This window comes from Streptomyces sp. NBC_00620, assembly GCF_026341825.1.
GTDB lineage: Bacteria > Actinomycetota > Actinomycetes > Streptomycetales > Streptomycetaceae > Streptomyces.
The window spans coordinates 342,762-400,432 of the sequence record NZ_JAPENY010000003.1; the positions used below are offsets into that span (position 1 = coordinate 342,762).

The 57,671-nt window shown below is 70.8% G+C and carries 45 protein-coding genes (2 of these 45 cut by a window edge); 30 read left to right on the forward strand and 15 right to left on the reverse strand.

Annotated elements, in window-relative coordinates:
* Positions 1 to 862: the 3' portion of a YncE family protein gene (locus tag OG246_RS32865; protein ID WP_266471744.1), read on the forward strand. 392 nt of this gene lie to the left of the window's left edge; only the last 862 of its 1,254 coding nucleotides appear in the window; its start codon lies beyond the left edge, outside the window; its stop codon occupies positions 860 to 862.
* On the opposite strand, the gene OG246_RS32870 is transcribed toward OG246_RS32865, so the two are convergent.
* Positions 855 to 2,723 carry a cellulase family glycosylhydrolase gene (locus OG246_RS32870; protein WP_266471746.1) on the reverse strand — a complete coding sequence of 623 codons (1,869 nt, stop codon included), beginning with the start codon at positions 2,721 to 2,723 and terminating at the stop codon, positions 855 to 857. The two genes, OG246_RS32865 and OG246_RS32870, sit on opposite strands and share 8 nt — an antisense overlap.
* Before the next feature lie 136 nt (positions 2,724 to 2,859).
* Complete coding sequence (locus OG246_RS32875; RefSeq protein WP_266471749.1) at positions 2,860 to 4,839, reverse strand: translation factor GTPase family protein; 1,980 nt, start codon at positions 4,837 to 4,839, stop codon at positions 2,860 to 2,862.
* A 255-nt stretch (positions 4,840 to 5,094) separates the two neighbouring features.
* Between OG246_RS32875 and OG246_RS32880 the strand changes: the two genes are divergently transcribed.
* The 6 genes from OG246_RS32880 to OG246_RS32905 all read left to right on the forward strand — a co-directional run bounded on the left by OG246_RS32880 (position 5,095) and on the right by OG246_RS32905 (position 11,975).
* Complete coding sequence (locus OG246_RS32880) at positions 5,095 to 5,565, forward strand: (2Fe-2S)-binding protein (RefSeq protein ID WP_266471752.1); 471 nt, start codon at positions 5,095 to 5,097, stop codon at positions 5,563 to 5,565.
* The gene (locus tag OG246_RS32885; RefSeq protein WP_266471754.1) at positions 5,562 to 7,922 is read left to right on the forward strand and encodes a xanthine dehydrogenase family protein molybdopterin-binding subunit; all 2,361 of its coding nucleotides are present in this window, start codon (positions 5,562 to 5,564) and stop codon (positions 7,920 to 7,922) included. The genes OG246_RS32880 and OG246_RS32885 overlap by 4 nt, the downstream gene beginning before the upstream one ends.
* Positions 7,919 to 8,767, forward strand: coding sequence for a xanthine dehydrogenase family protein subunit M (locus OG246_RS32890; RefSeq protein ID WP_266471756.1), 849 nt, complete (start codon positions 7,919 to 7,921; stop codon positions 8,765 to 8,767). The genes OG246_RS32885 and OG246_RS32890 overlap by 4 nt, the downstream gene beginning before the upstream one ends.
* Positions 8,768 to 8,772: 5 nt before the next feature.
* Positions 8,773 to 9,657, forward strand: coding sequence for a MoxR family ATPase (locus tag OG246_RS32895; RefSeq protein ID WP_266471758.1), 885 nt, complete (start codon positions 8,773 to 8,775; stop codon positions 9,655 to 9,657).
* A 14-nt stretch (positions 9,658 to 9,671) separates the two neighbouring features.
* A complete protein-coding gene (locus tag OG246_RS32900; protein ID WP_266471760.1) occupies positions 9,672 to 10,793 on the forward strand; it encodes a VWA domain-containing protein in 1,122 nt (373 codons plus the stop codon).
* Between the two features lie 69 nt (positions 10,794 to 10,862).
* A complete protein-coding gene (locus OG246_RS32905; protein ID WP_266471762.1) occupies positions 10,863 to 11,975 on the forward strand; it encodes an XdhC/CoxI family protein in 1,113 nt (370 codons plus the stop codon).
* Position 11,976: 1 nt separating this feature from the next.
* On the opposite strand, the gene OG246_RS32910 is transcribed toward OG246_RS32905, so the two are convergent.
* Both OG246_RS32910 and OG246_RS32915 read right to left on the reverse strand, forming a co-directional pair.
* Positions 11,977 to 12,480, reverse strand: coding sequence for a metallophosphoesterase (locus tag OG246_RS32910; RefSeq protein ID WP_266471765.1), 504 nt, complete (start codon positions 12,478 to 12,480; stop codon positions 11,977 to 11,979).
* Positions 12,481 to 12,543: 63 nt separating this feature from the next.
* Complete coding sequence (locus tag OG246_RS32915; protein WP_266471767.1) at positions 12,544 to 14,985, reverse strand: SpoIIE family protein phosphatase; 2,442 nt, start codon at positions 14,983 to 14,985, stop codon at positions 12,544 to 12,546.
* A 271-nt stretch (positions 14,986 to 15,256) separates the two neighbouring features.
* Between OG246_RS32915 and OG246_RS32920 the strand changes: the two genes are divergently transcribed.
* Positions 15,257 to 17,314 carry a SpoIIE family protein phosphatase gene (locus OG246_RS32920; protein ID WP_266474911.1) on the forward strand — a complete coding sequence of 686 codons (2,058 nt, stop codon included), beginning with the start codon at positions 15,257 to 15,259 and terminating at the stop codon, positions 17,312 to 17,314.
* Positions 17,315 to 17,425: 111 nt separating this feature from the next.
* Here OG246_RS32920 and OG246_RS32925 read toward each other — a convergent pair whose 3' ends face one another.
* Positions 17,426 to 18,742: a S1 family peptidase gene (locus OG246_RS32925; RefSeq protein ID WP_266471769.1), complete on the reverse strand. Its 1,317-nt coding sequence runs from the start codon at positions 18,740 to 18,742 to the stop codon at positions 17,426 to 17,428.
* Positions 18,743 to 19,419: 677 nt separating this feature from the next.
* Here OG246_RS32925 and OG246_RS32930 point away from each other — a divergent pair.
* From OG246_RS32930 to OG246_RS32945, 4 genes are all read left to right on the forward strand, one after another.
* A complete protein-coding gene (locus OG246_RS32930) occupies positions 19,420 to 19,635 on the forward strand; it encodes a type A2 lantipeptide (protein ID WP_266471771.1) in 216 nt (71 codons plus the stop codon).
* A 90-nt stretch (positions 19,636 to 19,725) separates the two neighbouring features.
* A complete protein-coding gene (locus OG246_RS32935) occupies positions 19,726 to 20,535 on the forward strand; it encodes an HlyD family efflux transporter periplasmic adaptor subunit (protein ID WP_266471773.1) in 810 nt (269 codons plus the stop codon).
* Positions 20,532 to 22,754 carry an NHLP family bacteriocin export ABC transporter peptidase/permease/ATPase subunit gene (locus OG246_RS32940; protein ID WP_266471774.1) on the forward strand — a complete coding sequence of 741 codons (2,223 nt, stop codon included), beginning with the start codon at positions 20,532 to 20,534 and terminating at the stop codon, positions 22,752 to 22,754. The genes OG246_RS32935 and OG246_RS32940 overlap by 4 nt, the downstream gene beginning before the upstream one ends.
* 1 nt (position 22,755) lies before the next feature.
* Positions 22,756 to 25,572 carry an NHLP bacteriocin export ABC transporter permease/ATPase subunit gene (locus OG246_RS32945; protein ID WP_266471776.1) on the forward strand — a complete coding sequence of 939 codons (2,817 nt, stop codon included), beginning with the start codon at positions 22,756 to 22,758 and terminating at the stop codon, positions 25,570 to 25,572.
* A gap of 4 nt (positions 25,573 to 25,576) precedes the next feature.
* Here OG246_RS32945 and OG246_RS32950 read toward each other — a convergent pair whose 3' ends face one another.
* On the reverse strand, positions 25,577 to 26,113 hold the full coding sequence (locus OG246_RS32950) for an SRPBCC family protein (RefSeq protein WP_266471779.1): 537 nt from the start codon (positions 26,111 to 26,113) through the stop codon (positions 25,577 to 25,579).
* A 6-nt stretch (positions 26,114 to 26,119) separates the two neighbouring features.
* On the reverse strand, positions 26,120 to 26,473 hold the full coding sequence (locus tag OG246_RS32955; RefSeq protein WP_266471781.1) for a helix-turn-helix transcriptional regulator: 354 nt from the start codon (positions 26,471 to 26,473) through the stop codon (positions 26,120 to 26,122).
* Between the two features lie 180 nt (positions 26,474 to 26,653).
* Here OG246_RS32955 and OG246_RS32960 point away from each other — a divergent pair, with 180 nt between their 5' ends.
* A complete protein-coding gene (locus OG246_RS32960; RefSeq protein ID WP_266471783.1) occupies positions 26,654 to 28,156 on the forward strand; it encodes an MFS transporter in 1,503 nt (500 codons plus the stop codon).
* Positions 28,157 to 28,212: 56 nt separating this feature from the next.
* Here OG246_RS32960 and OG246_RS32965 read toward each other — a convergent pair whose 3' ends face one another.
* Positions 28,213 to 29,784, reverse strand: coding sequence for a bifunctional phosphatase PAP2/diacylglycerol kinase family protein (locus OG246_RS32965; protein ID WP_266471785.1), 1,572 nt, complete (start codon positions 29,782 to 29,784; stop codon positions 28,213 to 28,215).
* Between the two features lie 107 nt (positions 29,785 to 29,891).
* Here OG246_RS32965 and OG246_RS32970 point away from each other — a divergent pair, with 107 nt between their 5' ends.
* The gene (locus tag OG246_RS32970; protein ID WP_266471788.1) at positions 29,892 to 30,389 is read left to right on the forward strand and encodes an isoprenylcysteine carboxylmethyltransferase family protein; all 498 of its coding nucleotides are present in this window, start codon (positions 29,892 to 29,894) and stop codon (positions 30,387 to 30,389) included.
* Here OG246_RS32970 and OG246_RS32975 read toward each other — a convergent pair.
* Both OG246_RS32975 and OG246_RS32980 read right to left on the reverse strand, forming a co-directional pair.
* Positions 30,329 to 31,558, reverse strand: a complete 1,230-nt coding sequence (locus tag OG246_RS32975) for an MFS transporter (RefSeq protein ID WP_266474912.1) — start codon at positions 31,556 to 31,558, stop codon at positions 30,329 to 30,331. The genes OG246_RS32970 and OG246_RS32975 overlap by 61 nt on opposite strands.
* A 232-nt stretch (positions 31,559 to 31,790) precedes the next feature.
* A complete protein-coding gene (locus OG246_RS32980; protein WP_266471791.1) occupies positions 31,791 to 32,225 on the reverse strand; it encodes a protease inhibitor in 435 nt (144 codons plus the stop codon).
* A gap of 309 nt (positions 32,226 to 32,534) precedes the next feature.
* Between OG246_RS32980 and OG246_RS32985 the strand changes: the two genes are divergently transcribed.
* The 5 genes from OG246_RS32985 to OG246_RS33005 all read left to right on the forward strand — a co-directional run bounded on the left by OG246_RS32985 (position 32,535) and on the right by OG246_RS33005 (position 37,882).
* The gene (locus OG246_RS32985) at positions 32,535 to 33,092 is read left to right on the forward strand and encodes a hypothetical protein (RefSeq protein WP_266471795.1); all 558 of its coding nucleotides are present in this window, start codon (positions 32,535 to 32,537) and stop codon (positions 33,090 to 33,092) included.
* Positions 33,093 to 33,319: 227 nt separating this feature from the next.
* Entirely contained in the window at positions 33,320 to 34,903 is a 1,584-nt protein-coding gene (locus tag OG246_RS32990; protein WP_266471807.1) for a cytosine permease, read from the forward strand.
* Between the two features lie 21 nt (positions 34,904 to 34,924).
* Positions 34,925 to 35,593 carry a cyclase family protein gene (locus tag OG246_RS32995; protein WP_266471809.1) on the forward strand — a complete coding sequence of 223 codons (669 nt, stop codon included), beginning with the start codon at positions 34,925 to 34,927 and terminating at the stop codon, positions 35,591 to 35,593.
* Positions 35,594 to 35,738: 145 nt separating this feature from the next.
* Positions 35,739 to 36,908 (forward strand): lactate 2-monooxygenase, encoded by a 1,170-nt coding sequence (locus tag OG246_RS33000; protein WP_266471811.1) that lies wholly within the window; start codon positions 35,739 to 35,741, stop codon positions 36,906 to 36,908.
* Complete coding sequence (locus OG246_RS33005) at positions 36,905 to 37,882, forward strand: 2-hydroxyacid dehydrogenase (RefSeq protein ID WP_266471813.1); 978 nt, start codon at positions 36,905 to 36,907, stop codon at positions 37,880 to 37,882. Before OG246_RS33000 ends, OG246_RS33005 begins: the two co-directional genes overlap by 4 nt.
* Before the next feature lie 33 nt (positions 37,883 to 37,915).
* On the opposite strand, the gene OG246_RS33010 is transcribed toward OG246_RS33005, so the two are convergent.
* From OG246_RS33010 to OG246_RS33025, 4 genes are all read right to left on the reverse strand, one after another.
* Positions 37,916 to 39,799, reverse strand: coding sequence for an RICIN domain-containing protein (locus tag OG246_RS33010; RefSeq protein ID WP_266471815.1), 1,884 nt, complete (start codon positions 39,797 to 39,799; stop codon positions 37,916 to 37,918).
* A 531-nt stretch (positions 39,800 to 40,330) separates the two neighbouring features.
* Complete coding sequence (locus OG246_RS33015) at positions 40,331 to 41,353, reverse strand: pyridoxal-phosphate dependent enzyme (RefSeq protein ID WP_266471817.1); 1,023 nt, start codon at positions 41,351 to 41,353, stop codon at positions 40,331 to 40,333.
* Between the two features lie 63 nt (positions 41,354 to 41,416).
* Positions 41,417 to 41,794: a toxin Doc gene (locus OG246_RS33020; protein ID WP_266471819.1), complete on the reverse strand. Its 378-nt coding sequence runs from the start codon at positions 41,792 to 41,794 to the stop codon at positions 41,417 to 41,419.
* A gap of 3 nt (positions 41,795 to 41,797) precedes the next feature.
* Positions 41,798 to 42,043, reverse strand: coding sequence for a hypothetical protein (locus tag OG246_RS33025; protein WP_266471821.1), 246 nt, complete (start codon positions 42,041 to 42,043; stop codon positions 41,798 to 41,800).
* Positions 42,044 to 42,280: 237 nt separating this feature from the next.
* On the opposite strand from OG246_RS33025, the gene OG246_RS33030 reads away from it, so the two are divergent.
* The 10 genes from OG246_RS33030 (at position 42,281) to OG246_RS33075 (ending at position 52,155) form a co-directional block, all read left to right on the forward strand.
* A complete protein-coding gene (locus OG246_RS33030; RefSeq protein ID WP_266471823.1) occupies positions 42,281 to 43,546 on the forward strand; it encodes a CdaR family transcriptional regulator in 1,266 nt (421 codons plus the stop codon).
* Between the two features lie 69 nt (positions 43,547 to 43,615).
* Positions 43,616 to 44,824 carry an N-methyl-L-tryptophan oxidase gene (gene solA, locus OG246_RS33035; protein WP_266471825.1) on the forward strand — a complete coding sequence of 403 codons (1,209 nt, stop codon included), beginning with the start codon at positions 43,616 to 43,618 and terminating at the stop codon, positions 44,822 to 44,824.
* Entirely contained in the window at positions 44,821 to 45,468 is a 648-nt protein-coding gene (locus OG246_RS33040) for an ABC transporter permease (protein WP_266471829.1), read from the forward strand. Before solA ends, OG246_RS33040 begins: the two co-directional genes overlap by 4 nt.
* Positions 45,461 to 46,465, forward strand: coding sequence for an ABC transporter ATP-binding protein (locus OG246_RS33045; RefSeq protein WP_323178355.1), 1,005 nt, complete (start codon positions 45,461 to 45,463; stop codon positions 46,463 to 46,465). Before OG246_RS33040 ends, OG246_RS33045 begins: the two co-directional genes overlap by 8 nt.
* Positions 46,455 to 47,222 carry an ABC transporter permease gene (locus tag OG246_RS33050; RefSeq protein ID WP_266471830.1) on the forward strand — a complete coding sequence of 256 codons (768 nt, stop codon included), beginning with the start codon at positions 46,455 to 46,457 and terminating at the stop codon, positions 47,220 to 47,222. The genes OG246_RS33045 and OG246_RS33050 overlap by 11 nt, the downstream gene beginning before the upstream one ends.
* Positions 47,223 to 47,272: 50 nt before the next feature.
* Complete coding sequence (locus OG246_RS33055) at positions 47,273 to 48,241, forward strand: glycine betaine ABC transporter substrate-binding protein (RefSeq protein WP_266471834.1); 969 nt, start codon at positions 47,273 to 47,275, stop codon at positions 48,239 to 48,241.
* A gap of 43 nt (positions 48,242 to 48,284) precedes the next feature.
* Entirely contained in the window at positions 48,285 to 49,451 is a 1,167-nt protein-coding gene (locus OG246_RS33060) for an aromatic ring-hydroxylating dioxygenase subunit alpha (protein WP_266471835.1), read from the forward strand.
* Positions 49,448 to 49,774, forward strand: a complete 327-nt coding sequence (locus OG246_RS33065; protein WP_266471837.1) for a bifunctional 3-phenylpropionate/cinnamic acid dioxygenase ferredoxin subunit — start codon at positions 49,448 to 49,450, stop codon at positions 49,772 to 49,774. The genes OG246_RS33060 and OG246_RS33065 overlap by 4 nt, the downstream gene beginning before the upstream one ends.
* On the forward strand, positions 49,771 to 50,985 hold the full coding sequence (locus tag OG246_RS33070; RefSeq protein WP_266471838.1) for an NAD(P)/FAD-dependent oxidoreductase: 1,215 nt from the start codon (positions 49,771 to 49,773) through the stop codon (positions 50,983 to 50,985). The genes OG246_RS33065 and OG246_RS33070 overlap by 4 nt, the downstream gene beginning before the upstream one ends.
* 15 nt (positions 50,986 to 51,000) lie before the next feature.
* Positions 51,001 to 52,155, forward strand: a complete 1,155-nt coding sequence (locus OG246_RS33075; RefSeq protein WP_266471840.1) for a cystathionine gamma-synthase — start codon at positions 51,001 to 51,003, stop codon at positions 52,153 to 52,155.
* A 347-nt stretch (positions 52,156 to 52,502) separates the two neighbouring features.
* Here the strand turns inward: OG246_RS33075 and OG246_RS33080 are convergent, their stop codons facing one another.
* The gene (locus tag OG246_RS33080) at positions 52,503 to 55,601 is read right to left on the reverse strand and encodes a glycoside hydrolase family 2 TIM barrel-domain containing protein (RefSeq protein ID WP_266471842.1); all 3,099 of its coding nucleotides are present in this window, start codon (positions 55,599 to 55,601) and stop codon (positions 52,503 to 52,505) included.
* A 281-nt stretch (positions 55,602 to 55,882) separates the two neighbouring features.
* Here OG246_RS33080 and OG246_RS33085 point away from each other — a divergent pair, with 281 nt between their 5' ends.
* On the forward strand, positions 55,883 to 57,671 hold the 5' portion of the coding sequence (locus OG246_RS33085) for a SpoIIE family protein phosphatase (RefSeq protein ID WP_266471845.1). It continues 602 nt past the right edge of the window; the window shows 1,789 of its 2,391 coding nt (coding positions 1-1,789); the start codon lies at positions 55,883 to 55,885; its stop codon lies beyond the right edge, outside the window.

Here is a 57,671-nt window from a genome sequence, read left to right on the forward strand (position 1 = left end):
CGCCACCGGGAACATCAACTGGCGCTTCGCCGTGTCCGGTTACCGCTCCGACCACATGGCGGTTTCTCCGGACGGCACCCGCGTCGCGGTCTCCGCCTCGACCGGGAACACCGTGCACGTCCTCGACATCAACACCGGCAAGCAGCTCGGCTCCTTCGCCACCGGTGACAAGCCGCACGAGAACATCTTCACCAGCGACGGCAAGTACATCTGGAACATGGCCATCGGTGACGTCAACACCGCCCTCGACGACCCGTGGCTGGACTGGACGAAGGGCAACCGGTACATCACCGTCGTCGACGCGGCCACCTTCCAGCAGGTCAAGGTGATCGACATGCGTCAGCGGCTGGACGCGATCGGTCTCACGGACTACTCCGACGCGGTACGGCCCGCCGCGTTCAGCGCCGACGAGTCCAAGCTGTACTTCCAGGTGTCGTTCTTCAACGGCTTCCTGGAGTACGACATCGCCTCCGACAGGATCACCCGGGTGAAGACCCTCCCGAAGAACCCGGCGACCAGCACGGACCGCACCACCTGGGTCAACGACTCCCGCCACCACGGCATTTCGATCAACCCCGCGGGCACCAAGCTGTGCATCGCGGGCACGATGGACGACTACGCGACCGTCGTGGACCGGGCGACCCTCCAGGAGGGCCCGCTCGTCACCGCCTCAAAGCCGTACTGGGCGACCGTCAGCGGTGACGGCAAGTCCTGTGTCATCTCCGAGAGCGGCGCCGACCAGGTCACCGCCATCGACTTCGCCGCTGGGCTGAAGACGGTGTCGGTGCCGGTCGGCGACCACCCCCAGCGCGTTCGCCTCGGCCATGTGGAGGCGAACTGGTCGGCTCCGTCGGCTAGTTGAACTTCGTCGCGGCCCAGGACGCCAGTTCGGTCCGGGCCGCGCTCAGCAGGGTGGCGGACGGAGCGGTCGCCCCGTTCGTGACCAGCGCGTAGTGCAGAGTCCCCGAGCCGGCAGCGGTGAGCAGGAGGCGGCGGCTTCCGGTGCCGCCCGGCTCGGGGGCCACCGCGATCGGGGTCGTCGTGGTGTACGAGGGCGGGGTGGCGGTCGTACCGAGGTCGGAGACAACCGTGGTGGCCGATGTCGGGAAGGACGCCGGGAGATGGAGTTCCGTGGGAGCGCTCGTGCCGTCGGAACGCCAGACCAGAAGGCTGTACTGACCTGATCCCACGAGCTGGGAGACATTGGGCAGGGAGCTCGGAACCGGGTTCCAGGTCAGCGTCGTGGAACCGTCCCGCGACCGGTCCTCGTAGGTGAAGGCGACCGCCGTGCCCGCCGTGGCGCTGGGGTAGACGCGGTCCAGCAGGCGGGCGTCCTGGCGCAGTACGACCGTGCCCGAGTCGTTGAGGCGTACGGCGGAGAGGTCCTCGTCGTTCCAGGCGTCACCGGTGGTCAGGACCTTGTCCGGGTTGTCGTTCATCAGCTCGTGATGGCGGCCGTTGTAGATGTCCCACTGCCACTGGGTGGCGGAGAGGACCGGGCCGGAGGCCGACGGATTGGACCACCAACTCGCCCCCGTCTGACGGGAGTCGAAGGCCTGGTACATCGCCTTGAGGACGGTGGGCGCCTTGTCCGAGACCGATCCGGCCAGCGGATGGCCGAACTCGCTGATGATCGCCGTCGTGCCGGCGGCCGACGCCCGGTCGCGCACCGTCCCGAAGTCGGTGGCGTACTGGCCGTCCCCCGCCTTGCCCCACATCAGAATGCCCGAGATCGCCTTCTGGTCGTAGAAGTGGGTGTTGAACACATAGCGCGGGCCGATGGTGCCCGCGTCCAGCAGTCCGCCCTCCTGCTTCTGGGAGCTGATGTTGGCGTTCCAGAAGAGGTTCGGTTCGACGAAGGCGGGCTTGGCCTGCCAGCCGGCCGCGTCCATCCGGGCGCGGAACTTCACATAGAAGGGCCAGAGCACATCGCGTTCCCACGTACGGCTCGTCTGACCGGAGTCGTACGTGCCCGCGTGCGGCTCGTTGAACGGGTCGAAGCCGACGACGCTCGCGAACTGGGTGGTGGTGAGGTGCTGTTTGACGTAGGCCATGGTCGCCTGGGCCGTGGTGAGGAAGGCGTCCTGGAGTCCGTACGTGTTGTGCCAGAAGTCGTACGACGCCTTTGTCACGGCCTGGTTCTGGGTGATGTTCTGGCCCCAGAAGATGCAGATCCCGCACGACTCCTGGGGGTAATTCCCGGCTTCCACCGCCCACTTGGGGGCACCGTCGCCGGTGTACCAACTGCCCGAGTTGAAGAGATAGCGGGAGTAGAGGTCCTGGTGGAAGTCGGGATAGACGCGGATTCCCGCGTCCAGAAAGGCGCCGATCTGGGCGGTGGCCGCCGCGAGATAGGTGGTGTCGACCTGGCCGCGTACGGGTTCGGCCTGCGCCCAGGAGAGCAGGAAGCGCACGGTGTTGCCGCCGCCGAGGGCGCGCAGTGCCGTGGCCGACTTCTTGGCGTCGGCGACCGACGCGAAGGGCAGGCCGTTGTTCTCCTCCAGCTTGGTTTCGCCGGAGACGTTGTAGCCGCGCAGCACGACCTCGCGGCCGAGCCCGTCGGTGAAGCGGCCGTCCTCGACGGTGAGGGTGGCGGCCGCGGATTCGTCGAACCAGAGGGAGTCGGGGAGGGGGGCCGCGGCGGCGGGCTGGATGCCCGCCGCCGTGAGGAAGCCGGTGAGGAGCACGAGGACGCCGAGCAGACGCGCACGTAACTTCGACATGTTCACTACAGTCGCGGCCGCTCCAGAAGCCGTCAACACCCCTGACTCATGAGTAAGTTTCTCGTTTCACCGGGCGCCGGGGCAGCTCTGGTTCAGACCCGGCGCACGTCAGGTTCAAACCCCGCGCGGGTCACTTTCAGACCCGGCGCGTCACGTTAAGCAGGTACTCCTTCCGGTCGAGCGGGTTGAGATCGGTCCTCGGACGGTCCTCGACCGTGCCGCGGACGACCGGTGCGTAGTGGTCGAAGGCGCACTCCAGCTCGCCTTCACCACGCGTCAACCCCGGTAGCTGCTGCTCCAGTTGATGCACCTGCGCGACCGGGACACGGCCCTCCAGCACACTCGTCGCGCCGTGCGTCTGCGTGCTCTGCGGAACGGCGCGCTGTTTCGCGAGCACGGGCAGCACCGCGCCCAGCGTGTCCGCCGGGGCCTCCAGGCGGAAGCGGTGCATCGGCTCGTACACCCGTGTGCCCGCCTCCCGGAGGGCGCTCATCACCACGAGCGGTGTCAGCCCGCGGAAGTCGGCGCCCGTGCTGGACATGCTCTTGTCGAAGCCCTGGTGGGCGTGGCTCTGCCTTGGCGAGTAGCCGGAATGCGTCATGGTGACCGTGCAGTCGGTGACCTGCCATCCGTGGATTCCCTGTGCCAGCGTCTCCTTGACGGTGTCCTCGACCGCCTTGAAGAACGCGTACGGCATCGCCCCGAGTTCGACCTCCAGGCGGAATTCCACCCCCGAATCGACGGGCCCCGGATCGATGCGCAGCCCGACGGTCGCGAGAAAGGGATTGGGGTCCTTGCCGTTGAACTCGACGGCCCTACCGGTGCCAGCCGGCCTTTCGATGCACAGGGGTGTCGTCTCGCGGAACAGGACGTCAATGCCGAATTCATCTGCAAGGGTTGCCTGGATGACCTCCTTCTGGACCTCACCGTAAAGCGATACGGAGGTTTCCTTGCGTACTTCGTCCTGGCGCAGATCGATCAGCGGGTCCTGCTCGGCGAGTTGGGTGAGCGCGAGGTGCAGGGCCCCTTTGTCGCCCGGACGGCAGGGGGTCACGACCGTTTCGAGTGTGGGCGGTGAGAAATGGAGCTCGTCCGACGACGATTTCCGCGGCAGGCCGAGGGTGTCGCCGATCCGGATGTCTCCGAGGCCCCAGAGCTTGCCGATCCGCCCCGCGGCCACGGAGGTCTCCCGGACGGCCGAGCCGCCGTCGAAGACGCTGATCGCGGTGACCTTGCCCTCCTCGCCGTCGCGGAAGTTCAGCCGGTCACGCGTCCGCAGGGTCCCGGAGAACATCCGTGCATACGCGATCTTCTCCCCCGCGGGACCACGCTCGACCTTGAAGACGGTCCCCGACACCGGGCCGTCCGCATCGCCCTCACCGGAGGGCAGCAACTCCTTGATCCCGCCCATCAGTTCCGCGATGCCCGCGCCGGTCGTCGCCGAGCCGAAGTACACCGGGTGCACCAGGGCCTGCCCGGTCTGCCGGCCGAGTGCGGCGCGGAGCCGGCCGTCCGAGACACGGCCCTCGACATACGCGGCCAGCAGCTCGTCGTCGTGCTCGGCGAGCAGGTCGAGCAGCGGCGCCCTCAGCCGAGCGCCGTCGAAGGGGGTGAAGTGGGCGTCCCTCGTTCCCCGTTCACCGACCGCGCCCATCGGGACGATCGCGGGGGTGAGCCGCGCGGAGATCCTCTCCAGCACGCGCTCGTACTGCGCGCCACCCCGGTCGATCTTGTTCACGAAGACGAGCGTCGGAATCCGCAGCCGCTGGAGCGTCCGCATCAGCACACGGGTCTGCGCCTGTACGCCCTCCACGGCCGAGACGACGAGCACGGCGCCGTCGAGCACGCTCAGCACCCGCTCCACCTCGGCGATGAAGTCCGGGTGACCGGGTGTGTCGATCAGATTGACCGTGACGTCGTCGATCGCGAAGGAGACGACGGCGGATTTGATCGTGATGCCTCGCTGCCGTTCCAGCGCGAGGGAATCGGTCTGGGTGGATCCGTCGTCGACGCTGCCGATCTCGTCGATGACCCCGACGGCGTGCAGCAGCCGCTCGGTGAGGCTTGTCTTACCGGCGTCTACGTGCGCCAGAATTCCCAGGTTGAGCATATGCACCGGGTGTCATGTCCTTTGAAGTGGGAGTGATTCCTTCCTGGGTGGACATGAACGGTGCGCGCATTGCTGCTCCTTGATCCCGGTGAACTCGTCCCGAGCAGTGCAGCAGGTCGCCGCACACCACGGCAACGGATTAACGCTCAACAAATGCCTGTCGCGACACTCGCCCCTGTCAGGGGGCCGTCCTAGAGTGACGCCCATCACGTCCGGTGGCTGATTCCCCACCACCCCTCGCACGGTTCCCTGGGAGGGCACATGACCCGTATCTCGGTGAAGGTGGACGGCACGACGTACGAGGACGAGGTGGAACCCCGTCTCCTGCTGATCCACTATCTGCGTGACCGGCTGGGTCTGACCGGCACCCCGATCGGCTGCGACACCTCCAACTGCGGGGCGTGCACGGTCGACCTGGACGGGGTGACCGTCAAGAGCTGCTCGGTGCTCGCCGTCCAGGCGGACGGGGGCGAAGTGACGACGGTCCAGGGGCTGGCCCGTGACGGCGAGTGGCATCCGCTGCAGAAGGCGTTCCACGAGCGGCACGCGCTCCAGTGCGGCTACTGCACGCCCGGGATGATCATGGCGGCCCGCGATCTGCTCCGCGAGAACCCGGAGCCGGGTGCGAAGGACGTGCGGGAGGCCCTGGAGGGCAACCTCTGCCGGTGCACCGGCTACCAGAACATCGTGCGCGCGGTCCTCGCCGCCTCCGGACAGGAGGTCTCGACATGAGTGGGGCGACGGAGCGGGAGGTCGGGCGTTCCCGGCCCCGCAAGGAGGACGCGCGGCTCGTCACCGGCCAGACCAACTGGACGGACAACATCAGCGTCAACGGCCTGCTGTACCTGGCGATCCTGCGCAGCCCCATGGCGCACGCCCGCATCGACCGGATCGACGTCACTCCGGCACGCGAACGGCCCGGCGTGGTGGCCGCGTTCAGCGGCAGCGATCTCGCCGAGGGCCTCGGCTCGCTGCCGTGCGCCTGGCCGGTCACCGAGGACATCGTCCACCCCGACCACCCGCCGATCGCGGTCGACGAGGTCCGCTACGCGGGCGACCCGGTGGCCGTCGTCGTGGCCCGCGACCGGTACGCGGCCGCCGACGCCCTGGAGTTCATCGAGGTCGACTACGCGCCCCTGCCCCCGGTCCTCGACCTGGAGGCCGCCCTCGCCGAGGACGCCCCGCTGGTCCACGCCGACAAGGGCACCAACCGCTGCTACGACTGGCCGCTGGCGACGGGCGAGGACTACGCGACCGTCCGGGAGCGCGCCGACGTAGTGCTGCGCAGGCGCTACGTCCAGCAGCGGCTCATCCCCAACGCCATGGAGCCGCGCGCCGTCGTCGTCACCCCGCTCGCAGCCTCCGGCGAGTACACCGTCTACTCCTCCACCCAGATCCCGCACATCCTGCGGATCATGCTGTCCGTCGTCACGGGCATCCCCGAGCACAAGCTGCGCGTGATCGCCCCCGACGTGGGCGGCGGCTTCGGCTCCAAGCTCCAGGTGTACGGGGAGGAGGCACTCGCCCTCGCCGTCGCGCGCCGACTGGGACGGCCGGTGAAGTGGACCGAGTCGCGTTCCGAGGGCTATCTCGCGACCCATCACGGCCGCGGCATGATCCAGGACGTCGAGATCGCCGCCACCCGCGAGGGCAAGCTGCTCGGCCTCAAGGTCGATCTCCTCGCCGACATGGGCGCGTATCTGATGCTCGTCACGCCGGGCATCCCGATCCTGGGCGCCTTCATGTACCCGGGCATCTACAAGATGGACGCATACGACCTCACCATCACCGGCGTGTTCACGACCAAGACGCCCACGGACGCCTATCGCGGCGCAGGGCGCCCCGAGGCGACGTACGCCATCGAACGGATCATGGACGAGCTGGCCGTCGAACTCGGCCTGGATCCGGTCGAGTTGAGGCGCCGCAACTGGATCGGGCACGAGGAGTTCCCGTACACCTCCGTCGCGGGCCTGACCTACGACAGCGGCAACTACGAAGCCGCCACGGACAAGGCGCTCGCGCTCTTCGGATACGACGAGCTGCGGGCGGAGCAGCAGAAGCGGAACGAGCGCGGTGACGTCGTGCGCCTGGGCATCGGTGTGTCCACGTACACCGAGATGTGCGGGCTCGCGCCGAGCCGGGTGCTGCGAGATCTGCGGTACTCGGCCGGGGGCTGGGAGGCGGCGAGCATCCGGATGCTGCCGACCGGCAAGGTCGAGGTGGTCACGGGCACCAGTCCGCACGGGCAGGGGCATGTGACCTGCTGGAGTCAGATCGCCGCCGATGTGCTGGGGGTGCCCTTCGAGGACATCGAGGTGCTGCACGGCGACACCAAGACGGCGCCGCAGGGCATGGACACCTACGGTTCGCGCTCGCTCGTCGTCGGTGGGGCCGCCGTGCACCACGCCGGTCAGAAGGTGGTGGAGAAGGCGCGGAAGGTGGCCGCGCATCTGCTCGAGGCCAACGAGCACGACCTCGAGTTCACCCGCGGCGTGTTCTCCGTGAAGGGCTCGCCCGACGCACGCAAGACCATTCAGGAGATCGCCTTCGAGACGTTCTCCTCGCACGACCTGCCCGACGGCATGGAACCCACCATCAACGCCGAGCACCTCGTCGATCCGGAGAACTTCTCCTACCCGCACGGCACCCACCTGTGCGCAGTGGAGATCGACACCGAGACCGGGCGGACGACCATCCGGTCGTACGTCTGTGTCGACGATGTCGGCCGGGTCATCAACCCGATGATCGTCGAGGGCCAGGTGCACGGCGGGGTCGCGCAGGGCATCGCGCAGGCCCTGTACGAGGAGGCCGTGTACGACGACGACGGCAACCTGGTCTCCGGCACGATGGCCGACTATCTCGTGCCCTCGGCCGCCGACCTGCCCGAGTTCGTGACCGGCAGGACCGAGACGCCCGCCACGTCGAACCCCCTGGGTTCCAAGGGAGTTGGCGAAGCGGGGACCATCGCCTCGACGCCCGCGGTGGTCAACGCGATCGTGGACGCGCTGCGCCCACTGGGCGTGACCGAGGTGGCGATGCCCTGTACGCCGCAGCGGGTGTGGCAAGCGATCGAGGAGGCGTCGGCATGATTCCCCCGGCATTCGAGTACGCGAGGCCCACGAGCGTCGACGAGGCTGTGCGCACGCTCGCGGACGCGGGCGAGGACGCGAAGGTGCTCGCCGGCGGGCAGAGCCTGCTGCCGCTGCTCCGGCTGCGGCTCACCTTCCCTGAACTGGTCGTCGACGTCGGCCGGATCCCGGAGCTGCGCGGGGTCCGCGAGGGCGAGGGCACGCTGATCATCGGCGCGATGACCTCGCACCACGACGTAATCCGCGACCCGCTGGTGCGCCGACACGCGGGACTGCTCGCGGCGGCCACGGCCACGGTCGCCGATCCCGCCATACGCCATCGCGGCACCCTCGGGGGAGCGCTCTCGCACGCCGATCCGGCCGGTGACCTGCCCGCCGTGATCCTCGCGCTCGACGCGACCCTGATCGCGGAGGGGCCGGCGGGGCGGCGGGCCATCCCGGCCCGCGAGTTCTTCGTCGACTACCTGCAGTCCGCGCTGCGGCCGGACGAACTGCTGGTGGAGGTGGAGATCCCGAAGACCGACGACTGGGGCTTCCACTACGAGAAGTTCCAGCGGGTCGCGCAGGCCTGGGCGGTGGTCGGCGTGGCGGCGCTGGTCCGGCGCGAGAACGGGCAGATCGCGGAGTCGCGGATCGGGCTGACGAACATGGGCTCGACACCGTTGCGGGCCGGCGCGACCGAGGACGCGCTGGTCGGCGCCTCCGTGGAGGGCGCGGTCCGGCGGGCCGCCGAGGTGGCGGCGGACGGCACGCATCCCACGTCCGATCCGTCGGCCTCGCCCGAGTACCGCGCACACCTCGCCCGGGTGCTCACGCGGCGCGCGGTGCTTGCCGCCATGGAGTAGCGCGGATGCACGAGGTGAGCGGGCCGGAAGAGGTGCGGGCCCGGCTGGAGAAGACCGGGTATCTCGTCGACGACGGGCTGGCCGTGGCCTGCTTCCTGGCGCTGCGGCTGCACCGGCCGATCTTCTGCGAGGGCGACGCGGGCGTGGGCAAGACCGCGCTCGCCTCGGCCCTCGCGGAGGCGACCGGTGCCCCGTTGATCCGGCTTCAGTGCCACGAGGGGATCGACGCGTCCCAGGCGCTGTACGACTGGGACTTCCCGCGTCAGCTCCTCCATCTGCGGGCCGCCGAGGCGGCGGGCGTCACGGATGCCGACCGGCTCGAAGGGGAGCTGTACGACCGGCGGTTCCTCATCGCACGGCCTCTCCTCCAGGCCCTCGAGACCCAGCCGTCGGTGCTGCTCGTCGACGAAGTCGACCGCGCGGACGACGAGTTCGAGGCCTTTCTCCTTGAGCTGCTGTCGGAGTACGCGGTCACCATCCCCGAACTGGGCACGCTGCGCGCCGAGTCACCGCCGGTCGTGGTACTCACCTCGAACCGCACACGCGAGGTGCACGACGCGCTGAAACGCCGGTGCCTCTACCACTGGTTCGACCATCCCGGCTTCGACCGTGAACTCGCCATCGTGAGAAGGAGGTTGCCGGGTGTGACCGCCCGGCTGACCGAGCAGGTGACCGCGCTGGTCCAGGCCCTGCGGTCCGAGGATCTCCTCAAGCCGCCCGGGGTGGCCGAGACCATCGACTGGGCCGAGGCTCTGGACGCGCTGGGCGCGACCGAGGTGGACGCCGAGCTGGCGGTGACGACGCTGGGCTCGGTGCTGAAGTACCGGGAGGACGTGGAGCGGGCGCGCGGACTCGATCTGTCGGCGATCCTCGCGGCGCGAGGGGCGTGAGGGGCGTGAGGGGCGTGGCGCACCCACAGTCGGTCGACGCGTCCGCCGTCCTCGTCGGGTTCGCTCGCGCGTTGCGCGCGGCGGGTGTCGAGGCGGGGCCCGACCGTGTGCAGGCCTTCCTCGCCTCCCTCGGCGTCCTCGATCCCGGTGTGCGTTCCGACGTGTACTGGGCCGGGCGCCTCACCCTGTGCGGGAGCCGGGACGACCTGGAGCGCTACGAGCGGGTCTTCGCGGGGTACTTCGACGCGAGGGCCGACGCGGCGCCGGCCCGGTTCGCTCCCCCGCCCCGGCTGCGGATGGCCGTACGCGATGCCGGTCCCGCTCCCCGGGAGGCGACTCGGGCCGAGGACGCCATGCCGACACCCGCGCTGGCCAGCTCCACGGACGTACTGCGGCACCGCGACCTCGCCGGGCTGACCGCCGCCGAGAAGGAGCAACTACGGCTGCTGCTGGCCGCGTTCACGCTGCGCGGCGAGGTGCGGCGCACCGCACGGCGGCATCCGGCCCGGCGCGGGAGCGTCGATCCTCGGCGCACCGTACGGGAGTTGCTCAGGCGCGGCGGTGAACCGGCGCGGCTGCTACGGCACGAACGGGCCGAGCGTCCGCGCCGGGTCGTGCTGCTCGTGGATGTGAGCGGCTCGATGGCGGCGTACGCCGACGCGCTGCTGCGCTTCGCGCACGCGGCGACACACGGCACCGCCCGTACGGAGGTGTTCACCATCGGCACACGCCTGACCCGGGTGACACGCGAGCTCGCGCATCGTGATCCCGACACGGCCATGGCGGCGCTCGCGGCGGCGGTCCCGGACTGGCGCGGCGGCACCCGGCTCGGTGAGATGCTGCGTGGGTTCCTCGACCGGTGGGGGCAGCGGGGCATGGCGCGCGGCGCGGTCGTGGTGCTGCTGTCGGACGGCTGGGAGCGTGGCGATCCTGCCCTGCTCGCGGGGCAGATGCGACGCTTGCACCGGCTCGCGCACCGGGTGATCTGGGCCAATCCGCGCAAGGCCCGGCCCGGTTACGCACCTCTGGCCGCCGGGATGGCGGCGGCGTTGCCGAGCGTGGACGCGTTCGTCGAGGGGCACAGCCTGGCCGCGCTGGAGCGTCTGGCGATGGTGGTGAGAGGAGCGGATCCTTGAGAGAGACGCACACTGGGACACACGCCGAGACGCACTCGGAGACGCGGTCCGCCGTGAAGGGAGCGAGCGATGCGTGAGATCCTCCCGGCGCTGAACCGGTGGTATGCGGCGGGGTCCCCGTTCGGGCTGGCCACAGTGGTCGCCGTCAGCCGTAGCACGCCGCGCGATCCGGGCGCGGCCATGGGTGTGGGCCCCGGCGACGAGGCCGTGGGCAGTGTGTCCGGCGGCTGTGTCGAGGGGGCGGTGTTCGAGCTGGCCCAGGAGGTGGTGGAGTCCGGCGAGGCACGTCTTGAGACCTTCGGGTACAGCGACGAGGACGCCTTCGCCGTGGGGCTCACCTGCGGCGGCGAGATCACACTGCTCGTACGCCGGGTGTCGCGCGAGGACGATCCCACCTTCGGGGCGGTGGCCGAGTCGGTGGCCGCGGGCCGCCCGGTGACCGTGGCGACGGTGATCGACGGTCCGGCGCCGCGCGGGGCCACCCTCGCCGTGTGGCCGGACGAAGTGTCCGGCTCGCTCGGGTCGACCGGCCTGGACGTGGCCGTCACAGCCGACGCACGAGGCGAACTGGCCCAGGGCGCCACCGGGCAACGGCACTACGGCCCGCACGGCGAACGCCGCGAGGACGACGTCACCGTCTTCCTCCACTCCTTCGCGCCACCACCCCGCATGCTCGTCTTCGGCGCGATCGACTACGCCGCCGCCGTCGCCCGCATCGGCGACTTCCTCGGCTACCGGGTCACGGTCTGCGACGCCCGCCCGGTCTTCGCCACGCCGAAACGGTTCCCGGCGGGTGTGGAGGTCGTCGTCGACTGGCCGCACCGCTACCTGAAGAGCACGACCACGGACGACCGCACGGTGATCTGCGTCCTAACCCACGACCCGAAGTTCGACGTACCGCTCCTTGAGGAGGCACTGCGCCGCCCGGCCGCGTACATCGGGGCGATGGGCAGCCGTCGGACCCACGACGACCGGATGAAGCGGCTGGTGGACGCCGGGTTCGGCGAGAGCGAACTGTCCCGGCTGCGCTCGCCGGTCGGGCTCGACCTCGGGGCCCGCACACCCGAGGAGGTGGCCGTGTCCGTCGCCGCGGAGATCGTAGCCCTGCGGTGGGGCGGCAGCGGGGCTCCGCTCACGGCGACGGGCGGGGCGATTCATCCGGGGCGGTGGGCGACGACCTGAGTCAGGTGCGCGTGGGCAACCGGTGAAGGTGTACGTCCGTCAGCCGGCCGTCCGTCACCTGTGCCGTCATGTACGTGCAGTGGGGCTGGCGGCGGCGGTCGGTCGGGGAGCCGGGGTTGAGGAGCCGCAGGCCGGTGTCCGTGGTGGTGTCCCACGGGATGTGGCTGTGGCCGAAGACCAGGACGTCGAGGTCGGGAAAGCGGACCGCGCAGCGACGCTCGCGCCCCTCGGCGGCGCCGGTCTCATGGACGACTCCGAAGCGCAGGCCACCCAGCTCGGCACGGGCGACCTCGGGAAGGCGGGCGCGCAGGGCCGGGCCGTCGTTGTTGCCGTGGACCCCGATCAGCCTGGTCGACCGGCTCTCCAGAAGGTCGAGGGTCTCGATGTCCACCCAGTCACCGGCGTGGATCACGATGTCGGCGAGCGGAAGTTCGGCCAGAAGTGGCGCTGGGAGCTCTCGCGCACGCTTGGGAAGGTGGGTGTCGGACATCAGGAGCAGACGCACGCGGCCCACCGTAGTGGGACGTCAGCCCGGACCGTAGCGGGACGTCGGTCCAGCAGGATTTGGCTAGTCCAGGAGGATTTCGCTCCACACCTGCTTGCCCCCGCTGACCGGCACCGTCCCCCAAGCCGCCGACATCGCCTCGACGAGGAGGATGCCGCGTCCGCCGGTGGCCTCCCAGCCGATGCTGGTGGGCTTGATCGGCGTACGGGGTGAGTTGTCGGCGACCGCGATTCTGAAGCGGTTGTTGATGAGGGTGAGGTCGAGCCTGACCTGTCCGTCGGTGTGGACGAGGGCGTTGGTGACGAGTTCGGAGACGACGAGGAGCGCGGCGTCCGCCTCGCCCGCCACGCCCCAGGAGCGCAGGGTGCGCCGGGTGAAGCGGCGGGCGTGCCGGACCGCCTCGGGGACGCGCCAGACCGTCCAGCTCTCGCGGAGCGGGCGCAGCGCCATGCCGTCGTAGCGCATGAGGAGGAGGGCGACGTCGTCGCTGCGGTTGGCACCGGCGAGGAGTCGGTCGGCCACGAGTCCGAGGTGGGCCGGGTCGGAGGCTGCCAGCTCTCCGGCGAGCCGGTCCAGGCCGTCTTCGATGTCGACCACGGCGGACTCGACGAGACCGTCCGTGGTCAGGGCGACGATCGTGCCGGGCGGCAGGCGCAGCGGGCTCATGGGGAAGTCGGCCTGGGTGAGGACGCCGAGCGGCGGGCCGCCTTCGGACCAGGCGATCTGCGTTCCGCCGTCCGGGTGACGCAGGACCGGGGGAAGATGCCCGGCGCGCACGCACCAGGCGGAGCCCTCCTCCATGTCGACGTCGACATAGCAGCAGGTCGCGAAGAGGTCGGTCTCCAGGTCCATGAGGAGGCGGTTGGCGTGCGAGACCACGACGTCCGGGGGGTGTCCCTCGACGGCGTACGCGCGCAGGGCCGTCCGCATCTGGCCCATGAGGGTCGCGGCCGAGGCGTTGTGGCCCTGGACGTCTCCGATGACGAGGGCGACGTGGTTGTCGGGCAGCGGGATCACGTCGTACCAGTCGCCGCCGACCTCCAGGCCCGACGTGGTGGGCAGATAGCGGGCGACGGCGACCGCGCCGGGCAGCTTGGGCAGGCGGCGCGGGAGCAGGGTGCGCTGGAGCATGCCGATCAGTTCGTGTTCGGCGTCGAAGGCGTGGGCGCGCATCAGGGCCTGGCCGGTGAGGCCCGCAGCGGCGGTGAGCAGGGCGCGTTCGTCGGCGCCGAAGTCGTGCGGGCTGTCCCAGCCGATCAGGCAGGCGCCGGCGATGCGTCCGGCAGCGGGCAGCGGCAGGACGGCGAGGCCGCCGGGGCCCACGTCGGCGAGGGCGGGTTCCAGGTCCGTCCCGGCGGGCCAGATCGCGGCGCGCCCCTCGCTCAGGGCCGCGGCGAGCGTCGGCATGGCGCGTACGGGCGCGTCGGGCCAGTCCGAGCGCCACTCGGTCCGCCACATCTCGGGCCAGGCCTCCGGCTCGGGCGGGTCCAGGACGGTGACGATGAGACGGTCCCCCTCGAGTTCCGCTACGGCGATCCGGTCGGCCTGGAGGGGCTTGCGCAGGGCGGCGACCACGGCCCTGCCGACGTCGCGGACGGTGCCGGCGGTGGCCAGGGCGGCGGCGAGCCGCTGGACGCGGGCCACCTCGTTGCCGCCGGAGCGCAGCTTGGAGGCATCGGAGACGGTGCCCACGAGCCGTGCCGGGCGGCCCTCGCCGCCGGGCAGGAGGTGTCCGCGCAGCCGCAGCCACTTCTGCTCGCCGGACGGCTGGAGGATCCGGAACTCCAGCTCGCGGTCACCGATGGACATGTGGTCCGCCTCCACCACGGACATCAGTGAGGGCAGGTCCTCCGGAACCGTCAGTGACAGCAGTGTCTCCACCTTGCCGTCGAAGTCGGCCGGGCTCAGACCGAACAGCTCCAGCATCTCCTCGTCGACCTCGACGCGTCCGCTGTCCATGGCGAGGCTGAAGGAGCTGGCGGGCAACTCGTCGGTGCCCGTCTCCGGGGCGGGCGGCGGACAGACGACGGCCTCGGCGATCAGGCCCAGGCAGTCCCGGTCCTCGGGGTCGAAGCCGTCCGGGTGCTCGCTGACGGCGAGCAGACAGCCGTCGTCGCGCAGGGGCAGGGCGGCCAGCCAGAAGTCCTGGGAGGGCAGTCGCCGGGCGTCCGCCTGGCGGCCGACCTCCTCGGGGCCGAGCCAGAGCGCCCTGCCGGAGCGGTGCGCGTCCGCCGCCGGGGATCCGCCGGTGACGGGGTAGCTGTCGCGCAGCCCGTAGAGGGTTCTCGGCACGCCCGCCGACTCGGCGAGGCTCAGTTCGCCGCCGTTCGGGTCCGACGCGTACACCGCGACGACGCTCGCGCCGGTGAAGACGAGGGCCTGTTCGAGGACTCGGCGCAGCCGCTCACGGGGGTTCAGGTCGGTCGTGAGCGTCTTGAGGGCAAGTTCGGCACGCGGCGTGCGCGTTCTCCGTCCCGCAGCGTCCTCACTGACCACGTCCGTCATTACAGCGCTTCCGGGGCTCCGGCGCAGCCCCTGTGACCGTTCCCGGCACGTCAGGCCCCCGGCAAAGCCCGCTGTCAGGGCGGCGTGGCGTCGTGGACGGCCCGCTCGCCGTGCGCGAAGAGCCGCCAGGAGAGAGCCTTGACCCCTGGGACCTGATCACGCGGCCTGCGAGGAGGTGGTCGGCGTGTCCGTCTCGCAGGGTTTCGGGCAGGCACCGGCCACTCGACCGGCGCCGGTCGGACAACCGCTGCTGTCACTGGCGCTGGCCGCGATGATGGACGAGGTCCAGGCACACTCCGGCGCCGTATATCTGCTGGCGCCCGGCGAACCGGTCCTGGAGATGGCGGTGATGGCGGGGCTGCCCAGGGCCTTCGCCGCCCCGTGGGAGCGGGTGGGGCTCAGCGCGCCGATCCCGGTCGCCGAGGCGGCACGCGAGCGGCGGCTGATCTGGGTCAGCGGTGAGGAGCAGATGGCCGGCCGCTATCCACGGGTCGCCGTGGTGCTGCCGTATCCCTTCGCGCTGGCCGCACTCCCGGTGGCCACCGGGAACACGGTGTACGGCGCCGTCTTCGTGACCTGGCCCGGATCGCATCCGCCCGAGCTGTCGGACCGGGAACGCGGCCAGCTCACCGCGGCCTGCGACCGGCTCGCGCTGCGCCTGGAGCGGGCCGCCGCCGCGCACCACCCGGTGCACCCCGAGCCGGATCTGCTCGGGCCGGCCTCCGGGGCGAACGTGTCCGGCACGCTCGGCACGGTGGAGGCGGCACAGATGGTGGCGCGGCTGCCGTACGGACTGTGCGCGCTGGATCTGCACGGGCGCGTCAACTACGCCAACGAGGCGACGGCCGAGCTGCTCGACGTCCCGGTCAGCGGTCTGCTGGGCACCCAGTTGTGGGCGTCCGTGCCCTGGCTCAACGACCCCGTCTACGAGGACCGCTACCGGGCCGCGCTGCTCAGCCAGCACGTGACGTCCTTCGTGGCGCTGCGGCCGCCCGGCGACTGGCTGTCGTTCCGGCTGTATCCCAGTACGAACGGGCTGAGCGTGCGGATCTCGCGGGCCCGGGCGGTGTCCGAGATGAGGCGCACCGACCCGGGGGACAGCGACGACACCCGTCCCGGCCTGGTGACCATCTCCCATGTACTGAGCCTCGCCAGCGCGCTGACGGAGGCGGCGAGCGTGCAGGACGTGGTGCAGCTGGTCGCCGACGAGATCGCCCCCGCCGTGGGCAGTCAGGCCCTGGTGGTGCTCGGCACGCAGGCCGGACGCCTGCACGTGCTCGGGCACCGGGGATACCCGGACGCCCATGTGGTGGAGCGCTTCGACGGGCTGCCGCTCGACGCGCAGACCCCCGGTACCCAGACGCTGAACACCGGTGTTCCGGCCTTCTTCGACTCCCGTGAGCAGCTGGAGCGCCTCTATCCGTCCCGGCACACGACACCCGACGGCATGGAGGCGTGGGCGTATCTGCCGCTCATCGCGTCCGGGCGCCCGGTGGGCGTCTGCGTCCTCGCGTACACGGAACGGCATGCGTTCCCGGCGGACGAGCGTGCCGTGCTGACGAGTCTGGGCGGTCTGATCGCGCAGGCGCTGGCGCGGGCCCTTCTCTACGACGCCAAGCTCCGGCTCGCCCACGGTCTGCAGGCCGCGCTGCTGCCGCACTCGCTGCCGTCGGTGCCCTCGATCGAGGCGGCCGCGCGCTATCTCCCGGCCACCCAGGGCATGGACATCGGCGGGGACTTCTACGATCTGGTGCTCTCGCAGGGCCGGGCCGCGGCTGTGATCGGTGACGTACAGGGGCACAACGTCACGGCAGCGGGCCTGATGGGGCAGATCCGTACGGCCGTCCGTGCGTACACGACCGTCGGCCAGCCGCCCGAGGAGGTCATGCGGAGCACCAACCGGCTGCTCATCGACCTGGGCAGTGAACTGTTCGCCAGCTGTCTCTATCTGCGGCTCGAACCCGCGCGCGGGGTGGCCGTCATGGCGCGTGCGGGCCACCCGCCTCCACTGCTGCGGCGGCCGGACGGCAAGGTCCGCGTGCTCGACCTGGCCGGAGGGCCGCTGCTCGGGATCGACGCGGAGGCGACGTATCCGACGACCGAGGTCCCGCTCGGCCCCGGTTCGGTGCTCGCCCTCTACACCGACGGGCTGATCGAGTCCCCCGGCGTCGACATCGAGGACGCCATCGCCCGCCTCGGGCGACGGCTAGCCGAGTACGGAGACCAGCCGCTCGACGTACTGGCCGACAGCCTCGTACAGCAGGAGGACGCGGCGGCGCAGGAGCGGCCCGACGATGTCGCGCTGCTGCTCCTGCGGGCACGCGGCTGAACGCGGAGCGGTCCGGCCCTCCCGCCGGAGGGCCGGACCTTTCCACTGCCGACCGGGACCGCTGTGTTCCGCGGCCGGGTCAGTGGCTGTGGGTCACCGGTGCCTGGGGTGTCAGGGGTTGATGTTCACGAGCCCCGAGCCGTCGTCCAGGCCGGTGCCGGTGTCGTCACCCGCGTCGCCCGCTTCTTCGCCGGCTCCGGCCTCTTCGCCTGCTCCGGCCTGGTCGTCGCCGGCCGCCGGGTCACTGGCGCTCGCGCTGGGGTCCACCGCACCGGGGTCTTCCGCACCGGCTCCGGCGTCTCCGGCTGCGTCGCCCGCGCCGAGCGTCGCGCCGACCGCTGCCAGGGCGGTGGTGACGGGCTGGAAGAAGGTCTCGCCGCCGACGGTGCAGTCCCCGCTGCCGCCGGAGGTCAGGCCGATCGCGCTGCCGTCCTGGGTGAACAGGGAGCCGCCGCTGTCGCCGGGTTCGGCGCAGACGTCGGTCTGGATGAGCCCGGTGACCGTGCCCTCCGGGTAGTTGACGGTGGCGTCGAGACCGAGCACGGTGCCGTCGAAGAGACCCGTGGTGCTGCCCATCCGGAAGACCTGCTGGCCCACGGCGGCTTCGGCGGCCTGGGCGATCTCGACGGTCTGGCCGTCGCCGATGTTGACCACGCTGTTGGCAACGGTGGCCGGGTCGTCGTACTTGACGAGGGCGAAGTCGCCGTCGCCGGGGAAGGTGGCCTGGTCGACCGTGGCGATCGGGGCGCCGTCCTGCGCGTCCGACCACTCGGCGGCCGCGACACCGCAGTGGCCCGCGGTGAGGAAGGCGGGGGCGCCGTCGCCCGCGGTGACGTTGAAGCCGAGGGAGCAGCGGGCGCCGCCGCCGAAGATGGCGTCGCCGCCGTCGACGTAGGTCTTGAAGGTGCCCGCGGACTTCGTGATGGTCGCCACGCCCGAGCCGAGGCCCTCGACGGTCGACTCCAGCGTGTCCCAGTTGCTGCCCGTGACAGTGGAGTCGGCGGTGACGCGGATCTCGTTGGTCTTCGGGTCGACGGACCACGCCGTGCCCGGGATCGTCGCGTCGGCCTTCAGCGTCGCGGCGGCGGTCTCGAGCGCGTCGGTGCTGTTCTGCACCTGGTTCGGAACCGCGCCGGCAGCCTCGATCTCGTTGATCACATTGCTGTTGTTACCGACGACGTTGATGATGATCTGCTGGTTGCCCGCGTCGTAGTACGACCCGGCGAAGGCATCACCCAGCTGGGAGGCGAGCTGCGAGGCCAGGTCCGAGACATCGGCCGCCTTGAACGTCTTGGCCGTGGCGGTGGCGTCGTCCGAGTCCGACTGGGACGCCATGGCGTTGGGCAGCAGAAGTGCCGCCGCTCCGAGCGCCGCCACGCTTCCTGCCGCTATTACGGCCTTGCGCTTGGGTATGCGTTTGTGACTCAACTTCTGACCTCCTGGGGACGGGGTCCGTTGCCACCGTCTTGCAGCTGAACTGGGGGGCGCCTGGATGCCTGTTGATACGCACGCGTCACACGGGGTGTTCAACTGCCTTTACAAATGGCAGGAGTTAGGCAGGCCAAAGGCGTGGATTGCGAGGCAATCGCACCTTTACGTACGCACATCTCGGCCGAGGGGCCATGACAACGGGCCGTACGGCACACTCTGCGAGCATTCGGTCACACCCCGTCGACAGCACTGACCGGAATCCTGGCTTCGGGGAATCTGCACACCGAATACGCAACGAAGTCACCGCGTGCGAAGGATCTCCACAGGGGGCAGGGGCACGCGGGGCCATTGGGGCGGGAGTGTCCCGTTCGGGAAGCGGGTGGCAACCGCATGTACGCGGCGTTGACGCGCGGCATGTGAAGAAGTCGCCATCGAACAGTGCGCGCTCCTGCACGGATGACCGGATCTGGCGCTCAATTGCCCTGGTGAGAGCGTCGGTTGATTGGATGCGTGCCACGGCAGCGTGCTTTGATCCGTTGCACCGCGGGGGTCACGGGTCACTCCGGGGGCTTCCGGAAACGGGTGCCTGACGCCTGCGGCCGCGGCCGACCATCTGTCCCCAGAGGGGGCCGCTCTCCCCCCTTATGAATACGCATACGAAGGGAAGTTCCATCATGAACTCCACCCCCCAGGTTGCCACCGCCGAGATCTCGGACGCCGACCTCGACGCCGTTTCGGGCGGTCTGTCCCTGAACGCCGTTGGCACCGTCACGGGCCTCGTTGACTCGGTTGTCCCGGTCTCCGGCCTCGTGGGCACGGTCGTCGGCACGGTCGAGGGTGTGACCGGCCTGAACACCGCCCCGGTCACCGGCCTGGTTGCCGGTCTCTGATCGCATTTCATGCCGCTGAGTCCCGGAACCAATCCATGGTTCCGGGACTCTCGGGTGCCGTAAATCTCTCGAACAGGTGAGGGAAGTCCCGTGCAGTTCCGCCAACAGGCCCTCGCCAAGCTCCAATCACCGGATGAACTCGACCTTCCGGTGCGCTTCGCCCGTCCTCAGGGCTGGCTCGTCCTGTCCGTGACGGTCGTCGTCATGGCCGCGGCCTCCGTCTGGGCCGTGACGGGAACTGTGGCGTCCACGGTCAGCGCGCCCGCCATCCTCACGCACGGTGAGGGCAGTTACGTGCTGCAGAGCCCGGTCGCCGGGCAGGTCACCGCGGTCCTCGCCAAGGAGGGCGTACGGCTCGCCGCGAACGCCCCCGTGCTGCAGGTCCGTACGGCGGAGGGCGAGACGGCGGTCGTCCGCACCGTGGCCGCGGGGCGCATCACCGCGCTCGCCGCCACCATCGGCGCGATCATCTCGACCGGCGCGAACGTCGCGGCCGTGGAGAAGGTCGCCCACGCCGGCGATCCGCTGTACGCGACGGTGTACGTCCCCGCCGAGAACGCCGCCACGATCCCCGAGAACGCGTCCGTCGATCTCACCGTCCAGTCGGTGCCGACCCAGCAGTACGGGGTGCTGCGCGGCCATGTGAAGGCGGTGGACCGGACCGTGCAGACCCAGCAGCAGATCGCCGCGTTCCTCGGGGACAGCCAGCTGGGCGAGCAGTTCACGAAGGACGGCAGGCCGGTGGCCGTCCTGGTCCGTCTCGACCCCAGGTCCAGTACGAAGAGCGGCCTCAAGTGGTCCTCGGCGGACGGGCCGCCGTTCGAGCTGACCTCCATGACCCTGGCCACGGGTTCGATCCGGCTGGCCGATCAGCGCCCCGCCGATTGGCTCCTCCCGTGACCGCCGCACAGGACACCCGCGGCAGACGCCGCGCCAACGCGCCCAAGCGCCCGGTCCCCAAGGGCAAGGGCAAGACCGTCCGTACCCCCACCGTGCTCCAGATGGAGGCCGTGGAGTGCGGCGCGGCCTCCCTCGCCATGGTGCTCGGCCACTACGGGCGGCACATCCCCCTCGAAGAGCTGCGCATCGCCTGCGGTGTCTCCCGCGACGGGTCGCGCGCCAGCAACCTGCTGAAAGCAGCGCGCAGTTACGGCCTGACGGCCAAGGGCATGCAGATGGACACGGCCGCGCTCGCCGAGGTGCGGGCGCCCGCGATCCTGTTCTGGGAGTTCAACCACTACGTCGTCTACGACGGCATGGGGCGCCGCTTCGGGCGGCGCGGCGTACACATCAACGACCCCGGCAAGGGCCGCCGGTTCGTGCCGATGGAGGACTTCGACACCAGCTTCACGGGCGTCGCCCTGGTCATGGAGCCGGGCCCCGACTTCCACCGGGGCGGCCGCAAGCCGGGCGTCCTGGGCGCCATGCCGGCCCGGCTGCGCGGGACGTCGGGCACGATGCCCGCGGCCGTCCTCGCGAGTCTGCTCCTGGTCGTGGTCGGCGCCGCGGTGCCCGCGCTCAGCCGGACGTACATCGACAGCTACCTCATCGGCGGTCAGTCCTCACTGCTCGGCGTGCTGTTCGCCTCGATGGGCGCCTCGGTGGCACTGACCGTGGTGCTGACCTGGCTCCAGCAGGCGAACCTGCTGCGCGGCCGCATCATCTCCTCGACGCTCTCCAGCGCACGGTTCCTGCGCCATCTGCTGCGCCTCCCGGTCACCTTCTTCTCCCAGCGCAGCCCGGCCGACCTGGTGCAGCGGCTCCAGTCCAACGACGCGGTGGCCGAGACGCTGTCCCGCGACCTCGCGGCGGCCGGTGTGGACGCGGTCGTGGTCGTGCTCTACGCCGTGCTCCTCTATACGTACGACCCGCAGCTCACGGCCGTGGGCATCGGCGTCGCACTGCTCAACGTGGTCGCGATGCGGGTGGTGATCCGGCTGCGCTCGACCCGCACGGCCAAGCTGCGTGCCGACAGTGCCCGGCTGACCAACACGGCATACAGCGGGCTCCAGTTGATCGAGACGATGAAGGCCACCGGCGGCGAGGACGGCTACTTCCGCAAGTGGGCCGGACAGCACGCGACCACCCTGGAGGAGGAGCAGCGCCTCGGTGTGCCGAGCGCCTGGCTGGGCGTGGTCGCGCCGATGCTCGCGACGCTCAACAGCGCGCTGATCCTGTGGATCGGCGGCATGCGGGCCATCGAGGGAGGTATCTCGGTCGGTCTGCTCGTCGCCTTCCAGGCCCTGGTGACCCGCTTCACCGCGCCGATCACCCGCCTCAACGGCGTCGCGGGCCGCATCCAGGACTTCGCGGCCGACGTCGCCCGCCTCAAGGACGTCGAGAACTTCCAGGCGGACCCGCTGTACGACCGCCACGGCACCGGCGATTCCACCCGCCGCCTGCACGGCCATGTCGAGCTGGAGAACATCACGTTCGGCTACAGCCCGCTCGACAAGCCACTGCTCACCGGCTTCTCCCTGACGGTCGGCCCGGGCCAGCAGGTGGCCCTGGTCGGCGGCTCGGGCAGCGGCAAGTCGACGGTGTCCCGCCTGATTTCGGGCCTGTACGCCCCCTGGGAGGGAACGATCCGCATCGACGGCCAGCGCCTGGAGGACATCCCGCGCGGCGCCCTCGCCTCCTCCGTCTCCTTCGTCGACCAGGACGTCTTCCTCTTCGAGGGGACGGTCCGCGACAACGTGGCGCTGTGGGACCCGTCGATCCCCGACGAGGCGGTCGTCGCGGCCCTTGAGGACGCGGCGTTGTACGACGTGGTGACGCGCCGCCCCGGCGGTATCCAGAGCCGGGTCGAGCAGGACGGCCGGAACTTCTCCGGCGGCCAGCGTCAACGCCTGGAGATCGCACGGGCGTTGGTGCGCAGGCCCAGCATCCTGGTCCTCGACGAGGTGACCAGCGCGCTGGACGCGGAGACCGAGCAGACCGTCATCGACAACCTGCGCAAGCGCGGCTGCGCCTGCGTGGTGATCGCGCACCGGCTCAGCACGGTGCGCGACAGCGACGAGATCGTCGTACTGCAGCACGGCACGATCGTGGAACGCGGGCGGCACGACGCCCTGGTGGCGGCCGGCGGCCCGTACGCCGAGCTGGTCAAGGAGCGATGAGATGACCACGGTCAACGAGGGCGACCTCGTCCTCGGCGCGCTGGGCGGCATGGGCACGCCGATCGACTGCTCCACTCTCAACCGCCTTGATCTGGAAGGCCCGCAGGTCCTGTGGCTCGTCGCGGCGGGCGCCATGGACCTGTTCGCGGTGGACGCCGTACAGCAGGGCCACTGGCACCACCTCGGCCGCCTCGAAGCGGGCTCCCTGCTGCTCGGCCCGGTCACCGGCCCCCAACACACCCTGGTCGGAAGGCCGTTGCGCGACTGCGTGGTGCGCCGCATCGGGCTGCGCGAGCTGTACCAGCAGCCCGACACCCAGACCTGGTCGTACGACGAGTACGGCAACGCCCAGTACGTACCGCCGACTTCGAGCCCGCTTGAATACGCCCTCGCCCTGGGCGTCGGCCGCAGCCTCTCCATCCTCTTCCAGGCGCCGATGGCCCATGAGAACGCCGCCGCGCTCACGGACGACGACGTCTTCTGGATGCAGGTGCCGCCCGGCAGTGTGCAGTACGGCTCCCTGTACGGGGCGGAGGCGGCGGCCGACCTGCTGATGGATTCTGGTGTCTGGCAGCGCATGGTCGACCAGCAGTACCGGCTCCTCACCACACTCGACCGCTGGATCGAGCGACTGGAGTCGCGCCACGAGGACCGTACGGCGGCGGGCATCAAGGCGGGCGAGGCCGTCCGCGCGCAGGCCGACCGGACACTCCTCGCGTCGATCGGCAAGCAGTCGGCGAAGCGCCCGACGGCCGCCGACGCGGACGCTACGTACGCGGCCTGCAAACTGGTCGCGGGCGCGGCCGGCATCACCCTCGCGGAGGCCATGCAGAGCGGCGCGGAGAGCGACCGGCTCGACCCGGTCGAGCGGATCGCGATCGCCTCGCGCGTCCGCACCCGTGCCGTACGTCTCGACGGGCGCTGGTGGCACGACAACATCGGCCCGCTGGTGGGCCACCGTGCCGTGTCGGGCTCACCGGTCGCGCTGCTGTGGCGGCGCGGCGGATACGTCGCCGTACAGCCGTCCTCCGGGCGGGAGACCCCGGTCGAGAAGGCCAACGCGGGTGAGTACGAACCGCAGGCCACGATGTTCTACCGTCCGCTGCCCGAGCGGAAGCTGAGCCCGCTGCGGCTGATGAGGTTCTGCCTCCAGGGCACCGGCGGCGACATGCGCAACCTCGCCATCAGCGGTCTGGTGACCGTGGCGATCGGCGCGATCGTGCCGATCGCCACCGGCAAGGTGCTCGGCGAGTACGTGCCGAAGGCCCAGCACAGCCTCATCGTGCAGGTCTGCCTCGCCATCATGATCACCAGCGTCGTGTCGGCGGCGTTCATGCTGCTGCAGAACCTCACCATCCTGCGGCTGGAGGGCCGGATCGAGGCAACACTCCAACCTGCCGTCTGGGACCGGCTGCTGCGCCTGCCCACCAAGTTCTTCACCTCCCGCTCCACCGGTGAACTGGCCAGCGCCGCCATGGGCATCAGCGCGATCCGCCGCCTCCTCGCAGGCGTCGGCCCGACCCTCGCGCAGGCGGGCACGATCGGCGCCATGAACCTGGGCCTGCTGCTCTGGTACAGCGTGCCCATGGCGCTGGCCGCGATCGGCATGCTCGTCGTCATCGCCGCCGGGTTCCTGGGGCTCGGCCTGTGGCAGGTGCGCTGGCAGCGCCGTCTGGTCGTGCTCAGCAACAAGCTCAACAACCAGGCCTTCCAGACCCTGCGCGGCCTGCCCAAGCTGCGGGTCGCGGCGGCCGAGAACTACGCGTACGCCGCCTGGGCGGGCGAGTTCGCGCGCAGCCGTGAGCTCCAGCAGAAGGTCGGGCGGATCAAGAACCTGACGACGGTGATGGGGGCGGTGTATCTGCCGCTCTGCTCCCTGCTGATGTTCATGCTGCTCGCGGGTCCGGCACGCGACTCGCTGTCGGCCGCCGAGTTCCTCACCTTCAACACGTCGATGACGATGCTGCTCACCTCGGTCACCTCGATCACCGGCGCGTTCGTCTCGGCCGCGGCCGCGCTGCCGATGTTCGAGGAGATCAAGCCGGTGTTCGACGCGACACCCGAGGTGCGCGTGGCGAGCACCCGCCCCGGGGTTCTGTCCGGCGGGCTCGAGGCCCGAGGGCTCTCCTTCCGTTACTCCGACGACGGCCCGCTCGTCCTCGACGACGTGTCCTTCGACATCAGGCCGGGCGAGTTCGTGGCGATCGTCGGGCCCAGCGGCTGCGGCAAGTCCACCCTGCTGCGGCTGCTCATCGGCTTCGACAAGCCCGTCTCGGGCAGCGTCCTCTACGACGGCCAGGACCTGGCGGCCCTCGACCAGTCCGCCGTGCGCCGCCAGTGCGGTGTCGTGCTCCAGCACGCGCAGCCCTTCACCGGCTCGATCCTGGACTGCATCTGCGGCACCGAGCCGTACACGCCGGAGGAGGCGATGGCGGCGGCCGAGATGGCGGGCCTCGCCGAGGACATCAAGCGCATGCCGATGGGCCTGCACACCATCGTCTCCGGCAGCGGCGCGGTCTCCGGCGGCCAACGCCAGCGGTTGATGATCGCCCAGGCGCTGATCCGCCGCCCCCGCATCCTCTTCTTCGACGAGGCGACCAGCGCCCTGGACAACGAGACACAGCGCACGGTCATCGAGAGCACCCGGGCGCTCAACGCCACCCGGGTCGTGATCGCGCACCGCCTGTCCACCGTGATGGACGCGGACCGCGTCATCGTGATGGAGGACGGCAAGGTGGCCCAGCAGGGCCCGCCCGCGCAGCTCCTCGCGGACACCGGCGGCCGGCTGCACGAGCTGGTGCGGCGGCAGATGCGGTGAGGAGTCAGCCGTGCCCGGGGACCGGGGCTCCGGAAGGGATCCCGGCCTCGATGTACCGGCGGTAGATCTCCTGCCAGGGGGCGGCGTTCCCGGCGTGCGGCGCCTCGTGCTCCTCGCCGCGCACGTGTGCGTCGAGGGCGCCGAGGCACACCTCCCAACCGGTGCCGTTGCGGGCGACGGTGTTCTCGGCCTCCAGGACGTTGGTGAGCGTGAACCGGGTGCGCTTCTCGTCCAGCGCCTCGAGGTCGAAATGGAGTTCGTCGCCGCCCCACTCGAAGGAGAGGTGCCGGGGCGCGTCGACGGCGATGACCCGGCCCGTGGACCCCGGCATGTTCGGGTCGCCGCTGAAGGTGATGGTCCCGCCGGGGCGCAGATCGATCTCGGCGCGGGAGGGGAACCAGTGGACCAGTTCGTCGGGGTCGGTCACGAACTGCCAGACGCGGTCGACGGGGTGGTCGTAGGTCCGGGTGAAGCGGACGGCGGGGCGGCCGTCGTCGAGGGTGAGGTAGGTGCCGGTGGGGGCGGGGGATTCGGCGGACATGGTGGCTCAGTCCTTCGGGGAGGGCTCATCGGGCTGGTCCGACGACTCCCCCGCCGCCCCGTCCAGGCGACGGCCGAGGGCGTCGAGGCTCTCGTTCCACAACTTCCGGTACGGGGACAGCCAGGCATCGAGCTCGGCGATCGGGGCCGGGTCGAGAGCGTAGACACGGCGCTGCGCGTCCTGTCGGACCCGCACCAGGCCGGCGTCGCGCAGCACCCGTAGATGCTTCGAGGTGCTCGGCTGGCTGAGCCCGCTCGCCTCGACGATCTCACCGACCGGCCGCGGACGCTCGAGGAGCAGCGCGACGATCGCGCGACGGCTCGGGTCGGCGAGCGCGGCCCAGGGAGTGGCATCGGTCATGACTCCAATATGCCTCTGCGGTTATATGCCCGTCAAGGAATACTCGGACCTGCTCGTCGCCGAGATCCAGGTCACTCATCGAAACGTTGCAGTTTCGATAGAGGGGGTCTAGTCTCGACGTGTACGAAACCGTTTCGTTTACGTAAACGAAACCCAGAGCGACTTCCCTGGAGTTCCCTCATGCCTCAGACCGTGACTGAAGGTGCCCGTACGGGTGCGGTGGACGCCGCGCCGGCGCAATCGTCGAAGCGGCGGTGGTGGATCCTCGCGATCATCGGGATCGCGCAGCTGATGGTGGTCCTCGACGCCACCATCGTGAACATCGCCCTGCCGTCCGCCCAGGCGGACCTCGGCTTCTCCGACGGCAACCGGCAGTGGATCGTCACCGCCTACTCGCTGGCGTTCGCCTCCCTGCTTCTGCTCGGCGGACGCATCGCCGACCTCTTCGGACGCAAGCCCGCCTTCCTGATCGGTGTCGCCGGATTCGCCGCGGCCTCCATGCTGGGCGGCGCCTCGACCAGCTTCGGGATGCTGGTCACCGCACGTGCCCTCCAGGGCGTCTTCGGCGCACTGCTCGCACCGGCCGCGCTCTCGCTGCTGAACACGACGTTCACCGAGGCGAAGGACCGCGCCAAGGCGTTCAGCGTGTTCGGTGCGATCGCCGGCGCCGGTGGCGCGCTGGGGCTGCTGCTCGGCGGTGTGCTGACCGACGCGCTCGACTGGCGCTGGACTCTCTACGTCAACCTCATCTTCGCGATCATCGCCTTCGTCGGCGGTTGGATGCTGCTGAACAACCACCGCGACGCCGCGAACTCCAAGCTGGACCTGCCCGGTACTCTGCTGGTTTCCTCCGGACTCTTCGCCCTGGTCTACGGCTTCTCCAACGCCGAGACGCACGACTGGAGTTCGCCGGCCACCTGGGGCTTCCTGGCCGCGGGCGGGGTGCTGCTGACGGCGTTCGCCCGGTGGCAGACGCGAGCCAAGCACCCGCTGCTGCCGATGCGCGTGCTGCTCGACCGCAACCGTGCCGCTTCGTTCATCGCCATTCTGATCACCGGCGCGGGAATGTTCGGCGTCTTCCTCTTCCTGACCTACTACCTGCAGCTGAACCTGGGCTTCAGCCCGACCAAGACGGGCGTGTCGTTCCTGCCGATGATGGCGGCCCTGATGGTCATGGCCCAGGTCTCCACCACGATCCTGGTGCCGCGCGTCGGGCCGAAGATCGTCATCCCGGCGGGCTTCGCGATCGCTGCGATCGCCATGGTCTGGCTGACCGGCATCGATGTCGGCTCGTCCTTCTCGACCGCCGTGCTGCCGCAGCTGATTCTGATCGGCGTGGGCCTCGGCATCGTGATGCCGCCCGCGATGTCGCTGGCCACGATCGGGATCGCGGCCGAGGACGCGGGAGTTGCCTCCGCGACGGTCAACACCATGCAGCAGGTGGGCGGTTCGATCGGTACGGCGCTGCTGAACACGCTGGCCGCGAGCGCCGCGGCGAGCTACCTGGCCGGCAAGAACCCGGCCGACAAGCTGGTCCAGGCGCAGTCGACGATCGAGAGCTACACCACCGCCTTCTGGTGGTCGGCCGGCTTCTTCGCCGCGGGCGCCGTGATCGCCTTCCTGCTCTACCGTCCCGGCAAGTTGGAGCAGGACCCGGACGCGGCACAGGTCGTCCACATGTAAGAGCGTCCTGACCTCATGAGCCGAGGGGCCGCCGTCTGCAGGGAGACGGCGGCCCCTCATCCGTCTTCTGCGTTTCTGGTGGGGCGCCTCCTCACGCGCCTTCGGTAGCGGGCCGTCGCCGCGGCGAGGCGAGCCTGCTGCGCCAGCTCGTTCTGCGGTACGGCCGGCCGGTACACGACGAGCCCCCGGTGCCGTTTCTCCAGCCTCAACTCACCTGGCGTGGAGGCGACTTCACCGTCGTACGCGAGTGTGTCCGTGCCGGTGAGACCCTCCAGCTCGACCCAGGAGACCCGTTCGGCGCCGTAGACCCGGGAACGGCCGAGGGCGCCGGCCAGCGCGGAGGCGATGACCCTGGTGCGGGCGAGCCTGTGGGCGCCGTCGATCACGCGCAGGTCGAGCAGGCCGTCGTCCAGGCGCGGCCGGAAGGCGGGGGCGAAGCCGTCCGGGACGTACCGGCCGTTGCCCGCGAACAGCAGCCACAGGCGCCGGGGGCGGCCGTCGACGCGCAGTTCGATGGGGGTCGCGGTGCGCAGCACCCGGGTGAGGGCGACGGCCGCGGCCGGCCACTTGCCCCAGCGCTCCTCCAAGTGCTCGCGGAGCCGGACGAGTTCCGGATACAGGCCGATGCTGAAGGTGTTGAGGAACCGCACCTCGTGCCCGGCCGCCGAGCGCGCCACGCCGATGTCCACGGCCACCGCCTCACCCCGGGCGACCGCGACGGCGGTGTCCTCGAAGTCGGGTACGCCCACGTCCTGCGCGAAGTGGTTGAGGGTGCCGCCGGGGAACACCGCCAGCGCGAGCCCCCGTTCGGCCGCCGCGCGGGCCGCGGCGTTGACGCTGCCGTCTCCCCCGCACACGCCCAGCGCGCCGCCCAACTCCGAGGCCCGCTCGACCGCCTTGGCGAGCAGCTCGGCGAAGTCGTCGTCCGGTGCGCGTTCGATCAGTTCGGCGTCGGGCAGCAGACTGCGCAGCCGTTCGGCCGGCGGGAGTGGCGTGGTGGGGGCGCCGGTGCCGGCCCGGCTGTTGACGAAGACGACGAGTCCGCGGCCCCCGGGCAGCGCGGGCGCGTCGGCCCCGGGCCGCTCCCGCTCCGGCCGTGCGGAGCGCGGCGGCCACCAGCGGCAGGTCAGCGCGGCGGCCCCGGCGCCGATCGCCATCCCGGCCAGCACGTCCCCGGGGTAGTGCACGCCCACGTAGACGCGCGAGAAGGCGACCGATGCCGCGAAGGGCGCGACCAGAGCGCCGTATCCGGTGGATTCCAGGGCGACTCCGGTCGCGAAGGCCGCGGCGGACGCGGAGTGTCCGGAGGGGAACGACGTGGTGTGCGGCTGCCGTCCGAGATGTCTGATCCGCGGTACGTGGTCCAGCAGCGGGCGGGGGCGGCGGGTACTCCACTTGATCACCGTGTTGACGGTCAGTGAGGCGAGGACGAGCGAGCCCGTGCCTCGCAGGGCCGCCCGCCGGGCGGTACGGCCTCCGACGAACGCGAGGCCCGCCGCCGCGCCGAACCACAGCCGCCCGTGGTCGGCGGCATGGCTGAGCCGCCGCAGCGCCGGATCCGCGGCGGGGAACCGGGCGGCGGCCACCCGCCTGAACAGCCGCAGATCCAGTTCACCGAGTACGCCCATGTCCCCACTCCTACCGGGAGCGGGGGCGGACCGCATTCCGCCGCGACTCCAACCGGAGCAGCATCCTCACGGTTTACGGCACGGCGTACGGCGGCCATCGTGACCGTATGCGCAGACCCGCGGCAGCGTTCGGCAGCTCCCTCTTCCTGGCACTCGCCCCAGGCACCGTGGCCGTGCTCCTCCCCTGGTGGCTCACCGGGTGGCAGGCCGGTCACTGGCCGGGGCCCGTCCGGCTGCTCGGCCTCGTCCCGCTGGCCGCGGGGGCGGTGGTGCTGCTCTCCGCCTTCGCACGGTTCGTCGCCGAGGGCCTGGGCACCCCGGCGCCGGTCGCACCCACGGAGCATCTGGTGGTGGGCGGGCTCTACCGGCACGTACGGAATCCGATGTACGTGGCGGTCGTGGCCACCATCGCCGGGCAGGCCCTGCTGCTCGCCCGGCCGGTACTCCTGACGTACGCGGCGATCGCCGGGCTCGTGATGTGGGCCTTCGCGCGGTGGTACGAGGAGCCGGAGCTGGCCGGCAGATTCGGCGCTGAGTACGAGCGCTACCGGCGTGCGGTGCCCGGCTGGTGGCCGAGGGCGCGTCCCTGGCGCGGGCCCTCGTGACGCGGCAGCAGCGCGATCGACGCCACGGGGATGACGGCGAGGACCAGCCAGGGCACGGCGGGCGGGAGTCCGGTGTCGAGCAGCGAGCCGGTCCCCGCGCTGCCGACCAGGACGATCAGGCCGGAGATGGAGGACAGTGCGCCGGTGTAGAGGCCGAGCCTGCCGTCGGCGGCGAGGTCCGGCACCCAGGCGCGGGCGGCGGGTGCGACGAGCATCTGGCCGAGGGTGAGCAGGACGACGAAGCCTGCCGCGGGCCCCAGCCCCGCCGTACCCGTCCACGCGGCGGGCCTCGCCAGCGCCACCACGCCGAATCCGGCGGCGATGAGGAGCAGCCCGGCGGCCATGCACCGGCGCAGGTCGAGCCGGTCCGCCGCCCAGCGGGTGACCGGCAGCTGGGCGGTCACGACGAGCAGCGAGGACAGCGCGAACAGCCAGGCCAGCGGCGCCTGTGAGCCCGCCGCGCGCTCGACCTCCGCGGGGAGGACGAGATAGAGCTGGTTGTACGCCAGCAGGTAGGCGCCGTACGCGCAGCACAGCGCGAGGAAGCGGCGGTTGCGCAGCAGCGCGCGGACGCCTCCCCCGCCCTTCACCCGCGTCCGGCCGGGGATGTGCTGCGGCAGCAGCCACGCGTGGCCCGCCAGGACGAACACGAAGACAGCGGCCCCGGCGAGGCAGACCGCGCGGAAGTCCACGGCGAGCAGCAGCGCTCCCAGCAGCGGGCCGACGAACGCCCCGGCCTGTCCGGCCACGGTGAACAACGCCAGCACGTGGGTACGGGATCCGCGCCCCGCTTCCTCCCAGCACACCGCCTGCCGCGCGACCTCGGACTCCACGGCGGGTGAGAACAGCGCGGCGGCGAAACCGATCAGCAGGACGGCGCCGACGACCGCCCAGGTCTCCCGCGCGTACCCCAGCCATCCGAAGCCCGCGATCCGCAGCGCACATCCGGCGAGCACCACCGGCCGAACCCCGTACCGGTCGGCCAGCGCGCCGCCCACCACGAACAGCCCCTGCTGACTGAACGTCCGCAGTCCGAGCACCAGACCGACGAGCCAGCCCGCCATCCCTATCGCGGTACCGAGGTGCTCGGCCAGGAAGGGCAGCACGGCGAAGAAGCCGATGTTGAAGGCGAGTTGGGTCAGGATCAGCAGGCGCAGGAGGGGAGACAGCTGCCTCCAGGTGCGGCGGCGGGGGACGGTCTTCGGGCCGCCGGGAGCCGTGGCCTTATTTTCATGGTCGAGCACCTGCACACCCTATGCAGCAATGCCGGGGACCGGCCGACGGCCCCACTCCGTCTGGCCGGCCCCCGGTACGAGATCGCGTGGCACTCGCGACGAGCCCCGCCTTCCCCAGTCACGGGCTCTCGTTGGACGCCCACGGGGACCACGCGATCCCGGTCCGTCAGAACGTGAAGACGTTCACCCCATAGGAGTTCTTCACGCACTCGTTCGCGAAGGTGCGCTCGTACGCGACGCGCTTGCCCTGCCACACACCGTCGACGGTGACGACGACGGGGTGGAACTCCTTCGTGCACAGCGCGCCGGCTCTCACCGAGAGGGCGTCGAAGTCGCCGCCGGTCTTGCGGAGTTCGGCGCAGGCCGAGGGGGCGTCGGGGTGGGTGCCGGAGGCGGTCGGGGCGCAGTTCAGCGTGACCGCTCGTTCCGCGGTGGCGGTGGCCGCGCTGTCACCGTGGCCCACGGTGAGCACCAGGGCAGAGGGGGCGTAGAGCGCGGACGGGCCGGGGCCCGGGGCGGCGAGGGCGGATCCGCCCAGGGGCCCGCAGACGGCGGTGGCCGTCAGGGTGAGAGTCGCTGCCCAACGCGCGGTGGTCGGCATTGTGTGCATCCTTCCGCTCGATTGAAGGCCGTACCGGCTCGGTTGAGTGCCGGTTCGGCGAGCGTGAGTCTGCCGAGTCCGGACCGGAAAGACACATCCGACCCACAGGTTTCAGTAACTTTGAGTATTGAATCAGTGGCGTGAAGTCACAGAATTCGACCGTTCAGGCCCGGAAGCTAGCGCTTACTGATCATCAGGCGGGCCTTCCTGGCCGGATTCCCCTGCCTCAGCAATAGGCCTGAAACATTCCGCTTCAGCCCATGGCGGACCCCCCTTGCGCATCCACCCTTCCGGAGTAATCGTCATTACATGATTACAACGGAGCAGCACGAGAAGCTGCGCGGCTGGTTCGCCGGCCGCCTGCCCGACGATCTCTTCGAGAGCCTGGCGGAGGTGACGGTCGACCGCGAGGAGATCACGGTCGTCGGCCGCATCCCCGAGCCCCGGCTCACCGAAGGCGCCTCGGACGCCGAGAAGGAGGCGGCCCTCCAGGCGCGTATCCAGGAATTCCGGGAGCGCACCCGCGAGGAGCGGATCGCGGTGGCCCGCGAGGCCGAGCACCGGTTCCGCAAGAAGGTCTCCTGGGGTGTGGAGTGCGGCGGCGAGCGCGCCCTGTTCACACACATCGCCGCGCCGGTCATGACCCGGCTGCGCCAGCCCGAGCGCCAGGTCCTCGACACCCTCATCGCCGCCGGTGTGGCCCGCAGCCGCAGCGACGCCCTCGCCTGGTGCGTACGCCTGGTGCAGCGCCACACCGACGACTGGCTCGCCGAGCTGCGGGACTCGCTGGAGCACGTGCAGCGGGTCCGAGCACAGGGTCCGGACGCCGAGCCGCAGGACACCCCGGCCACCGACGACGAGGAGTGACACCCGCCCCCACCCTCTGTGGAGCAATCGTCCAGCGAAGACGCGGAAGATGGATGGTCCGTCCTCTGGTGCCGTGGTGACGCGCCGCCTTAGCGTCGGCAGACCCCGCGAGGACGCCATCCGCTCACGCCGCACACCCCAGCGGCGACAACCGGCCGTCCCTCTCCCCGCGCCACCACGCGCTCCACCGCCCTTAGGGGTACAGGCAGCACTTCGCTGGAGCACTCTTGTCCGACAACTCCCCGTCCACCGCTCCCCCGTCGCTCACCGAGGTCGAGACGTACGGCGTCGAGCGCATCCCCGACGCGGACCGCACCGCGTCCCCTCTCGACCTGTTCCGGGTCGCCTTCGGCGGTGCGAACACCTTCTCCACCTGCGTCCTCGGAGCCTTCCCCATCCTCTTCGGCCTCTCCTTCTGGCAGGGGCTCGCCGCGACACTCCTCGGAGTCGTCGTCGGCGCGCTGATCCTGTGCCCGATGGCGGTGTTCGGCCCGGTCAACGGCACGAACAACGCGGTCGCCTCCTCCGCTCACCTGGGCGTGCACGGCCGCATCGTCGGCTCGTTCCTCTCCCTGCTCACGGCCGTCGCGTTCTTCTCGATCTCGGTGTGGAGCTCCGGCGACGCCCTGGTCGGCGGCGCGCACCGGCTCTTCGGCCTGGAGCGCAGCGATCTGTCGTACGTCGTCGCCTACGCACTGTTCGGCGCGCTGGTCCTCGCGGTGTGCGTGTACGGCTTCCGGTTCATGCTGTTCGTCAACAAGATCGCGGTGACCTCCGCGACGGTCCTGTTCCTGCTCGGCGCGATCGCCTTCGCCGGTGACTTCGATCCCTCGTACGCGGGTGTCTTCACGTCCTCGGCCGACTCGGCGACGCAGGCGCTGTTCTGGCCCTCCTTCATCGGCTCGGCGCTGATCGTGCTGTCCAACCCGGTCTCCTTCGGCGCGTTCCTCGGCGACTGGTCCCGCTACATCCCGGCCGACGCGCCGCGCCGCAGGGTGGTCGGTGCCGCGTTCCTCTCCCAGATCGCGACCCTGCTGCCGTTCGTCTTCGGCCTGGCGACCGCGAGCATCATCGCGACGAAGGCCCCGGAGTATGTCGATCCGGCGGCCCCCGACTTCGTGGGCGGGCTGCTTGCCATCTCGCCGAGCTGGTTCTTCCTGCCGGTGTGTCTGCTCGCGCTGATCGGCGGCATGTCGACGGGCACGACGTCGTTGTACGGAACCGGGCTCGACTTCTCGTCCGTGTTCCCCCGTCTGTCGCGGGTCCAAGCGACCGTGCTTGTCGGTGTGCTGTCGATCGCGTTCATCTTCGTCGGGCGTTTTGGGTTCGACCTGGTGCAGTCCATCTCGACCTTCGCCACGATGATCATCACGTGCACCACGCCCTGGATGGTCGTGATGATCCTGGGCTTCTACACCCGGCGCGGCTGGTACGACCCGGACGCTCTCCAGGTCTTCAACCGCCGTCAGCGCGGCGGCCGTTACTGGTTCTCGCACGGCTGGAACTGGCGGGGCATGACCGCCTGGTGGGTGGCCGCGGTGATCGGCGTCCTGTTCACCAACATCCCCGGGCAGTTCGTCGGGCCGCTGGGCGATCTGGCGAACGGAATCGACATCGGCCTGCCGCTTTCGCTGGCCGTCGCCGCCGTCCTCTTCCTTTCACTACTGCGGCTCTTTCCCGAACCCCGGGCCGTGTACGGGCCGGAGGGTGCACGGTTGGCGCGTACGGTCGATGTTCCGGTAGCGGCGATCACCGGACCGGGCGCGAAGGCCGAAGACCCGGCGCCGGCGCTCGCCGTCGAGGGCAACTGAGCAAGTCCTGGAGGGGAATTGATGGAGTCCTGGCTCGATCTGTCCGTCCCCCTGGTCGCCGGGATGCCCGTGTATCCCGGCGACCCGCAGGTAGATGTGGAAAGGGCGCTGCGGGTCGCGACGGACGGGGTCAACGTCCTGCGGCTGCACATGGGTTCGCAGTCCGGGACGCATGTGGACGCGCCCTACCACGTGAACTCGGCCTGGCCCACGCTCGACCTGCTGCCCCTGGAACGCTTCGCGGGACCGGCGGTCCTTGCGGACGTCCGGGGTCTCCCGCCCGGGACGCCGATCACTCCCGGCCTGCTCGCGCCCGCGCTGAGCCTCCTCCACCTCCAACCGGGCGCGATCCTGCTGCTCGCCACCGGCTGGTCGGCGTACTGGGGCACGAACCAGTACTTCGCACACCCCTGGCTCACGCCGGAAGCGTCGCAGGACCTCGTCAACGCGGGCGTCCGCACGGTCGGAGTGGACGCGCTGAGCGTGGACCCCATCGGCAGCACGGACCTTCTCTCGCACCGGGTCCTGTGCGGCGCGGGAGGGGTGATCGCCGAGAACCTGACCGGTCTCGACCTCGTGGCCGGCGCGCAGACCGCGGGGTACTCGATCGAGGTCTTCCTCTTCCCCTTGCGGCTGGCGGGGGCCGACGGGGCTCCCGTCAGGGCCACGGCACGGATCCGCCGCATCTGAGGGCCCGTTCCCGGTCCCCGGACTGCCGACTCGCCACCTCCGGAACAGAGCTGGTGGCGGCGCAGCCCAGTGGACGGACCTTGTCACAGTCGCCAGGATCAACCCCGTACAGCGCGATCTCAGGGACGAGAGGCAGGACGTACGGATGGCGAAGCACTGGGCCGACTTCCAGTACGAGATCTATCTCAACGGGATGACGGGGGCCGTACCCCGGCTGCCCACCGATCTGACGCGGCTGGAAGAGCTCACCGAACAGCGGCTCGGGCCCGGTCCTGTCGGCTATGTGGCGGGCAGCGCGGGCAACGGAAGCACCGCCCGGGCCAACCGGGAGGCGCTGGAACGGCGGCGAATCGTGCCGCGCATGCTGCGCGATGTGCATGAACGCGACCTGTCCGTAGAGGTGTTGGGGCGCCAACTGCCCGCTCCACTCGCACTCGCGCCCGTCGGCGTGCTGTCGATCATGCACCCGGACGCGGAGTCCGCCGCCGCGCGGGCCGCCGCGGCCCAGGGCGTGCCGTACATCCTGTCCTCGGCGTCCAGCACGCCCATGGAGCAGGTCGCGGAGGCTATGGGCGACGCGGAGCGCTGGTTCCAGCTGTACTGGGCGAAGGACCGCGAGGTCACCCTCAGCTTCCTGAACCGGGCGAAGGCGGCCGGGTTCACCGCGCTGTTCGTCACTCTCGACACGCCCCTCCTTGCCTGGCGTCCGCGCGACCTCGACCAGGCGTATCTGCCGTTCCTGCACGGTGTGGGCATCGCCAACTACTTCACCGACCCGGCGTTCCAGGCGGGCCTGGCCAAGCCGGTGCACGAGGACCCGAACGCGGCGGTCATGCACTTCGTGGGCATGTTCGCGGACCCGGGCAAGACGTGGCCGGACCTGGAGTTCCTGCGGGAGAACTGGGAGGGCCCGATCGTCCTCAAGGGGGTCCTGCACCCGGACGACGCCCGTCGTGCGGCCAGCGCCGGAATGGACGGCGTGGTCGTCTCCAACCACGGCGGCCGCCAGGTGGCCGGTTCCGTCGCCGCGGCGGACGCGCTGCCGCGTGTGGTGGAGGCGGCGGGCGACCGGCTGACCGTTCTCTTCGACAGCGGGATCCGCACGGGCGACGACATCTTCAAGGCACTCGCCCTCGGCGCGCAGGGCGTCCTCGTCGGGCGTCCGTACGCCTACGGGCTCGGGCTCGACGGCCAGGCGGGCGTCGAGCACGTCATCCGCTGTCTGCTCGCCGAATTCGACCTCACGCTGGCCCTGTCCGGGCACGCCCGCCCCTCCAGCATCGGTCCCGATGACCTGATCGAGGACATCGCATGACCGAGACGAAGAACGTGCTCGCCGTCGGCCCACCGCATGTCGGAGGCCGCAGGGCGGGCGCGGCGCTCGCCACTCTGTTCCCCGAGGGGGCCCGTGTCACCGTGGTCGAAGCCACCGACGAGGACCCGGTCGCGCTGCGGGAAGCCCACGTCGTCGTCACGGCACTCGGCCCGGTGACCGCCGAACACATCGCCGCGGCACCGGACTTGGAGCTGATCCAGTGCGCAAGCCACGGCTTCGACTACATCGACCTGGAGGCCGCGCGCGCCAACGGCGTGTCCGTCTGCAACATCGGTTCCAGCGGCGCGGAGAAGCAGAACGTGGCCGAGCAGACCTTCGCACTGATGCTCGCCCTCGCCAAGCAGTTGGTCCCGGCGCACACCGCGCTCGTCGACGCCGACTGGGCGCTGCCGAGGCTTCAGCGGTCCCTCACCGAGCTGTCCGGCAAGACGCTCGGCATCATCGGACTCGGGCACATCGGCAAGGAAGTCGCCCGCCGCGCAACCGCGTTCGACATGAGCATCGTGTACGCGGGCCGGCGGTCGATCGGCCCGGAGGAGGAGGCCCGGCTCGGCGGCGCCCGCCATGTCGAGCTCGACGAACTGCTGCGTACGTCGGACTACATCACGCTGCACATGCCGCTCACCGGCGAGACGCGGCACCTCCTCGACGCGGGGCGGCTCGCGCTCCTCAGGCCCACCGCGTTCGTCGTCAACACCGCGCGGGGCGCCCTGATCGACCAGGACGCCCTGGCGGACGCGCTGGAGGCGGGTGCCCTGGCCGGAGCGGGCATCGACGTCTTCGACCCCGAACCGCCCACCTCGGCCCTGCGGTTGCTCAAGGCCCCGAACGTGGTGCTCTCCCCGCATGTCGCGGGCGTCACGCGCGAGACGGTCGTCCGGATCGCGCGGGCGGCCGTTCGGAACGCCACCGAATTCATGGACGGCAAGCCGCCGCGGGACGTCGTCTCGTGATCCCTCGTCCCGCGACCGCTCCTCTCGTAACCCCTACAGGCCAACTCCCTTGACCACCGCGGTGAGTTCCGCGATCAGCGGCAGCACGGGCTCCGGGCTCGCGTCGTCGCTGACGTTGACGGATCGGCGTTCCTGGTAGGGCTCCGACTCGGTCGCCTCCGGTGCGACCGGTACGGGCGTCGGCTGTTCGCCCGGAGGCTGCTCGCCCGGCGGCGCAGGTGTGCTGTCGTCGGCGGGCGGCGGGGGGCTCGCGGGCCCTGGTGAGGGGCTGCTCGTGCCCGAGACCGACAGCGACTCGGGGGCCGCCGAGGCGGCGTCGGTGCGCCACCGCTGCGCGTCGGAGCCGTCGCGAACCTTGACAACGATATCGGCGCCGGGGTCCGTGGAACTGGGCGCGACGGCGAGCCGCTCGCTCCATCGGGGCAGCAACTCGCCCCGCACGGTCAGGTCGTAGCGCACATCGGCCCCGCGCGCCGCGTCTTCGGCGGCGCAGCGCTCCAGCAGCACGAACCCGTCGTCGGCGCGGGAGTCCAGGCACAGTTCGGGGTCGGCGACGCTGCGCAGCAGGCCGTCGTCCCCGTACGACCACTGCTGGGTCCACGCTGAGGAGCACACCGCCAGTACGGTCTCGGCGCCGGCCTTCGCCTCGCCGCCCCGGATGTCGAGGCACAGGTCGGCGGCGAAGTTGCGCAGCCGCGTCTGCTCGATGGTGGTGGGGAGTCCCGCCGAGGTGGGGGGTGCGGACACGGCGGGCGGATCCTGGGAGCCGGGCACGGGTGCCACCGTGCGGCTGCTGCTCGCGCCGGTGGTGGCGGCGGGGTCGGCGCCGCTGTCGTCGTCCGACCACAGACTGGTGGCGAGGGCGGTCACGAGCAGGGCGGCCGAGACCACGCCCGCTCCGGTGATCAGGGCCTTCGCGTGCCGCTGTGCCGGTTCGGGCAGGCGGCGCGGGGTGGGGATCTGGGACAGCAGGCGATGGCGTCCTCCGCTTCCCGGAAGTCCGCTTCCCGGGAGGACGCCGCCGCCCTGGCGCCTGCCGCCGAACGGGGATCCGCCGCGGGGCCGTACGCCTTGCTGGGCACGCCCGGGGCGGGAGTCGAGATAGCGCCGGGCGCCCCAGCCGAGTACCGATTCGGCGAGCAGAAGGCCCAACCCGCCCTCGAAATGGCTGAGTTGCTCGGCGGCGAAGCGGCAGTAGCGGCAGTAGCGGCACTCCATCAGATGCTGTTGGACATCGGGCAGCAAGGCGCCACCGCGGCGAATGGGGACGTCCAGCAACCGGTTGTAGAAACCGCATTCCTTGCTCGGCGCGAGTTCCCGGTGGGCGTGTACGCAGCCCTGCCGGAATTGCTCGCGGGCTTGCTCCAGAGCGGCCGACGCGGTGTCGGTATCCATGCCCGACAGACCGGCTGGTACGGATATGTGCTCGGCTTCGACCTCGGTGTGCCACAACAGGGACTGGGCGAGAGGGGGCAGAGCGTGGAAAGAGCGCTCGGCCAGCTTCCGGTTTTCGGCCGTCATGGACTTGGCCGCCCGCATACCGCGACCCCCGGCGGGTTTCCTCAAGTCCGGCAGCACACCGGATATCCGGTCCTCCGCGGACCACGCCTTGACGGTGTCCCGCACGGTCACGAGAAGCCGGGGCCGCAGGGCGACACCGGTCTCGCCGCGCATCAGGCGGTCGAGCACCTGGTGGAAGGAGGTCGCGGTCACCATGGAGGCGATGTTCGCCGAGGAAGCGAGGCAGATGACCGAGTAGTCGTACGCGGGCTGCCAGTGCCGGGCCATCAGCAGGGCGACCGGATGGGCGGTCTCGCTCTCCGGCCGGCCTCTCAGCTGGGCAGCGAGGCTCTCGTCGGATTCGCCGGGAGCACCGCCGGGAGGATAAGGGGGACGAGGGGGGTGGGGGGTGTGCACAGAGCGGGTTCCTTCCAAGGTGCAAGGCGGCACACAGAAGTTCTTCACCGCCGAAAAGGGAGCTCCCGATTGGTGCATACCTTTTGACGGAGCGCCGGGATAAGGGCCGGAGCGAACGCCGTACGACGACCGTCGGTCTTGAGCCCTTTGAGCTCTCAACAGCCCGGAATAGCGAACAGCGATTCGAACCCGCCATTGACCCGGCGCAGGAAGGTCACCCTCGCACGAAATGCTCATGACCAACAAGACACTTGAGTAACTTCCGCACCACTGAAAGTAAGTCGGACCTGGCCCGCAACTCTCGCGACTCGCACCGGCTTTCGAAATTTCATGCGCCCCGTGTGAACCGCGCGCTCGCGCCGGTGGCCCGCGCACGCTCCCGGCGCGCGGAACCAAGTAGTCCACTGGAACCGGCCCCTCCTCGGAGGCCCCGCGCGGGACGGCGGCTCTCCCGCGCGAAACGGCCGCCGACCCCGATCCACCCGCCCTCGGTCGGCGGCCCCGAGGGCGGGTCGCCCGACGCCCCCGCGGTCAGTTCTCGACCGGCCCTTCGGTGCTGAGCAGGACGACGACCGAGGCGGGGTCGAGCGTGAGGCCCTGGCCGGCGGCCACCCGGATACCCGCCAGAGACGCGGCGCCGCAGGGGCCGCTGAAGACGCCGAGGACGGCGAGGTCGCGGACGGCACGAGCGCTGTCGGCGTCGGTGACGGCGACAGCCGCGTCCAGGCCGTCACGGAGGAAGGGCCACGCAAGGCCCGAGGGGGTACCGCAGTTGAGCCCCGCCATGATCGTGTCACCGGTGGTCACGCTGACCGGCCGGCCCTGGGTGAGGCTCGCCAGCACGCAGGCCGCCGCTTCGGGTTCCACGGACAGCAGGACCGGTCCGGGGGCGGGGCGGCTGCGGTAGTGCGTGACGGCCGCCTGCGCGAGAGAGCCCACACCGACCGGGACGGCCACGAGATCGGGCGATTCGGCTCCCGCCGCGGCCAGTTGGGAGTCGATCTCGGCGAACAGCGTGGAGTAGCCCGCCACGATCCAGGCAGGGATGTCCTCATAGCCGGGCAACGCGGTGTCCTGCACCAGGACGCTGCCTGGCTCGTCCGCGACCGCCGCGGCCCGGCGTACCGCCTCGTCGTACGGGCCGTCGACCCGCGTCACCCGCGCCCCTTCGCCGGCGATGGCGTCCACGGCACCCTGGCGCACGCCCTTCGGCACGAGGACGTGGGCGCGCTGCCCGAGCAGTCGGGCCGTCCGGGCCACGGCCCGGCCGTGGTTGCCGTCGGTGGCGGTGACCAGCGTGAGCGGGCCGTCGGCCGTGGCGAGGATGCGGTGGATCGCCCAGGACGCGCCCAGCGCTTTGAACGCGGGCAGGCCCAGGCGGGACGACTCGTCCTTGACGAAGACCCGGGCGACACCCAACTCGGCAGCGAGGAGAGGCAGTTCAGTGAGCGGAGTGGGCGCGTAGCCGGGCAGGGCGGCGTGGAAGGCGCGCACCTCGTCGGGGGCGGGCGGACAGCTCCAGTCCCGGGCGGCAGGTCTCATGATCAGGCGCATACGACCAGCGTGCCACCCTCCCCTCTCGCTGCACCGTGTCAGATCCGCTCTCGCAGCACCGTCTCAGATCTGCCAGGACCTCAATCGGTCCGCTGCCCCATAGACGTCCGTCTTGCCGTCGATCAGATCGCGGGCGAGGTCGACGAGGGCGCCGTACGGCGGGTCGATACCGACACCGCTGACGAACATGTACGCGACCGCCGCCGAGCAGGCGAAGCGGGCGTTGGCGGTCGGCAGGGGCTTCAGCAGGGCCAGGGTGTGCAGGAGCGCGGCGGCGCGCCAGGCCGGGTCGGAGTCGACGCCGAGCCGGGGCGGGTCGACGCGGTGGCGGGCCACGGCGGCGACGAGCGCCGAGAAGTCGTTGACCGTGGGCTGGTCGGGCATTACCTCTTCGTGGCGCTGGAGCAGCCAGGGCACGTCGATGTGGATGACGGGGGCCATGGGTCAGGCGGCCCGCCCTTCGCCGTCGCCGGGTGGTTCGTCCTCGGGGAAGGCGGCGGCGAACTCGGCCGCGTGCGCCGCGAAGAACCGGCGGAACACCTCCGCGCCTTCCTGCAGCGCCCGGTGCCGCACGATGTCCGCCGCGGCGGCCTCCCGCACCAGGGCCTTCATCGACGTACCGCGCTCCTTGGCGATCTGCCGCAGATCCTCTAGCTCGCGGTCACTGAACTCCACGTTGAGAGCTGGCATGTCCTCACGGTACCGCGCGGGTACTTACCCGTAAATACCACCAGGTCACGGGGCATGTACTGCGGTACCCGAGGCCCATTCGGCACGGCAGGGCGCCTTGCCCTCGAGCGGCTCGCCGAACGACCGGGCGACCGAGGTACTGAGCGCCGCTGAGGACGGGCTTGCGGAGGGTACGACTCCGTAAGCCCGTAACACTCCCCCGTAGACCGCCGTAACACCGCGCGGCCACAGTGGGGCATGAGTGTTGAGCAGATTCAGACACTGGTGGACGCACTCGCCACGCGCCTGGGGCGTGCCGTGGTCGTGGACGACCAGGAACTGCGCTTGGTCGCGGTGAGCGAGGACTTCGGGGACGCCGATCCCGCCCGCATCTGGTCGCTGCTGCACCGCAGGACGCGGCCCGAGGACGTGTGCTTCGACAGGATCAAACGGTCCACGGGCCCAGGTCACATCCCGGAGAACCCGGACCTCGAGCTGTGGCAGCGGCTGTACGTTCCCATCCGCTGCCGTGGACTGCTCCTCGGCTTCGTCTGGATCACCGACCGGTACGGCGATCTGCCCGACGTCCAGATCGCCGACGCTACCCGTACGGCGGAGACGCTCGGCTCGCTCATGTACGGGCGGTGGCTCGCCGCCGGCCACGAGCACGGCGTACGGCGGCAGTTGGTCGAGCAGTTGCTGAGCCAGGATGCCGCGACGCGTCGTGCGGCGCGCGAAGAGGTCCTCGACCGGGGGCTGTTCGATGTCGACGGGCCGGTGGCGGTGCTGCTGGCCGGCCGTGGCGGCGGCGCCGAGGGCGAGGACGCGGGGCCCGCCTTCGCGGCGGCCGTGGAGCGGTTCTGCCGGGGGTGGCCCGGCGCGTCCGTGCTCGCCGCGTGCCGGCCCCGGCGTGCGACCGTGATCCTCGCGCTGCGCCCGGCCGATCCGGACGCGGAACTCGACCGGGCCGCCCACGCGCTGCTCGCCGAGCTCACCGCGGAACCCGCGCTCGCCGGATGTCGGCGCGTCGGGGCCGGCGGCCCCGTGCCCGCACTGGCGGGGCTGCCCACGGCGAAACGCCAGGCGGACATCGCGCTGTCCGCCGCGGGCACCGGAACCGTCGCCCTCTGGTCGGGGCTCGGTGCCCACGCCCTGCTCGCCCAGCTCGCGCCGCCGGTCTGGGACGACACGCTGATCCCGCAGGGTGTGCTCACCCTGTTCGCGGATCCCTCCGCGGCGGTCCTCGTGCCGACCCTGGAGACGTATCTCGACTGCGCGGGCGATGTGCAGCGCACCGCACGGGAACTGTGCGTGCACCGCACCACGCTCTACTACCGGCTCGGCCGGGCCGAGCAGATCTCCGGGCTGAGTCTGCGCGACGGCCGCGACCGGCTGCTGCTGCACCTGGTGCTCGGACTGCGCCGCCTGCACGGAGCGGCGCTTCCCGGGTCCCTCCCTCGGCGGACCACCCTTCCTACATATGTCGAAAGCGAGGCCCTGAACGTCCGACGTCGTGCCGGATGACCCCGCTCGGGCGCTGCTGCGACTCTTCCGAACACCAGCAGCACGCCCACCACAGCGGGAGGATGCCGGATGAAGAAGAGGTACGCGCACATCGTGCTCGGCGTCGGGGGCATCGGCAGCGCCGCCGCCTACTGGCTCGGCAGGCAGAGCGGCGGTGACGTCCTCGCCGTCGAGCAGTTCGGGCTCGGGCACGATCGCGGTGCCTCCGAGGACCACTCACGGATCATCCGGCACTCGTACCACTCGACCGACTACACCGCCCTGACCCGCGACTCCTACGACCACTGGCGGGAACTGGAGAAGGAGACCGGACTTCCGCTGCTGCACATCACCGGCGGTCTGCATCTGGCCCCGGCGGGCAGCGCGGGCGAGGCGGAGCTGGGCAGTTACGCGCGAGCCCTGGCCCAGCAGGGCCACCGCTACCAGGTCCTGGACGCGGGCACTCTGCGCGAGCGCTGGCCGCAGTGGCGGATCGGCGACGACGTACTCGGCCTGTTCCAGGCGGAGTCCGGGATCCTCGACATCCGCCGGGCGAACGCCGCGCATGTCTCACGGGCGCTCGCGCTCGGCGTGACCTTCGTGGAGAACTCTCCGGTGCGGAAGATCGTTCCGCATCCCGGCCATGTCGAGGTGCACACCGACGACGCGGTGTACGAGGGCGGCACGCTGACCGTGTGCGCCGGTTCCTGGACCGGGACCGCGCTGGCCGGTCTCGACCTGGACATCCCGCTCACCCTCACCCAGGAACAGGTCACCTACTTCGCGGCCCCTGACCTGCGCCCCTTCGCACCGGACCGCTTCCCCATCTGGATCTTCCACGGTCACGACCGGACCTTCTACGGTTTCCCGGTGTACGGCGAGGCCGCGGTGAAGGCGGCCCGTGACATGTCGGGCCGTTTCGTCACCCAGGAGACCCGCTCGTACGAACCGAATCCCGAGCAGACCGAGGAGGTCGCGGAGTTCCTGGCCGAGTACCTGCCGGGCGCCGTCGGCCCCGAACTGCTCAGCAAGACCTGCGTCTACGACCTCCCGGCCGACCGGAATTTCGTCCTGGACACCGTGCCGGGGCACCCCAACATCTCGGTCTTCGTGGGGGCGGGGCACGCCGCCAAGTTCGCGGGGCTGATCGGCCACATCCTCGCCGACCTGGCGACCAAGGGCTCCACGGACTGGCCCATCGAGGCCTTCACCGTCGACCGCCCGGCGATCACGGACCCCGACCACCCGAGCGACTTCCGGTTCGCCGAGGCCGCGCGGAATCCGGAGGGCGGGTCATGACCTTCGGTGAGTATCTGCAGCGCCGCGGCGACCTGCTCCTCGACCAGGCGGGCCAGCACGCCCTGCTGGTGGCGCTCGCGGTCCTGATCGCCACGGCTGTCTCCGTCGGCACCGGCCTGCTCGCCTGGAACCGGCCTCGGCTCGCCGCGGCCGCCACCGCGACCGCCGGCGGGCTGCTCACCCTTCCCTCCTTCGCGCTGCTCGGCCTGCTGATCCCACTGCTCGGCCTCGGCTGGGCGCCCTCGCTGACCGCGCTCACCCTCTATTCGCTGCTGCCGATCCTGCGCAACACCATCGTCGGCCTGGGCGAGGTCGACCCGGCCGTCGTCGAGGCGGCCCGCGGGATGGGCCTCGGCCCGGCCAGGGTGCTCGCGATCGTCCAACTCCCGCTCGCCTGGCCGTACATCCTCACCGGAATCCGCGTCGCCACCCAGATGGTGGTGGCCATCGCGGCGATGGCCGCGTACGTGGCCGGTCCCGGGCTCGGCCTGCCGATCTTCGACGGCCTGTCCCGGCTCGGGTCCGCGAACGCGCTCAACGAAGCGATCGCCGGAACCGTCGGCGTCGTCCTGGTCGCACTCGCCTTCGACCTCTTCTACGTACTGCTGCGCCGCCTGACCACCCCGAGGGGGCTCCATGTTTGACACCGCGCGCACGGGTCGCGGCCTGAGCATCCGCCTCGACGAGCTCACCAAGGTCTATCCGGGACAGCGCGAACCCGCCGTCGACCGGGTCACGATGGAGATACCGGCCGGGCAGACGACGATGTTCGTCGGGCCGTCCGGCTGCGGCAAGACCACCACCATGAAGATCATCAACCGGCTGATCGAACCGTCCTCGGGCACGGTCAGCATCGACGGCCAGAACGTGCTGGGCCTCGACCCCAACGAGCTGCGCCGCCACATCGGTTACGTGGTCCAGCAGATCGGTCTCTTCCCGCACATGACGATCGCGCAGAACATCGGGCTCGTGCCGAAGCTCCTCGGCTGGAGCAGGGCCAAGGTGAGCGCGCGGGTCGACGAGCTGCTGGAGATGACCGGGCTCGACCCGGCCGCCTTCCGCGCCCGGTATCCCCGGCAACTCTCCGGAGGCCAGCAGCAGCGCGTCGGTGTCGCCCGCGCCCTGGCCGCCGATCCCCCGGTCCTGCTGATGGACGAGCCGTTCGGCGCCACCGACCCGATCACCCGGGAGCGACTGCAGGTCGAATTCCGCCGTCTTCAGCGGGAGTTGGGCAAGACGGTCGTCTTCGTCACCCATGACTTCGAGGAGGCGCTGAAGCTCGGCGACCGGATCGCCGTCCTCGCTGACCGCTCGCGGATCGTCCAGTACGACACCCCGGCGCGGCTGTTGGCCGCCCCGGCCGACGACTACGTACGCAGTTTCATCGGCGCCGCCCCGTATCTGAAGCAACTGGCCCTGGCGACCGTGGCCGACGTGAAGCTGGGCCCGGCGCCGGAGGCACCCAACTCACTGCCCACCGTGAACGGTTCGGCCTCCCTGCGAGACGTGATGGATCTGATCCTCCAGCGGGGCGGCGACCCGGTCACCGTCGTGGACGAGGCGGGCGCGGTCGCGGGGACGCTGGCATTCCCGGACGTATGCCGGGCTCTGTCGGCGCAGGAGGAGACCCGTGTCGGTTGAATCGCTCTCCCCCGTCAAGGTCCCGGTACTCCGCCGACCGGCCGCCCTCCGCCACCTCGGTACCCCCGCCGCCCTCGCCCTGGTGCTCGGGGTGCTCTATCTCTGGGTCTCGGCACAGGAGTTGGACTCCATCGAGAAGCGGACGCTGAACCGCACGTACATCGTGGAGCGGGTCACCGAGCATCTGCGGCTCAGCTTCACCGCCGCGCTGCTCGTCGTCGTCATCGCCGTGCCGGCCGGCATCCTCGTCACCCGGCCGCTGCTGCGCCGGGCGACGCCGCTGGTACTGGTCATCGCCAACGCTGGACAGGCAGTCCCCGCGATCGGACTGCTCGTCCTGCTCACCATCCAGCTCGACGTGGGCTTCCGTACGGCGGTCATCGGCCTGGTCGCCTCCGCGGTGCTCCCGGTGCTGCGCAACACGATCACCGGCATCGAGCAGGTCGACCGCTCCCTCGTGGAGACCGCACGGGGCATGGGCATGCGGCCCCTGCAGGTGCTGCTGCTCGTCGAGTTGAAGCTCGCCGTGCCGGTGATCCTCGCCGGGCTGCGCACGGCCCTGGTCTTCGCGGTCGGTACGGCGACCATCGCCACCTTCGTCAACGCGGGCGGTCTCGGCGACATGATCGTCAACGGCATCAAACTGCAGCGGATGCCGGTCCTCGTCACCGGCAGCGTGCTGGCCTGCGCCGTCGCCTTCCTCCTCGACTGGCTCGGCAGCCTCGCCGAGAGCCTCCTCAAGCCCAGAGGGCTGTAGGGCCTGTCCGACCATTCCCGTCTGTCACCTCACCAGCACGGAGTCACGCCATGTCCATGTCTCTGCCCCGCCCTGCCAGAACCTCCGCCCTGCTCGCCTCGGCCGCCGCGACCGTGCTGCTCGCCTCCGGTTGCGGCGGCGACACCCAGGCCGCCACCGGCAGCGCCGGCGACGAACTCGACGGCGCCACCCTCACCGTCGGCTCCAAGGACTTCACCGAGAACATCGTGCTCGGCCAGATCACCATGAAGGTGCTCCAGGCGCACGGCGCCGAGGTCGAGGACAAGACCAACATCAAGGGCTCGGTCACCACCCGCCAGGCCCTCACCAGCGGTGACATCGACCTGTACTGGGAGTACACGGGCACCGGCTGGATCAGCTACCTCGAACACACCACCCCGATCGCGGACGCGACCAAGCAGTACGAGGACGTACGCGACGAGGACCTGAAGAAGAACAAGATCGTGTGGCTGGAGCCCGCGCCCCTCAACAACACCTACGCCCTCGCCCTGCGCGAGGACACGGCGCAGGAACTGGGTCTCACCAAGCTCTCCGACATCGCGGCCCTCGCCGAGTCCGACCCGTCCAAGGCGACCTTCTGTCTGGAGAGCGAGTTCTCCACCCGCGACGACGGCTGGCCGGGCGTGAAGAAGACGTACAGCATCGACGTGCCCGACGACAACATCAAGATGCTCGACACCGGCGTCATCTACAACGAGACCGGCGAGGGCGAGACCTGCACCTTCGGCGAGGTGTTCACCACCGACGGCCGCATCGAGTCGCTCAAGCTCAAGGTGCTGGAGGACGACAAGCACTTCTTCCCGGTCTACAACGCCTCGCTGACGCTGCCCGAGTCCATCGCGGACAAGTACCCGGAGATCGCCGAGATCATGGCGCCGGTCACCGCGAAGCTCACTGACGCGACCCTGCAGAAACTCAACGCGGACGTCGACGTGGACGGCCTGACCCCCGAGGAGGCGGCCCAGGACTGGCTCGACTCCGAGGGCCTTCTCAACTGACCTCACTGCACCCGGTCCCCCGGCCCTTGAGAGGAGTACGCCGATGACCACCGCCCCCGCCTCGGTGTTCCTGCCGACGCTGCCCGGTCACTACTACACCGACCCCGCGGTCTTCGAACTGGAGAAGCGGAACATCTTCGAGAAGCAGTGGATGTACGTGTGCCGGGCCGAGGACGTGCCCACGCCCGGCCGGTTCGTGCGCACCGCGCTCGGCGACGAGACCGTGCTCGTGGTGCGCGGCCGGGACCAGAAGCTGCGGGCCTTCCTGAACGTGTGCCGGCACCGCGGCGCCCAACTGTGCCTGACCGACTCGGGAGACGTGGGCAAGGCGATCCGCTGCCCGTACCACGCGTGGGCCTACCAGCTGGACGGCCGTCTGATCACGGCCCCCAACTGGCAGTCCATGGACTCCATCGACAAGGCCGACTACAGCCTGCACCCGGTGCACCTCGCCGAATGGCACGGCCTGGTCTGGGTGAGCCTGGCCGCCGAACCCGAGCCCTTCGAGGAGCAGATCTGGCCGCAGCTCGACTACCGGCTCGGCGGCGACCGGGACAAGTTCGCCCGATACGGGCTCGCTGATCTGGTGCTGGGCAAGCGCGTCGACTACGAGGTCGCCGCCAACTGGAAGATCATCCAGGAGAACTTCCAGGAGTGCTATCACTGCGGCACCATCCACCCCGAACTCGTCGAGACACTCCCCCAGTTCCGCAACCTCACCGGGGGCGCTGACGCGACGTACGACACCGACGGGTATCTCTTCGCCGAGGGCAAGACGTCCTTCTCGGTCAGCGGGACCGCCGAACTCCCGCGTATCGGGGGCCTGGAGGAGCACGACGACCGCAAGTACTACGGGATGGTGATGCGGCCCAACTGCTTCATCTCGCTGCTCCCCGACCACGTCATCGTCCACCGCTTCGAGATGCTCTCGCCCGAGACAACCCGCGTGGTGTGCGAGTGGCTGTTCCCGCCGGAGACGGTCGGGCAGGACGCGCCGTACGACATCGCGGACAGCGTCGAGCTGTTCCACCGCGTCAACCAGCAGGACTTCGCCGCGTCCGAGTGGTGCCAGCCGAACATGAAGTCCCGCGCCTACCGCAACGGCGGGGTCCTGGTGCCCACCGAGCAGGAGATCATCGGCCGCTGGTACTACCGCTGGTACCACGAGGCCATGGGCGTGGACCCCGCCGGCCAGGGGGAGCGGTCGTGATCGAGGTGTGCCGGCTGGACGAACTCCCGCCCGGCGAGGTGGCCGTGGTGAAGACCGCGCACCGGCGCATCGCGGTGTTCAACGCCGACGGGGAGCTGTACGCCGTCGACGACCGCTGCACCCATCAGGAGGCGTACCTCTCGGACGGCTGGCTGGAGGGCTGCCTCGTCGAATGCCCGCTGCACTCGGCGAGCTTCGACCTGCGTACCGGCCGCCCCACCGGACCGCCCGCCACGGGTCCCGTGCGGGTGTACGCGGTCGAGGTGCGCGACGGTGTCGTCCACGTGGACGCCGGGACGGTGTCGTACGGGAGTGACGGATGAGGAGTGTCGCGGTGGTCGGCGCGTCCCTGGCCGGGCTGTCCGCCGCCCGCGCGCTGCGGGCCCGGGGGTACGACGGGCGGCTGGTGATCGTCGGCGCGGAGGACGTCCCGCCGTACGACCGGCCGCCGCTGTCGAAGGACTTCCTCCTGGGCCGCGCGCAGGCCGGCGACCTCACCCTGACGGCGGACTCCGACGCCGCGCTGGACCTGGACTGGCGGCTCGGCCGGCGCGCGGTCCTGCTGGACGCGGCCGGGCGTGCCGTGCACCTGGACGACGGAACACGGGTGGTGTGCGACGGCGTGGTCGTGGCCACCGGCGGCAGCGCCCTGTCGCTGCCCGGCACGGCGCGGCTGGCGGGCGTTCATGTGCTGCGCACTCTCGCCGACGCAGAGGCGCTGCGGGCCGAACTGCGGCCGGGGGCACGGCTGGTGGTCGTGGGCGCCGGGCTGATCGGTGCCGAAGCCGCGTCCAGCGCGGCATCCCTCGGACTCGATGTCACCGTCGTCGAGCGCGGGCCAGCGCCGCTCACCCGGATCCTCGGCCGGGTCGGGAACGAGGTCAGTGCCGCGCTCCACGCCGAGCACGGGATCCGCCTGATCACAGGCGCGGAGGTGACCGGTCTGGCGGGCCGTGACCGGGTGACCGGGGTGTGGCTGGCCGACGGACGGCAGCTGCCCGCCGACGTGGTCCTGGTCGCGATCGGTTCCCGTCCCGCGGTGGACTGGCTGGCGGGGAGCGGGCTCGTGCTCGACGACGGCGTGGTGTGCGACGCGGGGTGCGGCACCGCCCTGCCCGGTGTCGTGGCCGTCGGCGACTGTGCCCGCCCCTTCCACCCCTGGCTGGGCCGTCATCACCGTGCCCAGCACTGGACCGCCGCCCTGGAACAGCCGGCCGTCGCGGCCGCGCGGCTGCTCGACGGTCCGGGAAGCACGGCGGCGTACACCTCCGCTCCCTACTTCTGGTCCGACCAGTTCGGCGTGCGGATCCAGTTCGCCGGACACGCCGAGCCCGACGACCAGGTCGAGATCACGGACGGCAGCTTCGCGTCGCGCAGCTTTCTGGCGGTCTTCCGCCGGTGCGGTGTGCCGACGGCCGTACTGGCCATGAACCAGCCCAAGTTGTTCGGCCGGGCCCGTCGGCTGATCGCCGCCGCCGGGCCGCTGCCGGCCTCTCCCGCGCCGCCGCAGGTCCCCCAGAACCACCGACGATGAGGAGACCTCCGCACCATGACCTCCGAGCGCTCTTTCGCGACCCGCGCCGTGCACGCCGGACACGACCCGGCCCGGCACAACGGCTCGGTGACCACTCCGGTCTACCTCGCCTCCACCTTCGTACGACCGCACGCCCGGCCCGTCGACGACGGCTGGGACTACTCGCGGATCGCCAATCCCACGCGTGACGCCCTGCAGGAATGCCTGGCCTCCCTGGAGGGTGGGGCATCGGCGGTGGCCGTGGCCTCCGGCATGGCGGCGAGCACGACGGTGCTCCAGGCCCTCGGCCGGTCCGGGGCGCACATCGTGATCCCGGACAACGTGTACGGCGGCACCTGGGACCTGGTCTCGGACGTCTACCGGCGATGGGGCCTTGAGCACACGGCCGTCGACATGGGCGACCCGGACGCCGTCGCCGCCGCGCTGCGTCCCGGTGCCACCGCGCTGGTCTGGGCCGAGACACCGTCGAACCCGCTGCTCAAGATCACCGACATCGCCGCCGTCGCCGCACTGGCCCATGACGCAGGGGCGCTGCTCGTGGTCGACAGCACCTTCGCGTCGCCGTATCTCCAGCGGCCGCTGGCCCTCGGCGCCGATGTGGTCGTGCACTCCACCACCAAGTATCTGGGCGGACACTCCGACATCACGGGCGGCGCGGTCGTGTGCGCGGACCCGGAGCTCGGTGAGGTGATCACCCGTCATGTCGGGATGCTCGGCACGATGGCGGCGCCGCAGGAGGCCTGGCTGGTACAGCGCGGTGTCAAGACGCTCCCGGTACGGATGCGGCAGATCTGCGAGAGCGCCCAGCGGATCGCCGAGTTCCTCCAGGGCCACCCCGCGGTGCGCGAGGTGCACTACCCGGGCCTCGCCTCCCATCCCGACCACGCGCTGGCCGCCAAACAGATGCGGCACGGGTTCGGCGGTGTGGTGTCGCTGGTGGTGAACGGGGACGCGGACGCGGCGGGCCTCGTGTGCGAACGCACCGAGGTGTTCACGCTCGCCGTGTCGCTGGGCAGCGTGGAATCACTGATCGAACACCCGGCCCGGATGACCCACTGCACCACGGCCGGAACCGCGGTCGGCGTGGACGACTCGCTGCTACGGCTGTCCATCGGCCTGGAGGACTGCGACGAGCTGATCGCGGATCTGGACCGGGCGTTGGGCGGCTGAGTGGCAGCCCGGCCCGCCACTCATCGGCCGTGCCGGCCACCAGCCGCGCCGGGAACAGCCAGATGCGTTCTGTTTCCGCCTTGCTCATGCCCGTGAGGTCGGCGATGAGGAGGGCCAGCAGCGCCGCGCCGATCAGCCACCCGTCAGCCGTGCCAGTCGGCCCCCCATCAGCCGCGTCGGTCAGCGACCCACACTCCGTGGTGGCCGACCGGCCACACCCCGTGCCGCCAGGCACCCACACCCCGTGGTGGCCAGCCGGACACACCCCGTGGCCGGCCGACCGTCCGCGCCCCGTGGCGCTCAGCCGACGACAACCATGGCGCTCAGCCACCCACGACTCTGGGCGCTCAGCCCGCGGGCACCTCCAGTCGGCTCACGCGGTGGTGCCCGTGTGCCTCGCCCGGATGGCGGCTCGTCATGACGAGCCGGAGCCGTGAGCCCCGTACCGCATCGAAGGTGATCACCGTCGCCGCGTCGGACGCGGTCGCCCAGTCCACCGCCGCTCCCTTGACCGGCACATATCGCTCACCGTCCCAGACCTCCACCTCGACCGACGCGGGCAGGGTGTGTGTCGCGTCGACGGTGAACGAGACCTCCACGCGGTCGACGGTGCGGGAACGGGCCCAGGTCACCGACACCCAGTCCTCGGGGCGGGCTCCGCTGAACGCGGGCAGCAGGGCCGTCGCCGACTTGTAGAAGGCGTTGGACCAGCCGGTGGCCGCGTCGCCGTCGAGCATCGCGGCGGGCAGCGTGTCGGGACGGCCCGAGTAACTGGCGTCCGCGAAGGGGTGGTTCGGGGCGCCCGGACCCGGGTCGGGCTCGAAGGCGGCGGCAGGGGTGGTCGCCCTGGAGTGCGCGGGGGTGGCGCGCAGGGAGACGGTCCCCGTGCGCAGCCCGTCCGAGCGTGCCGTCACCTTCACGGGCCCGGCCTTCGTGCCCGCTCGCACGATGGCAAGTGCCTTGCCGTGGAAGGCTGTTCGGGTGCTGGCCTGGTAGCGCTCGGCACTCTCCTCCCTTCCGTTGTCGAGTCCGGCCAGCGAGCCGCCGTCCACCACGAACGCGATCAGGTTCTCGGCGTCGGGCACGACCACGCCTCGGGAGTCGACCACCTCGGCCGTCACGAAGGCGAGTGAACGCCCGTCCGCCGTCAGTGACTTGCGGTCCGCGGTGAGGCGTATCGCGTGTGGTGCCCCGGCCGTGCGCAGGACGTCGGTGGCGACCGTACGGCCGTCGCTGCACGCCACCGCCTTCAGTTCGCCTGGCGCGTACGGCACCTTCCAGCTGAGGTGGATCTTGCCCGCGCTGCCGTTCGGGCTGGTGTAACTGCCGGGCCAGGGGCCGCCGGTGACCGTCTTGTCGTCGCCGGTGGCCTCCGTGGTCTCCAGGTAGGGGCGGCCGTCGGTGGTCTTCTTGGTGTCGAAGCTCCTTGTGCCGAGCGATGTTCCATTGAGGAAGAGCTCCACGGTGTCGACGTTCGCGTACGCCCAGACCTCGACCGTGTCGCCCTCCTCGTGGTTCCAGCTCATGGGGAGCAGATGGACCATCGGTTCGCCCGTCCACTGGCTCTTGAAGAGGTGGTACGTGTCTTTGGGGAACCCGGCGGTGTCGACGGCGCCGAAGAAGGACGCCTTCACGGGGAACACGTCGTACGGCGTGGGTTCCCCGAGGTAGTCGATGCCCGACCACAGGAACTCGCCCACGAACCACTTGCGGTCACGGTCCTTCTTCAGCCCGTACTCGCCGCTCATCGTCCAGGAGGCGAGGTTGTTGTCGTACGAGGAGGTCGCGCGCTTGCCCGGGGTGTGGTTCTCGCCGGTGTTGAGATGTTCGGGCTCCTGGTAGGTGCCGCGCGTGGATGTCTCGGACGAGGACTCCGACTCGAACAGGAACAGTTTCGGATAGCGGGCGTGCAGGGCGTCGACCGACTTGGCCGTGTTGTAGTTGAGGCCGAGTCCGTCGATCTTGGCGAGCATCAGGTCGGCCGGGGAGCCGACGGCGGGCAACGAGCGGTACTTGTCCGAGCCGATGACGATCGGGCGGCTGGTGTCGAGCCTCTTCACGCCGGCGATCAGCCGGTCGGCCATGGCGAGACCCGCCGTCGAGGTCGAGTCGGGGATCTCGTTGCCGATGGACCACATGATGACGGCGGGCGAGTTGCGGGCCGCGCCGACCATCTCGGCAATGTCCGTGTCGGCGTACTGGTCGAAGAACCGGCCGTAGTCGTAGGTGTTCTTGCCGCGCCGCCAGCAGTCGAAGGCCTCGACCATCATGACGATGCCGAGCCGCTCGCAGGCGGCGATGACCTGCGGCGAGGGCGGGTTGTGGGAGGTGCGCAGGGCGTTGACGCCCATGGTCTTCATGATGGCCAGCTGGCGTTCCACGGCGTCCGAGCCGACGGCGGCGCCGAGCGCGCCGAGGTCGTGATGGAGGTTGACGCCGCGGAGTTTGACGTAATCACCGTTCAGCGAGAGGCCGTTGTCGGGGTCGATGACGGCCTGGCGGATGCCGAAGGTCGTGCGGTAGGTGTCGACCGTTTCCCCGCCGACGCTCAGTTCTGTCACCAGGGCGTAGAGGTGCGGGGTGTCGAAGGACCACAACCGCGGGCGGGGCACGGTGAGTTCGTGGGGTTCCACCTGTGGGACCGCTCCCACCGTGACCGTGGAATCGGCTCGGCTCACGGTGCGCCCGTCGGGGCCGACGACTCTGGACCGGACGGTGACCCGGCTCTCGGTGCCGGACGCGTTGACGACGGTAGCCTGCGCGCGGACGACCGCCCGCACCTCGCTCAGCTCCTCGGTCGTGACGTAGGTGCCCCAGCGCTCGACGTGCACCGGCTCCGTGACGACCAGGCGGGCTTCGCGGTAGATGCCGCTGCCCGAGTACCAGCGGCTGCTGGGGAGTTGGTTCCTGACCCTGACCGCGATGACGTTGTCGGTGGTGCCGTCCGTGTGCAGCAGCTCGGTGAGGTCGAAGGCGAACCCCGTGTATCCGTAGGGGTGTCGGCCGACCTCCGTGCCGTTGCAGTACACGTACGAGTCCATGTAGACACCGTCGAACTCCACGGAGATCCGCTTGCCCGCGAGCGCCGGCGGCAGCGTGAAGGTGGTGCGGTACCAGCCGAGGCCGCCGGGGAGGAAGCCGGTTCCGCTGCTGGTGCCGTGTTCGGTGGTCGGGGTGAGTTCGATGCTCCAGTCGTGCGGCACGGCCACCTCACGCCACGCCGAGTCGTCGTAGCCGGGGTCCGCGGCCCCCTCGTACGCGCCGGTGGGGTCGGTGACACCGCCCGGGTCGACCAGCGCGAAGCGCCAGCCGTCGCGCAAGGCGACCGTGTGTCTGCCCGGGGTGTGCCCGGGGGACACGGCCCAGGCGTCGGCGGCGCCCACGAGCGCTCCGGCCGCCGGTAAGGCGGTTCCTGCGATCAATACCGATCTTCGAGTGACCGTCATGGCGGCTCTCCCTCATCAGGGCCCATAAGTCATCACAACTGATCGTGAATAAACAGATTCTGACGGGGTGACACGTGCAGCCGTCAAGGGTCCGGCACTCACTTCCGTCCCGCGCGTCACGATCGGCCCGAAACCGGCGTGGCCGGACAGGCGGTGCGATCGACAGAACGTGCCCCCGGGTGCGGAGACCTGTGCCCCGAGTGCTGTGGCCGTCCACGCACTACGCTGGTACAGGAGTGACGCGCTTGTTCACTGTGAGTGTGCGCAATGGAGTGGCGACTATGAGCCCGGTCCACCCCTTCGACGAGGCCGCCACAGCACGGGCGGTCATCGACGAGAACGGCACCCTGGTCCACTGGAACGAGGGGGCCCGCCGTCTGCTGGGCCATGCCCCGCAGGACGTCGAGGGCAGGCCCGCCGCCGCTCTGCTGGCCGCGGGCGCGACCTTTCCGGCCGAGTCGCGAGTCCGTCGTGGTGAGCGCTGGTACGGCACCCTCGATCTGCGGCACCGCGACGGCTCCACCGTGTCCGTGTGGGTGCTGGCCCATCACCGGCCGCCGCGGCAGGACGAGCCCGGCGACTGGCTCGTGGTCACCCCGCTGGAGGCCAGCCCGCGCCGTCCGCTGGACGACCCCCTGACGACCGCCGTGCTGGCGCAGGCCCCATGCCCCACCGCGGTATACGACGAACGCCTGCGGCTGTACGGGGTCAACCGCGCCATGGCCGACGTGGTCGGTCTGCCCGAGGACCGCATCCTGGGCCTCAGGCTCTCCGAGATCGGCGGCAAACCGGAGAGCGAGGAGCTGGAGGAGCACCTGCACCAGGTGTTCGACTCCGGTACGGGTCGCGATGTGGAGACGTTCCTGCGCACGGGTGGCGAGAGCCGCGCGCACGCCTGGCTGGCGCGGATCGCGCCGCTGATCGACCCCGAGGGCCGGGTGCGGGGCGTGTGCATGGCCGCACACGACTTCTCCGAGCAGCACAAGGCCCGCGAGCGCCTCCAGCTCGTCAATGAGGCGAGCGTCCGCATCGGCAGCACCCTCGACGTCACACGAACGGCCCAGGAACTCGCCGACGTCTGTGTGCCCGCGCTCGCCGACTTCGTCAGCGTCGATCTGCTGGATCCCCCGGAGCACGCGGGCGAGCACCGCCTCGAGCCCCCCACCGCTCCGATCACCCTGCGCCGCGCCGCCCAGCAGTCGGTGCACCCGGGCTCCCCCGAGGCGGTCCTGAAGCCCGGAGACGTCCAGGTCTACCCCGCCGTCTCACCGCACGCGGGTTCCCTGACCGCGGGGCGGACGATCGTGGCACCGGACGCCGCCGCCTCGTTGAAGCAGTGGCTGTCCGTGGACACGGCGCGCGCCGAGCGCGTCGAGCAGTTCGGCATCCACACCACGATGTCGGTACCGATCCGGGCACGCGGCCAGACCCTCGGGGTGGCCGTCCTCACCCGCTACCGGCGGCCCGACCCGTTCACCGCGGACGACGTGCTGCTCGTCGAGGAGGTCACCGCGAGGGCCGCGGTCTGCATCGACAACGCCCGCCGCTTCTCCCGCGAGCGCGAGACCGCGCTGGCCCTCCAGCGCAGTCTGCTCCCCCAGTCACTGGCCCGGACGGCCGCGGTGGACGCCGCCTCGCGCTACCTTCCCGCGGCACGGGCCGGGGTGGGCGGCGACTGGTTCGACGTGATCCCGCTGTCCGGGATGCGGGTCGCCATGGTCGTCGGCGACGTGGTCGGCCACGGCATCCAGGCCTCGGCGACCATGGGGCGGCTGCGCACCGCCGTCCGCACCCTCGCCGACATCGACCTGGCCCCGGACGAACTGCTCACCCATCTCGACGACCTCGTCGTACGGCTCTCCGCGGAGGCCGGAGCGGAGGGCACCACCGGCGAGGTCGGCGCCACCTGCCTGTACGCGGTGTACGACCCGGTCTCGCGGCGCTGCGCCCTGGCCCGGGCGGGCCACCCACCGCCCGTCATGCTCCCACCGGGCGGCCCGGCCCAGGAGATCGACCTCCCCGCCGGGCCGCCGCTCGGCCTGGGCAGACTGCCCTTCGAGTCCGTCGAAC

What these genes read in the sequence shown, in the direction of transcription:
- OG246_RS32870 (WP_266471746.1), bottom strand. Translation starts at nt 2,723, where the DNA reads ATGTCGAAGTTACGTGCGCGTCTGCTCGGCGTCCTCGTGCTCCTCACC.
- OG246_RS32880 (WP_266471752.1), top strand. Translation starts at nt 5,095, where the DNA reads ATGACCCGTATCTCGGTGAAGGTGGACGGCACGACGTACGAGGACGAG.
- OG246_RS32885 (WP_266471754.1), top strand. Translation starts at nt 5,562, where the DNA reads ATGAGTGGGGCGACGGAGCGGGAGGTCGGGCGTTCCCGGCCCCGCAAG.
- OG246_RS32890 (WP_266471756.1), top strand. Translation starts at nt 7,919, where the DNA reads ATGATTCCCCCGGCATTCGAGTACGCGAGGCCCACGAGCGTCGACGAG.
- OG246_RS32895 (WP_266471758.1), top strand. Translation starts at nt 8,773, where the DNA reads ATGCACGAGGTGAGCGGGCCGGAAGAGGTGCGGGCCCGGCTGGAGAAG.
- OG246_RS32905 (WP_266471762.1), top strand. Translation starts at nt 10,863, where the DNA reads ATGCGTGAGATCCTCCCGGCGCTGAACCGGTGGTATGCGGCGGGGTCC.
- OG246_RS32915 (WP_266471767.1), bottom strand. Translation starts at nt 14,985, where the DNA reads ATGACGGACGTGGTCAGTGAGGACGCTGCGGGACGGAGAACGCGCACG.
- OG246_RS32920 (WP_266474911.1), top strand. Translation starts at nt 15,257, where the DNA reads ATGATGGACGAGGTCCAGGCACACTCCGGCGCCGTATATCTGCTGGCG.
- OG246_RS32930 (WP_266471771.1), top strand. Translation starts at nt 19,420, where the DNA reads ATGAACTCCACCCCCCAGGTTGCCACCGCCGAGATCTCGGACGCCGAC.
- OG246_RS32945 (WP_266471776.1), top strand. Translation starts at nt 22,756, where the DNA reads ATGACCACGGTCAACGAGGGCGACCTCGTCCTCGGCGCGCTGGGCGGC.
- OG246_RS32950 (WP_266471779.1), bottom strand. Translation starts at nt 26,113, where the DNA reads ATGTCCGCCGAATCCCCCGCCCCCACCGGCACCTACCTCACCCTCGAC.
- OG246_RS32955 (WP_266471781.1), bottom strand. Translation starts at nt 26,473, where the DNA reads ATGACCGATGCCACTCCCTGGGCCGCGCTCGCCGACCCGAGCCGTCGC.
- OG246_RS32960 (WP_266471783.1), top strand. Translation starts at nt 26,654, where the DNA reads ATGCCTCAGACCGTGACTGAAGGTGCCCGTACGGGTGCGGTGGACGCC.
- OG246_RS32965 (WP_266471785.1), bottom strand. Translation starts at nt 29,784, where the DNA reads ATGGGCGTACTCGGTGAACTGGATCTGCGGCTGTTCAGGCGGGTGGCC.
- OG246_RS32970 (WP_266471788.1), top strand. Translation starts at nt 29,892, where the DNA reads ATGCGCAGACCCGCGGCAGCGTTCGGCAGCTCCCTCTTCCTGGCACTC.
- OG246_RS32980 (WP_266471791.1), bottom strand. Translation starts at nt 32,225, where the DNA reads ATGCCGACCACCGCGCGTTGGGCAGCGACTCTCACCCTGACGGCCACC.
- OG246_RS32985 (WP_266471795.1), top strand. Translation starts at nt 32,535, where the DNA reads ATGATTACAACGGAGCAGCACGAGAAGCTGCGCGGCTGGTTCGCCGGC.
- OG246_RS32995 (WP_266471809.1), top strand. Translation starts at nt 34,925, where the DNA reads ATGGAGTCCTGGCTCGATCTGTCCGTCCCCCTGGTCGCCGGGATGCCC.
- OG246_RS33000 (WP_266471811.1), top strand. Translation starts at nt 35,739, where the DNA reads ATGGCGAAGCACTGGGCCGACTTCCAGTACGAGATCTATCTCAACGGG.
- OG246_RS33005 (WP_266471813.1), top strand. Translation starts at nt 36,905, where the DNA reads ATGACCGAGACGAAGAACGTGCTCGCCGTCGGCCCACCGCATGTCGGA.
- OG246_RS33015 (WP_266471817.1), bottom strand. Translation starts at nt 41,353, where the DNA reads ATGCGCCTGATCATGAGACCTGCCGCCCGGGACTGGAGCTGTCCGCCC.
- OG246_RS33020 (WP_266471819.1), bottom strand. Translation starts at nt 41,794, where the DNA reads ATGGCCCCCGTCATCCACATCGACGTGCCCTGGCTGCTCCAGCGCCAC.
- OG246_RS33025 (WP_266471821.1), bottom strand. Translation starts at nt 42,043, where the DNA reads ATGCCAGCTCTCAACGTGGAGTTCAGTGACCGCGAGCTAGAGGATCTG.
- OG246_RS33030 (WP_266471823.1), top strand. Translation starts at nt 42,281, where the DNA reads ATGAGTGTTGAGCAGATTCAGACACTGGTGGACGCACTCGCCACGCGC.
- solA (WP_266471825.1), top strand. Translation starts at nt 43,616, where the DNA reads ATGAAGAAGAGGTACGCGCACATCGTGCTCGGCGTCGGGGGCATCGGC.
- OG246_RS33040 (WP_266471829.1), top strand. Translation starts at nt 44,821, where the DNA reads ATGACCTTCGGTGAGTATCTGCAGCGCCGCGGCGACCTGCTCCTCGAC.
- OG246_RS33045 (WP_323178355.1), top strand. Translation starts at nt 45,461, where the DNA reads ATGTTTGACACCGCGCGCACGGGTCGCGGCCTGAGCATCCGCCTCGAC.
- OG246_RS33055 (WP_266471834.1), top strand. Translation starts at nt 47,273, where the DNA reads ATGTCCATGTCTCTGCCCCGCCCTGCCAGAACCTCCGCCCTGCTCGCC.
- OG246_RS33060 (WP_266471835.1), top strand. Translation starts at nt 48,285, where the DNA reads ATGACCACCGCCCCCGCCTCGGTGTTCCTGCCGACGCTGCCCGGTCAC.
- OG246_RS33070 (WP_266471838.1), top strand. Translation starts at nt 49,771, where the DNA reads ATGAGGAGTGTCGCGGTGGTCGGCGCGTCCCTGGCCGGGCTGTCCGCC.
- OG246_RS33075 (WP_266471840.1), top strand. Translation starts at nt 51,001, where the DNA reads ATGACCTCCGAGCGCTCTTTCGCGACCCGCGCCGTGCACGCCGGACAC.
- OG246_RS33080 (WP_266471842.1), bottom strand. Translation starts at nt 55,601, where the DNA reads ATGACGGTCACTCGAAGATCGGTATTGATCGCAGGAACCGCCTTACCG.